This is a genomic window from Shewanella sp. KT0246, assembly GCF_019654955.1.
Taxonomy (GTDB): domain Bacteria; phylum Pseudomonadota; class Gammaproteobacteria; order Enterobacterales; family Shewanellaceae; genus Shewanella; species Shewanella goraebulensis.
In genome coordinates this window covers 57,672-115,342 of the sequence record NZ_BPEV01000007.1, presented here as the reverse complement: position 1 = coordinate 115,342, position 57,671 = coordinate 57,672, and the positions used below count along the sequence as shown (strand labels likewise).

The window sequence follows — 57,671 nt, the reverse complement described above, 5'->3', positions numbered from 1 at the left end:
AAAGAAGTTGTTTTAATTCTTGGTCATCAGCATCAAATTCATCTTCAGATACTGATTGTGCAAAGGCAAGTCTAACACCTTGGGCATCATAGATGTTCACCGACATGACTTTAGGGTCATCAATGAGCGCGTTTGCAAGCCACTGAAGTTGCTCATCATTTTGTAGGTACATCGCAGGGGCTGCCCCATTAGCTGCTTGTTGAGCCAATAATCTAGCCATGATTTGAGTTTGAGAGTTAAGCAGTTGCTGGCCATTATTGAGGCTTGACTTCCACAGGTGTGTGAGTCCAATTAACAGTATAATCGCCAAGACGATTTGAACAATCCTGCTGATTCTTTGACTTTTCTTAAGACCTTTAACAAAAATCACTTTAATCCTTGGTAAATTTTCTATTTAATTAATACTAATCGAAATAAATCATAGTAGATAGTCGCAATCATTGAGGAAATGCAGTCGATGGAAAGTCAGAAAAATAAACAAGCGCTAACGTGGTTATTCTCAGGGTTTGATGCGTCTTTTACTTACAGTGATATTACATTGACTCGCTATTTTGAAGATGAGTTTCTCAATAATATCCAAATTAAACAGCCACACCGGTTTAGAGTTATCTTTGATGAATTAGCTTTAGAGCAAATCAGTAAGTGGTTTGAGCTATTAAATCAAGATTGTTCAATCGCAGTATTGATGCGTCACAATAGCTTAAAGGGATTCGAGATTGCTTCATCTACGCGGTTAACTGATTTAATAGCGCATTTCCCATCAGATATTAAAGCTGAGCTACTTGAGGTGACTCAGCCATTACCAAGCTTTTTTAAGCCGGGTCTATTAGTCATGGACATGGACTCTACAGCAATTCAAATAGAATGCATTGATGAACTCGCGGCTATGGCTGGTGTGGGCGAAGCCGTTTCTGAAGTGACAGAAAGAGCAATGCAAGGTGAATTGGATTTTGAAGAAAGCTTGAGATTACGAGTAAGTAAGTTAGCTGGTGCAAGTGAAGATATTATCGCCGCATTATGTGAAAACTTACCGTTAATGCCTGGGCTTGAAAGCTTAGTTGCCGAACTTAAACCAAATGATTGGAAATTAGTGTTAGCGTCAGGAGGATTCACTCCCTTTGTTGGTCATTTAAAAGAACTGCTAAAACTGGACGCTGCTTACGCTAATGAACTCGTTATTGAAGATGGCAAGCTTACAGGTGAAGTGACAGGGCAAGTGGTTGATGCACAGTATAAAGCTGATGTAATCGATAAATGCAGCGCTGAGTGGCAAATAGCGATAGGGCAACGCATGGCGATTGGAGATGGTGCTAATGATATCCCTATGGTTAACGCAGCAGACTTTGGAGTAGCGTTTCATGCCAAACCTAAACTGCTTGCTGCGGCAGATGCGAGTATTCAAAAACTCGATTTACGTTGTTTAGTGTTTTATCTACAAGGTTAATTAACTTTTCTAGTCACCTGATTTATCAATCAATGTTGATAGCTGTAACTGTTTTAGTTTTTGATGATAGATTAAAATGTTTACAGCAAATTCTCCTTGATTGAGTTACTAAACTGCGGCTAATCTTTTCAAGGCTGCAGTTTACTCGATTGACTTGTTATTAGATTTTTTACTCTAATTAACTTGAAATTAACACTCGCTGTGTTTAACGTAGTTATATTCATGATGTCGGATGTAGCCAAATTTGTATGCAGCAATCTCATTACCTTCCTTATCGAGACGGAAAACTTCACCTTCGTCATCTTAAAGCACTGCCTTTATCTTCATCTGTGAATCATAATCGAGCCCCTATTTTGATGCTTCATGGTGCTATGTCTAATGGGCGTGTTTTTTACAGTCCGTCAGGGAAAGGCTTAGGGTGTTATCTTGCTGAACAAGGCTATGATGTTTATGTACTCGATACAGCTGGCAGAGGGGAAAGTGAACCTAGGATTAGTCCTGATTATCATATGGGCCAAACAGAGGTCATTTTGGAGCAATTGCCAATAGCGCACGATTTTGTGCTCAAACATGCTACTGCCGAAAAAGTACATTGGTGCGCGCACTCATGGGGCGGGGTATTGATGGCGAGTAGTTATATTCGTTTGGCATATTTACGAAAACAAGTCGCATCTTTTGTGACTTTTGGTAGTAAACGAACCATTAAAGTGAAGTCATTTCGCAAAACCATGATGGTGGATTTATTTTGGAATCGACTCGCACCGCTGATGACTAAGTATCAAGGTTATCTTGCTGCTGATAAATACCGCCTTGGGATGGATAACGAAAGCAAGCTGTCATTGTTGCAAACCATTGATTGGGTAAGAGGCGATTGGATTGATGCTGATGATCAATTTAATTATACCGAAGCGGTGCAAAACATTGATTGGCCGCAAAGCTGGTTTATAGCCGGCAAAAAAGATTTTGTGTTAGGTAATCCGTCTGATGTGAAAGATATGATGAAAGAGTGTGGGCTTGCTAATGCAGATTATACTTTGCTTGCTAAGCGTAAAGGATTTAAACGTGACTACACTCACGGCGGTATGTTAACGGATAAATTGGCTGTGACAGATCATTTTCCACTTGTAAGTGATTGGTATAACCGATTCTGAAATTAGCATGTGTGTTAGTTTAATCAATATCACCAGAGCCGTTTAATTTTGACCTGAATAGTTTAGCTTTCTTGCTAATGGTGAAGGTGTAATTCAGGGAAACGTACTTCGACTTCAGCGGTAATATCTAACAGTTCTCCGCTACCAATAACCTGCCATAAGCGTTCTTCAAGCTGCTTTGCTCTATGGTTGGCATGAATGGTGATATATTCCATTTCGCGGCGGATATAGCTCATGTCTGGCTTTTCAGTGGCACCATAATAAACTCTAAGTGCCATAAAGCGTCCAACTGCTTGAGCATGGCTAATAAACTTTATTTGCGCTGTACGACTATCAAAGTCATTCATTAATTGTGATTGAATATTGATGGCGCCTCTTCCTTGTCGAGATATTTGCAGAAAAACTTCAAAATATTTTGCTCCATCAATAGGTTTCATCGCTCTAATGGGGTCGATGATAAGTTGTTTAAACTGAGTTTCATCAAATAATGGTGTTAAATTAAAATTAAGAGGTTTAATTGAGCCAGCTGCAAATAAATGGCTAATTTCATCGGTTTTAGTGCCAATACCAATACAGGCTAATTGAGCTGACTTTTTGGTTTTCTCAACAAAGTAGGGAACACCAACAAGTTGTCTAAGCAATAAGTTCTTCATCCCATCAGCCAATTCTTTTAACTCGCCTTCGTCATCAGACAACTGCTCAAATTTATCTCGATTATGGTTAATGAGCTTGTTCAGAAATTCAACCCCAGCATGTGGCTCGTGACCAACAATTGCTGATAAATGTAGCGTTTGGTGATCGTTTCGACTGCGGATAAGTTGATATGGTAATTTTGACAGCTCGGTTTTACCTGCAATAGCTTGAAGTTTAGGGAAGTTTAATTTGACTTCGGCAGGGGCTGAAAACTGGGTGTTATCTTCAAGGGTAAACTGAATTCCGCGTGTCGAGATATCATGAGAGATCCCACGACTTTTCTTACCGCTTTGTTCAATTTCAATGATGGTTTTAAAAGCGAAACGAGCCTCTCTTCTTCGCTCACTAAAGGGCATGGATAAACGCTTTATTGTGTTCTTTTTCAGCTTGGTTTGGTTAAAGAGTTTAAGTTCATTAACGTTATCGCCTTCATTAAACCATGCTCTGTAATTGGGTCTTACATCTTCATTTGTCAAATCAATAAGTTGCAATATATAGCTGAATCTAGCTAATTGCTGCTCAGTTAATGCTGAGTAGTGGTCTTCGTCACCTGGCAACGTTGAGGTTTTATAATTGAGTTTATGATCAACCTTTTGCTGAACGACTTTAAAAATACGCCAACTGAGTTTTGCCGCACCAAAGCCAAAAAATAGCTGCATGGAGTCGTGCTGTTTTAACTCATGTAATGAAGCTGAAAAGTACTGAGTAACACCTTTGGCTTGGTGGGTAAAACAAAAAAACAAGCTATGATCCGTTTCATTGGGATATTTAATTAAGTTAACCAAACGATTATTGGTGAGCATGCTGGGCAGTTGGCTCACTTCTTTTTCATCAATAAAATATTGTAATATTGGTTGATTACCTCGACTTAATAATTGATGACTGATAAATGGCTTGCCGTTAGATACTGAAATATACAGCGGCATATGGGCTAACATTGGCAGATAATGACGCTCGAACCCTAAGCCTGTAGCATTGACAATGACGTCATTTACATCAACTTTATAGCGAAACTTATAACCGCGGATTAATTCAGTAAGAACTTTATCTAACTCAACACTATCGCCTATTCGACGTAAGCGCATAATGGCATTATCATCTTTGTTTTGGACATCTACAATTTGATAATCAACCCCATTTTGTAGGTCTTCAAAAAAGAACTCTTCATTAAGTTCCAGCAGCTTAATACGCAAAGGCTTATCTTGAACAAAGCGATGTTTAGTTGGAAGTCGAACTCTAGCTCCGCCCACCGATAAATCAAGGCTTGCACCGAAAACCTCCGAGCCGCCACTTTGAGATGCAGAGATACGAATGGAGTAGTTCATGCGTTCTTCACTGCGATTAAAGTAACTTCCCATTACAACACCAGGCACCACTAACTCTGAGGTTTCGATAACTGGTTCTTGTTTATTTTGACGTAATTGTTCCTTACGCTGCCTATGTTCATTAAGTACATGCTCATAAACACCGATAGTGTATTTATTACGGTAAATTTGTAGTGCTTGAACGAGTGAAGCTTTTGCGGGTTCATCTAGAAAGTGACGTTGCGTAGCAATTTTGACTTCTTCACACCCTAGTTCTGTTTTGTCGCGCAAATCGATAATGCGAGTACACAAGGCAGAAAGACGATTGAGCTCCATTTTTAGAAGAAATCGAGTCGAATTAGATTCGTCGATAGTCAGCTTTTCAAAGACATCTTTGAAGTCTGGTTCCATCAGTAGCGGCTTTAGTTGTTCTATCAGCTGACTATGGTCTTCTATGCTCATTGGCTCTTTTCAATTATGGTGCGATAACTAGGTGCTAAATTTAAGCCTGACTGGTAATCTTATCGGCTCAATACAGACTTACTTTATACAAATTTAATTTATGTGTCTGTTAAAGCAAGTAATATAATTATTTAAATACGATATTAACCCGTTAAGGTTAAATATTACTCTTGAATTCAATTTAAGGGTTTAACTCAGCGACAGAGAAGCATGGCAAAAAATAAAACAGCGTTTGTATGTAATGAATGTGGACAGGATTTTCCACGTTGGCAAGGTCAATGTAGTGCTTGCCAAGAATGGAATACTATTTCTGAAGTGCGAATTGCTGCGGTTAAGCCATCTTCAGCATCTGTAGCAGGTTATGCTGGTTCAGTGGGCGGTGGCTCTAAAAAACTAGGTGACGTTGAAGAGTTTGAAGCGCAAAAGCAATTAACGGGTATTGGCGAACTCGATCGAGTACTGTGTGGTGGACTTACTACGGGGTCTGTCAATATTATTTCTGGCGATCCTGGGGCTGGCAAAACTACCTTATTGTCTGATTTGATTGCCCGAATGTCACAAGTGATGCCATCGCTATATTGTACCGCTGAAGAATCATTGTCGCAGTTTAAAAACCGAGTTAACCGACTCAAGCTTAACTATAACGAAGATAATTTGTATTTAATGGCAGAAACCAATGTTGAAGCTATTATTGCCGAGCTTGATGCAAAAAAAATTAAGTTTGCAGTTATCGATTCGATTCAAGCTGTAGTGTCTGACTCAGCAAATGGTAGCCCAGGCTCACCATCACAAGTAAAAAGTAGCGCACAAGCTTTAACTCAATATTGTAAGCAAAATAACGTGACGATGTTTTTAGTTGCTCATGTTAATAAAAATAACGAAACGGCTGGGCCACAAACCTTAATTCATATAGTCGATTGTCTTACCCACATTGAGTGTAATGACGGTCAGATAAGAACCTTAAGAGCTAATAAAAACCGTTTTGGTGATGTCGATACTGTTGGCATTTTTAAAATGACTGAGCGGGGCATGATAAGTGTCGATAACCCAAGCGAAATTTTCTTATCAGGATCGACAACAGAATCTCCTGGCGCTGCGATTACTTGTATTCGAAAGGGGAATCGCAATTTATTGCTTGAGATCCAATGTTTAACTACTGAAACCGAAGGCGAGTTTCCACAGCGGGTTTGTGTGGGATTAAACATGAATCGGATCAAGATGCTGACAGGTGTACTGCGTAAGCATACCCGCACCAAAATCTTTCATGATACCTACTTCAACCTTGTCGGTGGCCTTAAAATTGATGAGTCGGAAACCTGTATTGATTTAGCTTTAGTGACTGCTTTACTCAGCAGTTTGAATGACTTTGTTGTGCCAAGAACCACTTGTATTATGGGTGAATTGAGTTTGAATGGTGATGTCCGTCCAATTGATAGTGGAGTGCCAAGAGTAAAAGAAGCGGTGCAACACGGCTTTACTGAAGTGTATATTCCTCACCGAAACTATCACAAGTCCATGGAAGGTTTAGGGGCTAAGATACACCCGATTAAAACGATACATGAATTACTTGAGTTAATTAATTAGCTTTATACAGTAGAGGTTAGGAAGGTTGCTATTTGATGCAGAAAGTGGCCTTAGAGTATTTTTTATTTGATAACTAGATTATTGCAGTGAACAATCATTGGCCTTGAAAGCCTATATTGTCTAACCTTTGGGCCTAATGTACTCACTGGTGATTGTGATAACTGCCATTTTTATCTATATCATTTTTCAGCGCCATTGAGGGGCATTACAAACTAATCAATTGAGCTAATTCTCGTTGCAATATAGCCTCATCACCAATATTGAGTTCAATAATGCGTTTTAAGTGACTAATACTGTCGAGGTCAATGTGATGGCATTCTAGACCTAAGTGATTGACTTCTTTATGAACCAATATTGTATCCATACTTAATACAATATCTGATTCAGGCAGTAAAAAGCTTAAAGCAACTTCTTGTCCTTGGTTCGCAATAAAGCCTTTTGGAGTCGATACTAACGCGCCGTTGATACTTAAATCTAAAATATCAGTGCGATAAGTTTTGCCTTCAATAGTGATGGAAGCAGTAGCGGCAAATAAGGTACGCGTGAACTTTCTTCTTTCATCCATAAACTATTCCACCCACTTACTGAAGCGACAGATTAATGATGACATAGTTTGTCAGCTGTCATCATTGTTGTTTTATTAGTAAATTAAGAATACGCGATCTCAAAATGAATGCCAATAATGACTTAGTTACAACATAAAGGGTTGAAACATTATCACCATGACCCAGAGCCTACACATAAACAGACTGAAACAAAAAAAGGAGCCTTTGGCTCCTTTTTTTATTGGCAATACAGATTATCAATCGCTATGGGAATAACTATTAACTAAACCAGTAAATGGCCACATAGCGCAATAACAGGTAATGTCACTAACGTACGTAGAATAAATACCACAAACAACTCGAAAAAGTTAACTGGGATTTTGCTACCAATCAATAATGCGCCCACTTCACTCATGTAGATTAGCTGTGTCACTGATAAAGCTGCAATAACAAAGCGAGTTAAGTCAGACTCAATTGAACTGGCTAAAATTGATGGTAAGAACATATCAGCGAAGCCAACTACAATTGTTGTTGAAGCTACATCGGCCTCTGGAATTTGTAGTAGTTCTAATAAAGGAATAAACGGCATACCTAGGTAATCAAAAATAGGTGTGTTTTCCGCTAAAACTAGGGCAACGGTACCGATAGCCATTACTACTGGAATAATACCAAACACCATATCTACAACATTCTTAACACCTTCTTGCAGAACATGCTTAACGCCGCCTGCGCGAGATGCTTTATTTAATGCTTGCTCAAAACCCCAAGACATTACGCCATGTCCCTTAGGGATCATTTCATCATCTGGATGACGAGGTGTGTTATCGATATATAAGTCTTTTTTCCACGATAATGGCGGTAACTTAGGCACGATAATCGCGGCAACAAAACCGGCTAAACAAACAGTTAAGTAAAATGGCACGAACAGATGTTCAAGTTGAACTTGTGAAATAACAACTAAACTGAAGGTGATAGATACCGCAGAGAAGGTTGTGCCAATCACAGCAGCTTCACGTTCAGTGTAAAAACGAGTTTCGTATTGTTTGTTGGTCATTAAGATACCAACGCTACCGTCACCCAACCACGAAGCCATACAGTCAATAGCACTTCTTCCTGGTAGATTGAAAATAGGGCGCATGAGTTTGGTCAGCATTGTGCCGAAAAACTCTAATAAGCCAAAATTTAGTAACAAAGGTAATAACATACCAGCGAAAATGAATACCGAGAATAGCACCGGTAGTAAGTCGTTGAGAACTAACGCGCCAGTATCAGCGGAATAAATGGCCTCTGAACCTATTTCTAAATAGGTGAGTACAATAAATACAGCGCCTAAAATGCGTACGATCAACCAAAAAGGTGACACATTGAGTAAGGTGTTAAGAAAAGGTTTATCTTGCACCAATTTAGGTTTAATGATTTTTGTTAGCACGGATATGATTGCCATAAACACGACAATACAGGTGACGATTAATGGCAGTATTTCAGCAAACTGACTTTGAACCGCTTTTGACAAGATTGCAATTGGGATAGTAATTGCGTCGTTATAACTTATCGGAGTCATGAATAATAACAAACCGATCAGTGACGGGATGATAAAGGTCAGTATTGTCTTTATGTTATGTTTTTGTGTTTCTTGAGTCACTTTATATATGCCTTACCAATTGACCACATAATTATGGTTGATTGTGTCAAACCGTCCAGTGGGAAAAATGTTGAATGTCCATTCAATGATGCAATAAGCGAGGCAAGGTTACCTGCTTATCTAGTCTAAGTAAAACTATTCACTTTAACGAATAGTTATTGAGTTATTTTGCTTATCTATATTCTATAGGGTTTGTTGGTAAATGCACGTATTAATTTGTTTGTAATCAATGTGTTGTTGGTTTGTTTTGTTGCGGTTTCTTTGGTGTTGCCTGTATTGGTGCGACTTGTTTCAGCTTGAAACTGTTACTGAAGGGGTTATAAATAGCGTATTTTTTTGAAATGAACACTTAAATTTAAATCTAAATCTAATACATTTAGATGTGAGTAGGGGTTTTATCCATTAAGATTGAGTATGATAGAGCTGAATTTATAAGGAAATGTCCAAACAGTGATCATTAATAAAACGGAAAATATCGCAAGGTTAGCTTACCTATTTGGTTTGTTGGGGTTGTTCGGCCTTTTTCTTGGTATCGTTTTATCTATTGCAATTGAATATATTCAGTATGGTGATAAATATAGTTTATTGCAGTTCTCATTAAGTGAACTGGGGACTTATAATCGCTCATCTACTGCGATTTTGATTAATGGTGGTTTATTCTTCGGAAGTTTAAGTTTAACCATGAGCTGTTTGTTTGGGTTACAAATGAGTAGTCGATTCTCCAGTGGCTTATTTTGGTTGTCACTAGTGATTACTTTTATCTCCCTTGCTGCCATTGGTTTGTTTCCACTAAATGTGCATCACTTACACATACATGCTGTTTCTATTTATATCTACTTTGGTTTTGTGAGTGCTGCTTTGTGTCTTATTGAGTGTGCTATAGAGCGAAAAATGCCACTGTGTATGCCATTTATTTTGAGCTGTATGATTTTACTGATCCATGGTGCTATTTTATCTCATGAGTATTGGCGTGAAAGTATAGGTGGTAAACCTATTTCTGAAGGTATGTTGTTTCAAGCCATAGTGTCGCAATCACCTAAACCTGAAATATGGTGGTTATCAATATTATTTTGGTGCAGTATTGTAACGATGTGGATATGGATGCTGAGTATTTGTCGGTGGTATTTTTTGCCCCACCGACAAGGCAAAAGGTCTTAATTATTCTATAGTCTACAGTTACTATATTTGCTCTAATCCTGCTTGTCCAAACCAATAGCCATTGCATGCTTGCGGGCTTAGTTTTTTATTAAGCTCTGCAGTTGTCATGATAAGTTCATTTTCTAACTGTGGTGTTGTGAGTTTATTTGCCAGTTCATTAGCAATATTCAAACATTCGATACTGCTCGGAGAAATCCTAAAGTAATCCACGCCCATTTTTTGCATTGTCATCAACTCGTCTGTTAAGTCAATATGTGAGGCAGACTGAGTTTGAATGCCATTAAGTCTTAGCAGGTCTTGTTGCTCTTGAGTTTGAGCTAGTATTCCTTTTGGGTGTTGCTGACAAATCGTTTCGCAATTGTCTTTATTTAAACCAAAATGTTTAGCAGTAAAACAACGGGCTGAATGCGCTAATGGTATGTAGCCATGCCCCATAACTTCTACTTCAAAGTTTGCTTTAGCCGGCTGAGATATCACATTATTCAACCATACTTTTGATAATTCAAAAGGCATAACAAACCGCTTCATTCCCATAGTTTGTAATATATCTAAACTGGCACGGTTATAGTTGTTAATCGTAGGCCCGCAAATGAATGGGACTTTTGCCTGTCTAGCAAGTTGCACAGCAGCCATATCATTCGCTTCAATACTAAACTCGCCATTATCGATATATTTTTTAAGTTCTGATAGCTCTGACTGGGCTTCAATTAATGCCATAGTTGATAACACGACTTTTTTGCCATGACTTTTGAGCATCTGAGCTAATTCAAGGTAATCATTAAATTTAAGCAAGCGGCGCCTGCTACATACGGTTTCGCCCAAGTACACTGTATCAACTTGGCTGTTTGCTGCCTTTTGATAAAATTGTTCAATCGTAGCTTTATCCCAGCAAAAACTTACTGGTGCGAGAGAAATCTTCATTAATATTTACCTTACTGCCATTGGCGTTCGTATGCGCCTAATGTGGTGACTTGTCCTTCAGACACTTTTGCGAGAACTTGATTCCATCTAGCTTGCTCGGTAAAAGATTCAGGGTGGTTTAAAAAGCTATCAATTGCTTCTCGCCAAACTCGTGTGACTTGCTCAACATAGGCAGGGCTGCGCTGTCTTCCTTCAATTTTTAAAGATTTAATGCCAGCTGATGCCAGTTGTGGCAGCAGACTTAAAGTATTCAAACTTGTTGGAGATTCTAATAAATAGTTTGCTTGGCTCTGATCTTCAGCGATATAGCGGCCTTTACATACCACAGGGTAACCAAGTTGTTGGTTAACGCCTGAAGTATCAATTAGCACTTCATTTAACCGAGTTAGGCATTTATCGCCTTGTTCTTGCCATCTGACATGCTTAGCAGGAGAGCAAGAGCCGCCAGTATTAGGTGATTGACCGGTAACATAAGAAGACAAGTGGCATCGGCCTTCGGCCATAATGCAAAGACTGCCAAAGGCAAACACTTCTAGCTCAACACTGCTATTTTTAGCTAAATCTTTAACTTGTTTAATTGATAACACCCGTGGCAATACGGCGCGCTCGATATTAAATGCTTGCTGATAGAAATCTAAAGCTGCAAGGTTGGTTGCACTGGCTTGAACTGATAAATGCAGTGGCAAATGTGGATAGCGACGGCTTGCATAATCTAATAGTGATATATCTGCGGTGATCAGTGCATCCATACCTATATTGGCTGCTAAGTCGATGGCTTGATACCAGCGGGATTCTTCACCTGGTTTTGGAAAAGTATTAAGTGTTAAAAAGACCTTTCTACCTTGACTGTGAGCAAGCTTGGTGGCTTGTTTTATTTGTTCAGGAGTAAAGTTCAATCCAGCGAATGAACGGGCATTGGTATCATCTTTTAATCCAAGATAAACCGCATCTGCACCAGCTCTAAAAGCGGCTTTTAACGAAGCTAAATTTCCTGCGGGGCACAAGAGTTCCATTTTCTCTCTCTCTAATTGCTGTTGAAAGGGAGTGTAAAGTTGAATGACGTCACATGAATTGATTTGAAACAGGTTTCAATTGATAAAATGTGAGTAAACTAGCTTAAATATAATTCTAGGCAGTGTAGGAGTATGAATGTCTATTAGTTTTTCAAGTAAAGTTGCTAAAAATGTATTAGGTTTAGCGCCAAAAGTGGCCACACAATCATTGGCAGTCGTGCCTGAAAAAGTCAAATTGGATCTGTTAGCTAAGCTGCTTACTTTGACATTATCTGAGCAAATTAAGTTCGGTGAATTAGACTTCTTACAATCTAAATGGGTGGCTATTTCAGTACAAGATATTGGCTTACATTTTGAAATCAGCTTTGATGGGCAATTGTTATTACGTCCGCTAACTAAAGCTGATGTGACTTTTACTGCTAATGTTCCTGAGTTATTACTTGTTGCGGCAGCTAAAGAAGACCCTGATACCTTATTCTTTCAGCGTAAACTGCGTATTGAAGGGGATACTGAGTTAGGTTTAGAGGTGAAGAATTTACTATTAGGCATCGAGCTAGAAGCGCTGCCACAACCTGTAAGGTTAAGCATTGAAAAGTTGGCCATTACGTTACAAACGCTGCAAAGCTATTCTAATGACAACAATTCTGCGATGGCGTAAAGCAAATTACGTTTTAAACTTGATTATTGAAGCAAGTGATAAAAAATGAGTAATAAAAAAGGCGCTAATAAAGCGCCTTTTTTGATCTTTATACCTTGGCCTAAAGTCATAAATGTAAGACTAGTAGTAAGTGAGCTTAAACTTTTCCGGTAATCACTTGGTACTTGTACTTTAACTCTTCAGGCGTTTCAGCATGTGCAGGGTCTGGATCGATACAGTCAATCGGACAAACCGAAATGCATGTTGGCTTGTCGTAATGTCCTACACATTCAGTGCATAAAGCAGGATCGATTTCGTAAATCTCTTCACCCATGGTGATAGCTTCATTAGGGCATTCAGGCTCACACATGTCGCAATTGATACAGCTATCGTCAATTATTAAAGCCATAAATATTACTCTGCTGGTGCCGTTTCTTGGTGCGGGTTTCGAGAGTCTTGCCCTTGAGGAAGATTTCGCATCAAAATAGCTTTGTCTAATTCAACTTCATTAGGCACAGATAAGAACACGAAATGTCCTGAACCTAGCCCAGCTTCCACGGACTCGCCTTTACGGTTAACTAATTCTGAAATGGTTAAGGTTAAATTGCCTTGTGGCGTCATTACTTCGACACTATCACCAACTAAGAATTTATTTTTTACATCAATTTCTGCAGCGCCAGCTTCATTGCGCTTACCGGTAAATTCACCGACGAACTGTTGGGTGTCACTAATTGAATAACCGTAGTCATAGTTTTGATATTCATCATGTACGTGACGACGCAAGAAACCTTCGGTGTAACCGCGATGCGCTAACCCTTCAAGGTTATGCATCAAGGTACGATCAAAGTCATTGCCAGCTACTGCATCTTCAATCGCTTGGCGATAAAGTTGTGCGGTGCGAGCGACATAATAAAATGACTTTGTGCGGCCTTCGATTTTTAATGAATCCACACCCATTTTCGTTAAACGCTCAACATGTTGAATTGCACGTAGGTCTTTCGAGTTCATGATGTAAGTGCCGTGCTCATCTTCATATGCTGGCATGTATTCACCAGGGCGACCTGGTTCTTGAAGTAGTACTACTTCATCAGAAGGCTGGCCAGCGCCTAATGTAGGCGTCTCTATTTGCACGCCATTTTGATCGACAATACCTTGCGGGTTAACCGCAATAATATCGCCAGTCTCAGTTTGCTTAGCTTCATGAACATCATACTTCCAGCGACATGCGTTTGTGCAGGTACCTTGGTTAGGATCGCGTTTGTTGATGTAACCTGAAAGCAGGCAACGACCTGAATAAGCCATACATAAAGCGCCGTGGACAAAGACTTCTAGTTCAATATCTGGACACTGCTGGCGAATCTCTTCAATTTCATCAAGTGATAACTCACGAGACAAGATGACTCGTTTAATGCCTTGTTGCTGCCAGAACTTAACTGATGCCCAGTTAATCGCATTGGCTTGTACAGACAAATGTACTGTTTGATCTGGGAAAGCTTCACGTACCATCATGATAAGACCCGGATCTGACATGATGACCGCATCGGGTTTCATATCAATCACTGGCGCCATATCGCGGATATAGGTTTTTAATTTGGCGTTATGTGGTGCAATGTTACTTACCACATATAACTTTTTGTTTAGCGCATGGGCTTCTTTAATCCCCATGGCAAGGTTTTCCATTTTGAAGTCATTATTTCGAACGCGTAAGCTATAGCGAGGTTGACCTGCATACACCGCATCTGCACCATAGGCAAAGGCGTAACGCATGTTCTTTAATGTTCCTGCTGGAGACAATAGCTCTGGTCTAAACATAATCACTCTCAATTTGATGGAAATTCACGCACAGCGCGGGGGGCGGCATTTTACTTAAGTATGGCTGGTTAATGCAAATAATTCCTCTGTGATTGTGGGCTTTGTCTAATTTAACTATGACTAATTAAATAAACTGTTTTATGAAGATTAGTGCTTTTTCTTTATTCAAATAAGTGACATAACTGATATAATCCGAACAAAGCAACAACAATAAAATAACAGGCGGTATGCATGACAACTGAACACCAATTATTGGTTGGGCTATTAAAGAAGCTTAAAGACGACGCTTTAGTGCTTCCTACACTGCCTGAAGTGGCCATGAGGGTACAGGAAGTCGTGTCGCAACCAGACTCAAGTTTAAAACAAGTCGGTGACATTATTGGTCAAGATGCAGCGATTTCTGCGCGTATCATTAAAGTCGCAAATAGTGCTTTATATAGCCGAGGTAATAAAGCTGAAAATATCAGCGCTGCAGTTAATCGTATTGGGCTAATACAAATTAAATCTATCGTTACTTCGGTAGCTCTTGAGCAGTTATTTATTTCGACCAATGAAATGGTTTGGCAAGTGATGGATGAAGTCTGGCAAACATCAATTGAAGTCACTGCGTCTTCAGGAGCGATGTTGTCGATGTACAATAAGCGCAACCCAAGTAAAAAGCTTGACCCAGAAACACTGACACTTGCAGGGCTTGTGCATAACATTGGCGCTTTACCTGTATTGTCTGAAGCCGAATCAAGGCCTGATGCATTTAGCAGTATTGATCAATTGCGGGGTTTAGTCCGTAAAATGCAAGGTCCAATTGGTCGCGCTATTTTAAAAACTTGGGATTTTGCGCCAGAGGTAATGGAAGTTGTGGAACGATGGGCTGATTTACATTACATGCCAGAAAACGTAACGTACTTAGACTTTATTCGATCGGCAGCATATTACACAGGTGAGCTAAGAGCTGGACTAGAGCTTGAGCAACGCTTAGATATTTTTGCTACTCGTGGGTTGCCGGTTACACCTGAAGATTTAGAGAGTGATGAGTTTTTAGAGGTTTATCATTCTATTAAACAAAGTTATCAATAACAACGTCAATATCAGTCCACGCATAAAACCTTAAGATAGCTTGAGTTAGGAACGCTTTGACTCGCCTTACTCAAATTAAAATGAAAGTATTTACTATAATACGGTCATATAAACGGTTACAGAATTAGGGGCAGTAAATTGTGTTAAGCATTGAAATTATCATTGTACTTTTTATCGCACTTATTCTGTTGCTTGGGATTGTATTAGGCGGTTATTTCCAGCAAGGCAAGTTTATTGCTGAATTAACCCAGACATTAGAGTCTAATAATGTGACTCAATCACCGCTGAATTTTAAGCATACTCCCCGCGCGTTTAAGCCACTTGTTCATAACCTCAATTTGTTTCAGCAAAATAACCCTATCACGCTTGAACGAGACAAATTGACGGGTTTATCAAATCGGGTTGGGTTTAAAAGAAAAATGTTTGCCAAAATGCCAGCAACAGAAGGTATGTTAGTGCTGGTGGACATTCAGCAATTTAGATTTGTGAATGATTTATTCGGGTTTATATTTGGTGATCAGCTACTTAAATCGTTTGCAAAGCGAATCAAAGAATTAGGCAATCCTCCCCAGTTTGTGTCAAGAATGAATGGTAATGAGTTTTTGCTGTTTTACCCAAAGCAGATTTCTAGTTTTGAATTAAATAGCATCAAGCAACATTTGCAAAAGCCTTTTGAGATTGAGCAAACGCCAATCAGCATTAAGGTTCAGTTAGGGGTGTTAGAGTTACACGATCATCATGCTGATGTCAGTTTAATGTTGAGGCGTTTAGATTTAGCTCTTAAAAAGGCGAAAGTGAGTAATAAGGATATTGCTTTTTATAATCAAGATGATGATAAAGCGCAGTATCGTGAATTGATGATTATTAATAGCCTGCCTAAAAGCTTAAAGCAGAATCAGTTGCATATGGTGTATCAACCCAAGCTTGATATTAGTTCTGGTAAGTGTGAGCAAGTTGAGGCTTTAATACGTTGGGAACATTCTGGGTTAGGAAATATTCCGCCGACTGAGTTTATCCCGCTCGCTGAACATACAGGTGTTATTGATTTAATCAGTAAATGGGCACTAGAACAGGTACTAAAGCAACAAGTGAAGTGGCTGCAACAAGGCATTAATATTAAAGTCGCAGTTAATTTATCGACTAAAGATTTAGAGAACCAGCACTTGCCAATCGACATCAGTAATTTACTGACTCAATACAAAGTGCCTGCTGAAAACTTGATGATTGAAATTACAGAAAGTGCTTTGATGCTGGATTTAGCTAGAACAATTGAAACCTTGAAAGAAATCAGAGAACTTGGGGTCAAAATTGCCATTGATGATTTTGGTACTGGCCATTCTTCACTCGCTTATTTACGCCACTTACCTATTGATGAAGTTAAAATAGATAAAGCATTTTTGGATGATTTTAATTGTGATATTCAAGCGAATAAAATCGTTAAGACAAGTATTGAATTAGCCAAAAGCTTAGGTTTTGATGTGACAGTTGAAGGGGTGGAAACAAAGGACGTTTTTGATACCTTAATTGAGTTTGGCACAGATACGATTCAAGGCGAATATGTGAGTAAACCACTGATAGCCTCGGATTTGGAGCTACGTTTTTCGCAACTCATTCAACAACCATTCGTCTCTATACCCACTAAGCATTAGTAAGATTGAACACTTAAAATAGCTTTTACGAATTACCTTGTTAACTACCATTATCGTTTATCTATCATCTAGTTTATGAGTCATTGGCTCATAAACGGATAAACGCTTAACTCAGCACTATCAAAGATTGATATTCAGCTAAATTTTTCTGTTAATTGTTCAATTAAGTTCATCGGCATTGGTGCCATTTGACGTTGCTGGTTCATGCAGACCATTTCAATGGTTGCAGTTACTGCTGGTTTTTTTGCATTGGGGCGCCAAATTTCTTGTAGCCATACTGTGCGATATTTGCTTTCGAAATAATATTTAGTTCTTACATCGACAATATCCGCAAATTCGACACCGTCATGACACAACATATCGGTTCGATATACGGCAAAACCCAATTGTTGTTGTTGCCATAAGACATTGAGGACATTTGCGCCTATGACATGTTCTCGTGCTCGCTCAAAATACTTTAAGAAATTAGGATGGTAAACAACGCCTGAAAAATCGGTATCTTCGTAATATATTTGCACAGGAAAATGAAAGGTAGGGCTGTATTCAATTGTTTTTTGGGTCATTGTCATTATGGTATCGTAGTTGAATAAGGCTATTGTCGCTTATTTAAAAGGGTTTCTATAGCCTTAATTAGCCCACTTCACTGAAAAAGAACCTCATCAGACCACAAGTAATAAATTAGGGTAATGTTAGTCGACTTTGTTAAAGCGACTTTTACTTTTGAGCATTTTGCTAGCAAGGTGCTCCTCGACAGCTGGACTGAATAAATATCCTTGGCCTGTAGTGCAATCTAACTCAATGAGTTTGAGCTTTTGTGAGTCAGTTTCTATGCCTTCAGCCACAATATGCATATTAAGTTCATTGCCGAGTTTGACAATATTTTTAAGTACAATTTCTGTAGCGTGGTTATCCAGTAATCCTTTCAAAAATCCTTGATCTATTTTTAAGGTATCCAGTGGAAAATGAGTTAAATAATTCAACGATGAAAATCCAGTACCAAAGTCATCTAATGCAATTCGAACATTAAGCTTTTTAAGCTGTTTAAGTACGATTTCTGCAGTGTCAAAATTTTCAATCAGTAAGGATTCTGTGATTTCTAACTCGAGCTTTTCAGCCGGGAAACCTGTTTGGTGCAAAATTGACTCTATGTGTTCGCAAATATCTGGCTGCGAGAGTTGTATGGGGGAAATATTAACTGAGATATTGTCTTTCAATAATCCTTGTTGATGCCATTTTTGACCATCGGTACATGCTTGCAGCAATACCCAATAGCCAATCTCAATAATTTGGCCATTACTTTCAGCTTCAGGAATAAACTTAACCGGTGGTATAAGCCCTTCGGTTGGGTGATACCACCTTAATAATGCTTCAAATGAGGATACTTCACCAGTCACTAGATTGACTTTGGGTTGATAATGTACCTTGAATTGCTCATTCACCAGTGCAATTTTTAATTGCTGTTTTATAGTGGTTTTTTCAAGTAATGCTTGTGAAAGAGACTCATTAAAGAAGTAAGCGTTATTACGACCAGCATGCTTTGCTGCGTACATGGCGGTATCAGCGTGTTTCAGTAAGGTTTTAGAGTCGAGACCATCTTCAGGGAAGCAAGCGACTCCAATACTGGCGGAGCTAGTGATCCAGTGGGCTTTTATTTGATAACCGGTATTAATACTGGTACGGATTCGTTCTATTACATTAATGAGTTTGGCTTGCGTGCCTGGGTGTTGAATGATGATTGCAAACTCATCCCCCCCTAATCTCGCAAGTAAGTCGTTTTTACTTAAGGTGTTGGATAACCTCTTACTGACCTCGATGATTAATTCATCGCCAATATCGTGCCCCATAGTGTCATTAACTTCTTTAAAATAATCCAAATCAATGAATACGACTGCCGCTGGTTTATGCACATCAGTAACGGTTAATTCGAGCTTGGCATTAAATCGAAAGCGATTGGATAAACCCGTTAAGCTGTCGTAGTTTGCTCGGTTACTCAGTTCGGTTATTTTTTGATATCGAGTAAATAAAAACAATAAGGTGAGTAAGGTACAAATAAGGATTAAGGTAATAATTGCATAAAACCACCATGCTTGTTTTACCTTAAAGTCAAAAGAGGCAACATGAGGGCTCCAGCGTCCATCACTGTTGCTGCCTTGGACAATAAAGGAGTAATCTCCAGCATTGAGGTTAGTGTAAGTTGCTGAAGTATTGCTGCCAGCATGTACCCAGTTTTCATCAAAACCGCGTAAACGGTAGCGATACTGGTTTTTATTAGGCGCAGTAAAATCCATTGATGCAAAGGAAAATTGAACAATATTTTGTTCGTATTCAAGTCGTACGTCATTCATATTTTGATTGCTATTAGCGCCAATAAACTGCTGGTTTGCTATTAACGCTGAGGTAATATGAACTTTGGGTTTAAAGGTATTACTTGTGATTGATTTGGTGTCAATCTTAAATAGACCGTTATTTGACCCCAAATATAAGTGGTCATTTTTCATTGCAATAGCAGAATCAGAAAATGAGCTATCTTTTTCATTAATTGCGCTAGGGTATTGAGTAACTTCAAAAGTGCTGGTATTCATTTTTGCGAACTTTGATTGCGAGGTTACCCAAACAAATCCATCACCATTCCCCGTTACGCCTCGTAGAGTATTGGTGGTAAAACCATGATCTTTATTGAAGTATCTTATATTAACAGGATCGTCCCAACCTTCACCCACTCTAATTCGGGCAAGCCCTAAACCCTGAGTAGCAACCCAAATGTCATTTTTTTCATCCTGATAAATTTTAACGGTTCTAATATTTTCAGTATCGGTGCCAAGCGATAAATGTTTAACTTCATATGTTTCTGGGTTCACACGGTATATGGCATTGGTCGTTGCTAGCCATAATTCGCCGTTATGGATGAATTGCTTGTCAAAAGTAAAGTTACCGCCAACAGAGTATGAATTATCATATTCTGTGAGTAATTGTTGTTTGATTCCTTCTTGGGGATTAAACAAGATAAGGCCGACATCTAAGTACCCTGAGATCCACACATTACCTTTGTTATCCGGTAACGCTAGATAAAAAGGACTATTAGGAAAATGGTGGGCATTACCTGGTGCATTACTAAAATGTTGTATTCCCTCATTAGCGATATTGTACAAAGATAGGCCATTTTCACCTGAAATCCACACATTGTCTTGGTTATCTAAAATTGCGCTGTAGGGAGATTCTAATGACAAGTTCTCAATTGGTTTTAGTTTAATTGCTTCGGTTTTATCATTGATTTGGTTTATATTTTCTGAAGTCGTCACCCAAACTTTATTGTTTTCATCAGTATCGACCCAATAAATAAAAGGACTAGAAAGTTCTGGGGTGTATGGATGAGGTTTAAATATTCGGGTGCCATGCTTAAAAGGCGAGTAATACGAAGCGCCCATTGAAGTAGCGAACCAGATCCCTCCGGCTTGATCAAGTTGTAGTTCGTGTACTCTGTTATCGGCAATTGAATGGTGATTATATTCTTGGTGCTGGAGATGGGTAAAACTCATGGTATCAAGACTGACTCTGGTGGCGCCTTTATTGTGAGCTAACCAAAGTGTATTACTATTTTCAAAGAGCATATCTACTACGTTATTCGATGCTATTTGATCGATAGAAGGATTGTTTTTGTCAACCTCATAAATGATGACTTCCATGGTTTTAGGGTTAAAATCGACCAAGCCTTGTTGATATGTTCCTAGCCAAACTTGTTCGTCAGACACAACTTGAATAGCATTGACCGAACCTGTCATTATTTTATTGGTATCTGGATTGCTAGAGGTTACCTGTTCTAAACGCTTAGTTTCCCGATTAATGGTCGTAAGACCAAAATCGGTACTTACCCAGATTGTGCCCTGATAATCAGTAAATATACTATATGTGGAAGTGTCATAACGCTGGTTATCATCATCGTAAAGGAAGAAAGCTGTAAACGTTTTTGTCTTGGGGTCATATTGACTAATACCTGAGCCCGTCCCAAACCATAAACTGCCATCTTTGTCTTCGTAGATGCGGGTTATCCAACTAGAGCTTAAGCCATTCTGACTACTGAGAGTGTTATGTTGAATCATCTCATTTTCAGGGGTGAGTTGATTAAGTCCATCTTCGGTTGCTATCCAAATATTACCGGCTTTATCTTCATAAATGTCGGTTACATAGTTGTTGGATATATGGTTCTTTTCATTGGGTGAGAATTGAAAGTGAATAAAGTTAATACCGTCATACCGACTGGCTCCACTGTCAGAGCCAAACCAAATATAACCACTTCGCTGTTGATGAATGGTGGTAATGCTAGAAGAAAGTAACCCATCACTAACATTTAGTGTTTCAAGCTGAAATTGCTCCGAATGAGCAAAGGAAGTAATACTGCAATAGATGCAAATAGCAATGATAATGCTGTGTAGGGTAATTGCCCGCTGTAACATCAACTTCTCTGCTATTTACAGTGATAAACATAACGTAATTGTTACATAAAAAAATGCTCCATGGAATCCTGAACAAGCAAACTGCATGTTTGACATGTGTATTTAACTTATTGTTAACAAGTGTGTTTTTGTAAGGCGACTTTTTGAGTTAACTTAGATGGGGGATAGGGAGTGACAATTTTTGAGCTTTTAAAGCGTTTAATTTATTGAGAAAATAATAGAAATAATCTAAAAGAATAGACTAAATAAATAGCCCGTAGAAAGCAGATAAGCGTTTTCTAAGGGAGAACGCTAAATAGCGTCGGAGCTTCATTTAAAGCAAGAGGTTTGATTCAATAGGTAAATGGCTACCGACAACATCAAGTAAAGACTTAGCTGTTAGACTTGAAACGCTGATTACTTGAGTATCGCATCCAAACTTTTGAGCCACTTTTGTCATTAACAAATCAAAATCACCATCACCAGAAAGTAGGATGACTTTATCAACTTGCTCTGCATAATCTAGAACATCGATAGTAATACCGACATCCCAATCACCTTTAGCACTACCATCACTTCGTTGGATATAAGGTTTTAGTTTCACTTCAAAACCGATGTGTCGTAGAGCATCTTGAAACTTTACTTGGCCATCATCAGCAGGGGCGATAGCGTAAGCAAATGCATGTTCAATTTGTGCTTGTTGAGAGAGTAATTTAAATAAGGCGCGATAATTAAACGAACGGCCAAAAGCCTGCTTACAGGTGTAATAGATGTTTTGTACATCAACAAATACGGCTACTTTTTCCATTATTACACCTGTTTATCCATTAGAAGAGTCTGTATTTTAAGACTCGTTTAGTGCTTTGCGCTTTTGCATCTCAATGGCGTCATTGAGTTGTTGCTCTACAAATCCTGGTGAGTGTGTTGCACCTGATATCAACCTATACATAGCAGGGATCACCAATAAGGTCACTAGAGTAGCAAAAGCCATCCCAAAGAACACTACTGTACCTACAGCAATTCGACTTTCTGATCCTGCGCCCGTAGACATAATTAATGGAATAGCGCCAATTAATGTGGTGAACGCCGTCATCAAAATTGGTCGTAAACGTCTCGCAGAAGCATCAATAATTGCTTGTTCTAACGCTAATCCTTTATCGCGCACCTGGTTGGCAAACTCGACAATTAAGATACCGTTTTTAGTTACCATACCAATGAGCATAATCATGCCAATTTGACTGTAAATATTAAGGCCTTGGCTGGTAAGGAAGAGCCCTAAGAATCCACCAAAGACTCCCATAGGTACAGTAAACATGACAACTAAAGGATTGATGAAGCTTTCAAATTGAGCAGCTAGAACTAAATAGGCAACTAACAAAGCTAAACCAAATACAATAAATACACTGCTTTGGTTTTCTTTAAAGTCTTTTGATTCACCAGTGTATGACACGGTAATGTCACTGGGTAACATTTCAATCGCTTTAGCATCGAGAAAATCCAATGCTTCACCTAAGGTGTGCCCAGCTCCAAGGTTTGCTTTCAATGTAATCGACTTTTGCTTATTAAGGTGACTTAACTTTTGCGCCGAAGCTACCTCGTCAATTTGGGTAATCGTATCTAAGGTAATTAACTTACCTGAAGCCGTTCGCATGTAAATTTGACTTAAATCTGCCACACTATTGAAGCTATTTTCATCGCCACGAAGATAGACATCGTATTCTTCACCACGTTCAATGAAGGTGGTTTCACTACGGCCGCCTAACATGATTTCTAAAGTGTCTGACACTTCTGTGACACTCACACCAAGCTCTGCTGCTCGTTCACGATCCACTGAAACTAATAGCTCTGGGGTGGTTTCGGCATAATCAAGATCTGCACCTTCTAAAATAGGGCTCAAATCAGCCTCAAGCTGTAACTTCTGGGCCCAATCAAATAGTTCATTGTAATCAGAACCACCTAATACAAACTGCACTGGTTCACTTGATTGGCCTCTAAAACCTGGAAGCATAGGTCGAACCATCACATCGGGAATGCCTTCAAGAGCTTTAGCTACAATTCCTAAAGCTTGCTGCGCATTGATGTTTCGGTCTTTCCATTCTTCTAACTGAATGATTACAAAACCAGTTTGGTCGCCTGCTCGGCCGCCAAAAGCGGGAGCTTGAGTACTGAAAGATTTTATGATGCCGTTACCTAACATCGGCATCAAGCGTTCTTCAACAATGTCCATGTTGGCAGCCATACGGTTGTAACTGGTTCCTTCAGCGCCTTTAATAAACGCAAATATAACCCCGCGGTCTTCTTGTGGAGCAAGTTGCGCTGGTACTTGATTTAATAACCAACCACTACCAATGACACAGGCAATGATGACAACAGGCGCTGCTGCTCGATACTGAACAGCTTTTGAGACTACACGGCGGTATTGCTTTTCAAGCTTGTCGAATAACCCATCAACCCATAGGTTAAAACGGTTAGGTTTGACATTGGCTTTAAGCAATTTACTACCCAACACAGGCGTTAAGGTGAGTGCAATGAGAGAGGAAAATAACACCGACACTGCCAACATGACCGAGAACTCAGTAAACAATAGACCTACCATGCCTTCCATGAAGGAAATCGGTAAAAATACCATAACCAGTACTGCAGTGGTCGCCATTACAGCAAAACCAACTTCTCGTGCGCCTTTGTAGGCAGCTAGAATAGGGGGCTCGCCTTTTTCAATGTGATGGAAAATGTTTTCCACAACGACAATAGCATCGTCAACGACTAAACCAATGGACAGTATCAATGCCATTAAGGTTAAAAGGTTAATAGAGAAGCCAAAAGTATTAGCGGCGATAAAGGCTGAAATAAGTGAAACAGGTACCGTGACTGCAGGGATTAAGGTTGCGCGTACTTGACCGATGAAAATATACAGCACTAAAATAACCAGAATGGCAGTGATAATGAGAGTGTTATATACCTCATCGATTGAACGAGAGATAAAAATGGTTGAGTCATAGTCAACAACGAGTGCCGTGCCCTGTGGCAAAAATTCTTGGATTCTATCAACTTCTTTGTGGACGAGTTTCGCGACATCAAGCGGGTTAGCATCAGATTGAGCAATGATTCCTAAGCTAATGTTTGTAACGCCGTCACTTTTAAAAGTCGAATTTTCGTTTTCTGCACCAATAAAGACATCTGCAACATCTTTTAAGTAAATAGGTGTGCCATCTTCAGCGGTGCGAACAACCAAATAATCAAAGTCAGCAGGATTGTTATAAAGCCTTGCAGTTCTTACTGTCATTACCGTGGTGTCGTTTCGGACTTCACCACCTGGTGTTTCCACGTTTTCAGTATTAAGCGCCGAAACAATATCATTGGCTGAAACATTACGGCCAGCCATTAATTCAGGCTTTAACTGTACGTACATGACTTTGTATAAGCCACCCGATAGCGAAATTGAGCTGACACCTGTGATTAAATTGAAACGATCTTCAAGTACTCGCTGGGAGTAGTCAGTCAATTGCGTTCTGTCCATCATTGATGAACTTAAATTGACATATATAGATGGCTCGCCAGAACCATTGTCTTTAGATACTACGGGATCGTCGGCTTCATCGGGTAAGCGACGCTGAGCACGGGCAACTGCATCACGCACATCACTGACACCTTCAGTTAAATCCCAACCCAAAAGAAATGTCACTGTAATGCGAGACATGCCGTTTCGAGTGATAGACTCAATTTCATCTACACCACTGATACCGGTAAGTTCATCTTCAATCGTCGTGGTAATCTGGCTTTCCATAATGGTCGCAGAAGCGCCACTATAGGTTGTCATTACAGTAACAACAGGGTTTTCGACATCTGGCATCTCTCTTACTGACAGTTTTGATAGAGAAACGAGACCAAAAACTACCAGTAATAAGCTGAGAACAATCGCAACAACAGGACGTTTTACGGATACATCAGAGAGCCACATTAACTTTTCTCCTGTACCGCATTCGTGATTGTATCTGCAGATGTTTCGGGTTCTTGCTCTGATGATTCATGAGCTAAACGTGACGCAGTGCTTTGCTGCTCTAACACATCAACTGACACGCCATCACGCATATTAACTAACCCTTGAACGACAACATTATCGCCAATGCTGAGCCCTTCTGTGATGAGCACTTCATTATCAATACGGGCGCCTAAAATGACTTCGGTGCGATTCGCAACATTGTTATTATCAACGAGGTAAACAAAGCGTTTAGTTCCAGAGTACTCAATAGCCTGAACTGGGATAACAGGTTCAGATACAGCAGGGAAGTTAAGCGTTGCGGCCATCATCATGCCCGGCTTTAATTTGTTGTCGGGATTAACAAATTGGACTCTGACGCGTAAATTTAATGTGTCTTGGTTAATACGAGAGTCAATGGCAATAATTTCTCCTTTAAACTCTTGAGATGGCCAAGCGCGGCTCTGAGCTGTAACTTGCATACCATTTGAAAGTAATGATAAGTAATGTTCTGGGACTTGTAGGTCGAGTCTCATGGTTGAAAGGTCATCAAAAGATAAAAGTTCGGTACCGACAGAAATCATCTTACCTACACTAAAATCAATTAAGCCAGCAGAACCAGAAAATGGCGCATTTAGAGAGTGATAATCTAAATCGGCTTGAGCAGCAGCTAATCGTGCAGCTGCCATATCCACGCTGGCACGCTGGGCATCAATTTCGGTCTGAGTAATTGCATTACTTGAAATCAGTTTTAGAAACTCTTTGAGTTTACGCTTTTCATCGGCCAGATAAGCGGCGGCTTCGGCAGTAGCAGCTTTCGCCTTAGCATCATCTAATTGAACGATGATTTGGCCAGCCTGAATATCTTGATCGGGTTTAATTAAAATTTTACTAATTTGGCCAGCAACTTGAGATGAAATATAGACAGATTGTTCAGCGTCAAGCTTACCTATTAGCGATAATGATTGTGATAGTTCATGCTGATCAACAATGCCGGTGACGACTGGAATAGTTTTCTGCGGCTTCCCTTGCGACTGAGCTTTCGTTTTATCAGCTTGGGATAAACCACTAAAAGACACCACCGCAGCGATAAGGCTGCTGACTATGATAACAATTGCCAATTTTTTCATTTTATGAACTCTAAGAAAATATCATCAGACCGGTTGATGAATTAGGGTCTATTTTAATTAAAAAACGGCATATAAGGGTAAAGGAATGTAAAGCAAAGCATATAAGATTGTAACGAAACATGCTGATAACAAAAGTGTTTATTAAAGTGAACGCAAATGTTGCTAAACGATCTTGGTTGTTACCACTTGCTTACAATTCATGATTTTATATTCAAGAAGTTATTGCTAACCATTGTAAAATGACCACTTAAAATGAAAGTCGATTAGGTCTTTATTTTTGTTTGAAATATTAAAAAGCCCCAGTTTAAACTACCTTTCTTTACAAAAAGGATGATTTAATGGGGCTTAATTATTTTAACGCGTTTGTTTACACTAAGGGCTGGTTTTACTTGGCAATACGCTTGTACTTAAGACGATGAGGCTCAATCGCTTCTGTGCCTAAATGCTCTTTTAACCATGCGGTATATTCTGTGTAGTTGCCTTCATAGAAGTTAACTTGGCCTTCATCACGATAATCTAAAATGTGAGTGGCGATTCTGTCTAAGAACCAACGGTCATGGGAAATAACCATGGCACAACCAGGGAACTCTAATAACGCTTCTTCTAGCGCACGTAGTGTTTCAACATCTAAGTCATTGGTTGGTTCATCGAGTAGGAGTACGTTACCACCTGCTTGTAGCAGTTTTGCTAAATGGACACGGTTACGCTCACCACCAGACAATGTGCCAATGATTTTTTGCTGATCGCCACCACGGAAGTTAAAGCGGCCAACATAAGCGCGACTTGGGATCTCTGTGTTATTAATACGCATGATATCTTGACCGTCGGAAATTTCTTGCCAGACTGTATTTTTATCATTCATCGAATCACGGAACTGTTCAACCGATGCAATTTGTACTGATTCACCCACTTCGATACTACCGCTATCAGGTTGTTCTGCACCTGAAATCATCTTAAACAAAGTTGATTTACCCGCGCCGTTAGCACCGATAATACCGACAATGGCACCTTTAGGGACGGCAAAGGTTAAGTCATCAATCAATACGCGATCGCCATATGACTTGGTGAGGTTATTCACTTCAATGACTTTGTCACCTAAGCGAGGTCCTGGTGGAATAAACAACTCGTTTGTTTCGTTACGTTTCTGGTAGTCGTTGGTGTTCAATTCTTCAAAGCGAGCCATACGGGCTTTACCTTTAGATTGACGACCTTTGCTGCCTTGGCGTACCCATTCTAATTCTTTTTGAATGGTTTTCTGGCGCGCACTTTCTGTAGATGATTCTTGTTGTAGACGAGCATCTTTTTGCTCTAACCACGAAGAATAGTTACCTTCCCACGGAATACCTTCACCACGGTCAAGTTCCAAAATCCACCCAGCGGCATTATCCAAGAAATATCTATCATGGGTAATGGCCACAACGGTGCCTGTGTAATCTTGTAAGAAGCGCTCAAGCCATGCAACAGATTCTGCATCCAAGTGGTTGGTTGGTTCATCAAGTAGCAACATGTCTGGTTTTTCAAGTAACAGACGACAGATTGCTACGCGGCGACGTTCACCACCTGATAATACTTCGATTTTTTCATCCCAATCAGGAAGACGTAAAGCATTCGCTGCGCGATCTAGCACCACATCAAGGTTATGCGCATCTTGAGATTGAATAATCGCTTCCAGTTGACCTTGCTCTTTAGCAAGTGCATCAAAGTCAGCATCAGGTTCAGCATATAGTGCATACACTTCATCTAAACGGGTGAGGGCATTTTTAGCTTCACTTACCGCTTCTTCAATGGCTTCACGTACGGTTTGCGATTCATCAAGCTTAGGCTCTTGTGGAAGGTATCCGATTTTTAGATCTTGCATCGGGCGCGCTTCGCCTTCGATTTCAGTATCTAACCCTGCCATGATACGAAGTAAAGTCGATTTACCTGAACCGTTTAAACCTAAGACACCAATTTTGGCGCCAGGGAAAAAACTGAGTGAAATATCTTTAAGAATTTGCTTTCCAGGTGGTACATATTTCCCAACTCTTAGCATAGAATAAACGAACTGACCTGACATAAAGGGACTCACAATCAATGAATAATAAAGTAATTTTCGCATACAACAGAGTCAGTACTCAAGGGCAAGCTGAGGAAGGCCGAAACGGTCTTGAGAACCAACGACACATCAACGACCAAGCCGTAACGAGGCTAATGGAAACTGACTCGTTACAGAGGCTTCCAGACGTTATTGAGGTTGGTAGTGCATTTAAGGGAGCTAACTTAGGTGATGTGTTAGAGAGAGTTAGGTCTGGTTATTATCCTGTAGGGTCAGTATGCGTAATGTTTGACCAAACACGTTTCAGCCGTAATGACTTTCTTGATGCAGCATTGAGGATGAGGGAGATTACTGAGGCAGGACTGAATATTCATTTCTCTACCAGCGGCGAAACTGTTGATGCTGGAGTATTTCAGGACTTTGGTCAGTTTGTTGGACTAATTGCCAAGGCTCAGTCAGCTAATGAAGAGTCCACCAGCAGGTCAAACAGAACTACAGCTTCGTATCAGCGTAAGGTTGATGCAGGTGAACTTGTAACTCTTGGGGCATTACCAAATTGGATTCGTAAGGTTTGGGATACATCAGGCTCACATCCTAGAGTGACTGGGTTTGAGCTTCATCCAGATAGAGTTGATGTGATCAACAAAGTGTTCGATATGTTTATTGATGGTCATGGAGCTACGACTATCACTAGATGGCTAAATGATAATATTGAGCCGTGGCCAGAGTTTGATGGTAGAAGAGCAAGAAGTGAAGTCAGAGTTTGGCGTGAGTCCTACATATCCAAAATAATCACTAATCCAGCAACGATAGGCCGTCGTACATTTAATGTTGGTAAGTCTAACGAGTCTGTTGTCGATAATTATTTTCCAGCGGTTGTTACATTGGAGAAGTATTATCAGGCTAAGCAGATTAAGCAATCAAAGGCTAGAGGTAACTCTGGAGGGACTAAGTACCCCGTTAATTTTATGAAAGGTCTTGTTAAGTGTGGTTATTGTGGGGCTAACTTCGGTATACAGAACTTCAAGAATCCGAACAAAGGGAGCAGCATCAGGTGTACTGCTTATGCCAAAAATGAGGTGAGTCGTGATGTGTGTGCTGGTGGAACTTCACCTAGTCGATATCTAGAACAGACTATCATTGAATATTGTAGTGATGTGATCAACTACAACTCGATATTCAAGAGTCAGAAAGTTGATACTGGTGAGTTAGAGGCCAACATCCACCAGCATAAAGCTACGATCAGTGATGTTGATATTAAGTTGACTCGTCTTGAGGACTTATATTTGGACGGTGATATTACGAAAAACCGCTATTTGAGTCGCAAAGAGGGAATGGAGGAGCTTTTAGCTTCGGAGAGGACTCTATTAGCTTCTCTAGAAGATGAACTCAATTTATCCAAGCATACGGCTACTGATATCGAGTCGAACTTCTTAGAGGTCGTTAAACAAGCGAGGGAAGGGCGGTTAGATGATGATGTTAGATTGAGGCTTCGTGTCTTGCTACCTAAGTTCATTGATAAAATTGAAGTTTGGCAGTTTGGGTCGGAATGGAAAAGTCAGAAAACTTGGGATGAGTTTAAAGAGAAGTTTCCAGATATCGACCTTCATGAATCTATGGGCGACCCAACATTGAAGACTAAAAACATAACGTATGGTATTCATTTCACCAATGGATATTTCAGAGCATTCTGGTGGGACAGTGAAGCTGATACATGGCGTGGGAAGGCTGATAATAAAGGTGCAGAATGGAAGTAATGAGCCACTAGGTAAATGAGAGATTGAAAGCCCTCTACGCTATCTATAGGTGCGTCATAATACATATCTAGATTTGCATTATTTGATACTCCCAACATTCATTTAGTGTTAAATTTGTTAGCATAAGCAAAGGATTAAACCACCAAATGATAGCAATAAGATGAGATGTTGAACCTTGAAATCCCTAATTATTAGAATAATAAAATGGTCTGTTATAGGTATAGTGGCACTAGCGATAATGATACCGCTAAGTATATTTATGTATGTGAAGTATATTGGCAACCAGCATAATGAAGGTTGGTCTTGGGAGCCTATAGATTGGAGTGATTCATACCATTACACAAGCAAATCCCCTCTTGGAATATTTTACAAATATGTTACGGATGACTACCACGTATCTTATTTCTTGATCGCTCAAGAAGATGGTACAGATCAGCTTATGGCTACTGTTTTCTTTCCAGTTGATAAGTGTAAGCCAAATGCAGAAATAGATACACCAGCAACATATGGGGAAGAAGAAACGCCATTCAAGTTAGTGTGTAACATAGATGGTAATGCCATTACAAATACTACTATATGGCCAAATTACACAGACAAACGAAGAGGGTTGAAAATGGATTATGGGAATGGATATAAGTTTCATTTTTATCCACCATATAACTTCATAGATAAAAGCAAGCAAGCTAGAGCTCTTCAAGGGTTACAGTAAGTTAACTTGTGTAGTGAATAAAGCCCTCTAAGCTATCTAGAGGGCTCAAAATATAATCATCTACAATAGGGTTAATTATTCGCCTATCGCCTTCTTCAACTGTGCTTCAGTAATCTTAGCAGCAATTCCGAAGGTGGCTTTTATCATCTCAGTTGGGCCAGCATCTTTAAATGTTGTCTTCAGAGTTTCTAACACGCCAGCTTTAGTGAGAGCTGCGGCAAAATCATGGCCATGAGCAGTAAGTCGAAGAGGAACAATTGAAATAATGTATTGACCATCTCCGCACCTTCTAAAACCTAATCCAGAGCTGTCTATAGTATTTTCAATTACATTCAAATCATCAAGAATCTCCAAGTGAAAGAAAAATTCGGCTTCCTTAGATTCTTCATTCCATAGATCATTAAACAAATTTAGGTCAAATTGAGCGTCAGGGTGATCTAAAGCTCTGTTTAGCATCACTTCTATATAGTCGTAGTTGATTCTCATTTTTTATTATCTCCAGACCTACTTGAATCACCATTTGGAGTTGCTTTTGGAGGTTTAACTTTAGGCATTACTACGCCAGAACTCATTGGTTGAAGCGCTCTGTCGTTGACTACTACCTTTCCGCTGGTCTTGTTTTTGGTCATGAAACAATCTCCCTATTATGCATACATGTTAGTAAAGTATTCTTGTGATATTGATTGCGCTTTAGCTTTGTATTTATCCTTGTGAGGATCCGATACTGAAGCTTGGCCTAAGTGTTTTTGCTAAATGTTGCATATTTACCTGCCATAATGATGACCACTGAAGATGGTCTAACTTTGGCTTCAATAGCAGCTCTAAGTTGAGCGTCAGTTTTTGCACCAGTGATAGGGTTGTCTTTGGGAACCGAGTAATTTTAGTAATCGAAATAACTACGTTTATTCAATAACCCGACAAATTTTTCATAAGCATTTGTGTATGTCCAAGAGTGACTAATGAATAAGTTAAATGTTCTCATCGTAAACTGCCTTTTTGTTTTAGTTATGTCAGATATCAATGTATCTTCTATGTTGGTGATTCATTGTGATCTACAACAATGTTTAGCATTTCAGTAAGTCCATAATTCTGTTACTGCTTTTTAGTGATTTAGGTAGTTGATAGTCTATCTTGTTTTGAATACTGCTCAATGATGCTGCTTTAGAGCAGTACTTGTCAGAACGCTTAGATGTTTGGTGCATTATGAATGATGCTGCATTGCCCTTAGCATCATATATCACTTTAAAATAACCTGATGGCACACTATGGGTTTCATCAGCCTTTGGTAATGGCTTCATCTTCTCTGTGTAGAGTGGACCAGTAATTACATACAATGGTTTTGAGTATGACACTGCGTCTCTGACTGCCATTTCTAAATGCTTCCAAGCACCTTGATTTAGGTCTTTGTGTTGTGGAGTAATGTTGCTTAGATAATTGAGTTCATACCAATAGTGAGAAGATGCGAAAGAGGCAAGGGGAGCCTGATGACCCTTATCTGATTTTAATGAACTGGCATTTGCTCCAGAGTAATCACTTTCTTCCAATCTTGAGTCTTTGTCGATTAGAGGGTTATTGCCCCAGTCTCGTCCTGGTGATGGCCCGAAATTAACAACATCAACTTCGTAAGCGACCCAGTCTGCCATTTTAGTAGTGGTGTCTTGTGATAAGGCATACACATGGCCATAAATAAGTATGTTTTCGTCTGGGCTACTTGGACAGTCGATTGGACAATGAACTGAATAAACGGCAGATATGGCAGGAGCTGAAGCTAGAAGTGTAGCTAGGAGTACTAATATGACTTTCATTGCGAGATCCCTTTCAATACGAATTAGTCCATTTATTCGTCAGCTAAGTTAACAGGTTGCAAGTGATATTACTAATCAGGTGATTACAAGTTAAAAAGCACATCCCATAAAATATCGTGAAATTAATAGATATAATGTGGGGTTGGGTGGTTGGTGAAGATGACATTGGAACTAAAGCAAATTAGATGATTTTCAGTAGGCGAATCTTGATAACAATTCAAATACCCTAAAGTTAATTATCACACTGCATGATTAGGTGTGTATTCGGTTGAATTAATTAGTTGTTTTAGTGGGGGGATTCAGGTGTTTGTGGATAACCCCCCACAAAACACTACTTGAGCCTAATGCGCCCCCTGTAAAAACAATAGGTTATATTCTGTAAATCGATTGATGAAATGCTGCCTTTTAGTAAATTAGCTCTATCTTACTGATTAAACTATAATTTGGTTATAAAAATGTTTTCAGACAGGAATGTTTTCAGGCAGGTTTGAAAGAAAGTAAAAAGCCCCAATGGCTGTAACCATTGGGGCTTTTTTTTGTTTGGGGTTCTCTAAGCTGACAACCTATCAGCCATCGTATTTGCCAACCTATAAACCATCGAGCGATAGAAGGTCTCCAGTTCCAGTTCTTCCAGTTCAATCAAACCTTTCGAGCGACCCACATTTGAGTGAAAGTCTAAAGTTACAGTCATAACTGCGTCTTCGGCATTATCGGTAGTGCTAAGATGGATTACTGAAGGTTCACCCACAGGATTAATTTCAATTAATCCAACTAGGCCATTAAGTTCGCGATAAGCAATCAGGCCATTGAAAAAGTCATCATAACTCGGGTATCTATCAACATATGGAGCTGAACCAGTTAGCCATATTGAATTCACCTTAATCGTACCTTCGGTTTGGCTACCGTCTTCGTATGGGTCTGCAAAATTAGCGTCTAGTTCTGCTACTAGATTATCCAAACCAACAAAGTCTAACTGGAATGTGTCTTCCCAAATTTCTGTAATTGTAATCGTGCCATCTTCGTAATCATTGTGACCTTCTACCAGTCCATTAATTTCAAAGTTATCTAAGCTGTTCCATCGTGTAATTGAGTTCATATTATTTTCTCCTAGTTAACCACAGACAGGATTGTCTGCGAGGAGATATGTCAAAAGTATGGGAATACGTTTGAATTAATTGCAAGAGATATTTTGGAAATTTCCAAATTAATTACAGATAGGGTTATAAATTGAGCCTAGAACGTTCGGAGAGGCCTTTAGAACGTTCGGAGAGGGATTATCTCCAGACTAACCAGTAAAGTGCTTGGTCTAATGTGATGGTAGAGTTATATCTATGGCCTGTTAAGTCTGGATATGGAGAGAGGAAGATTGGAGTTATTGCGATGTACTGAGTTTACAATTGAGTTGAACATTGACTGTAGATGCTCCCCGCCGCCACTATCGAATTTAGCAATGAAGTCTATCCCATCCACAGTAGGGTTAAACTTAACTATGTTCTCTAGTTGATGCTTCTGGTATTGATTAGATATGTATCCAACGACAAAGCCATTAATAAAATGGACTCTGGTAACGATGAGTTGCATTTTGGCCTCCTTGGTTTGGTTAACGTGATGGTTAGAGAGCGATAACCTAGATTGGATTAACAAGTATATGGGTAAGGGTATCTCGTATAAACCGCAGTTAGGGCTTTATAAATAACTCCTCTAACGTTCGAGACCGATTACTGTGATGTATGTATGTAACTTTTATTGCTGTATATGGAGATATACTGCGAGAGGGCTTTACGTTTTGTCTAGAGACCTAATGTGACGTGTATCGTTATCGTAGGTTTAGGGATAGGCGTTTTTGCAATGGGACAGTGTTGTGATGGGGATATGGATGTTTGTTTGGATATGGATGTTAATTGTTTCCCATGGTGTGCCATCCGTGTAGCTGCCTTCGCTGCGCTCGCATATGCAAAACTGGTTTTGTGTTATTAGCTGTCGATAGGTATGGATAGCTCCGCTGCGCTTCGAAGAGCAACATGACAGGGTGTTTAAACAACATTTCCAGAACTGGATCAGAGTAGACCAGCAACCAAGGAAACTTGTAGTTTGTGCCGCTTGCGGTGCAAACATCTGCTATTTTTGGGGAGCATACCGTTCTGTTACGAGACGAGACGCTACGAGCTTTGCGAGGTCTCGAATGTGACAGGTTAAGGTTGCTCCCCAAAAATAGCCACAAGCTACAGTAGCGAAGCATTAGTTTTAGAAAGGTTAGGGCGAAGCATTAGAACGTTAACAAGGTTAGAGAACCCCCTGTTTAAAGGTTTTTTGCACCATAAAATAGGTGTGTAACCCTTGGGGCTACAGGGTTTTGATGGTTAATTTAACGGTAGGTCAGTAAGCCTCTAAGCCTCTAAAAATGGAGTCATGTTAACTCCAAAAATCATCGAACTGACCTACCGTTAATTTCGTGTGTTTTGCTAGTAAAATATGTGCCAATCGCCATCGATAATTCCAACAAAAAGTCCATTGGTTGGGGATAATCTAACCCTTAAAATGAATGCGTTTTTTACTCTGGTTCTGTTGTTTTTCTGTTTTAGAACTACAATATCCCACTCGTAACGTTTTTCTGCATCCTTCTCTGCCTTGTTAAATTTCTCTACCTCGTCCATAAACTGGTGGAGAGTTGCCTTCGACTTTCCTGTTAGATGCTCCGCAATCCATTTTCTACCTTTGTTTTTAATGGTATTGGAGCTTACAGTTAAAAAACCAAAAGGCGTTAGAAAGTTTGCCAACGAACCAATTGTAGGGTTCTGCTTCCTTGTTGCCATCTTCTCGATAAGGTGGAACTCGTTTTTAAGTTTCTGCTTCTGTTCTACTAGGTCTGCTTTACGAGAGTTCTGGAGCAGTTGTTCTTCGTAGTTCGACACTGGTCTAAACTCCCACTCCAGTTTGTCGTTAATTAATTTGTATCGGTATACTCGATGTACTAAATTATCCATCATTGTTTATGTTCTCCTCTGATGTATGCGACAAGTTCCATGTGCTTGTCTTGGTTGTTAATTAGGGCTGTAAACTTCTCTGGGTCATCTGGAAGTAGTCTTCCATAATGCTCGATAGCAGCTTCGTTGTTTCGGAAGTATTGGTAACGAACCGTTGCCCCCATTAAATGGAGACGTTTGGCTAATAACATAATCAATGTCCTCTATGTTTCTGACGGCTGAGGTTGATGTATGCCTCGGTGAATTTCAGCAGAGGCTCCAACTTTATGTCCGTCCAAGAGATATACCCAAGCATTGCGGATGGGGGTGTTTCGTATGACTTCAAGTTGATCTGAACTGACATCGCTAGGCTCAACTATTTCGTCACCGAAGATGTTATTTTGCTCCATTGGTTACCTCCAGTTTTGCAGTCATACGTTTGCGGTACATTAAAATGGTGTAGGTTTTTAGGGGTAATAGCTCTGGGCTTGTCAATGATAAGTGTGGAGATATCGTTCGAATATATGTGTTGTACATATGCTTCCATGCGTTTTTGTCGTTCTCGGAAAGTGTTCCTAGTTTTCGTAATGAACGTTGTCTTGTTTCATCGGACATAGTTAGTCCTCCTGTAATAGGGTTGTTTAGGGTTGTTATAGACTCTCTCCCTATAAGGGTACGATTTGGCAACCCCTGCCGCCCCACTGTCTAGAGGTATATAAAATATTACAGAGGTAGGTTGTGATTGAAGGCGATATAACTAAACTTAATTTCTCGCAAGCGTCTGATATTAAACGGTTATTATCGCTTTTGTGTAAAGTGGCGTATGCTTGGTCGTATAAAATGAACACTTGGGCGAGATACATATAATATGGCTATTAACAAATACATCATTTACAAACGAGTCAGTACAACAAAGCAGGGATCTGATGGGTATGGAATGTCAGCTCAGGATAGGGATATCGATATCTTCTTGGATGCTCAAACTAACCCAATTGTAATTGCTACATATATAGAAGTTGAGTCAGGTAATAATGCTAAGCGCCCAGAGCTTGCCAAGGCTGTCTCACTAGCCAAAGCACAGAAGGCGACATTGCTAGTGTCGAAGCTAGATAGATTGTCTAGGAGGGTTAGTGAGCTCTCTCGATTAATGGAGGATGTGAGTATTAAGGTGGCAATGATGCCGAATGCGGATAACTTCCAACTTCATATTTATGCTTCACTCGCTGAACAGGAACGTCTAATGATTAGTCAGCGTACGAAGGCGGCATTAGCTGCTGCGAAGGCGAGGGGAGTTGCTATCTGTGTTAGACATACACCGCCTACTACTGAACAGAATATAGCTCTACAGGCTTCTGGAGTAGCTGGCATTATCCGTAAGGCCGATGAGTTTGCTAACTCGATGAGTGGTGTGATTGTTCCAATGCGTGAGTCCGGTATGTCGCTTCAGAAGATTGCTGATAAATTGAATGACCTATCATTGACTACACCAAGGGGTAAGCGGTTTACATCAATGGCAGTCAAGAACGTTTTAGACAGAGTGGTGCTAGCAGCATGATTATCATTTCAATAGAGTTGGGTGACTTTTGTGATAAGTGTGGGTTTATTTGTGCGGCTGACTGGCTTGATTACTGTCTTGGTTGCAGTGAAGCGTTTGAAACCTAAAGGTTCTGTCAGTCTGTCTCGATGCCTCTGAGAACTAAATAGAATATCTGAACATTCAGATTGTGCGTTATAATAATGTCAGCGAATAGACTATTCAGTTATATTGAGTTCTAAAACCGTAAATTCATGTAATGAACATCTGTGTTTCCCAAAGAAAGTACAGGCTATGTTCTGCAATATACAATCAAAACGCCTCGATGAAATGTGTGCGGTGTGATTTCTGATGTTATGGTTACCTTCGAAGGTAATTAACGGTTAGCATCCACTTACTTGTCATGTGATGTAGTAAGTGTAATTACCTTTGACGGGGTATCCCCTGTCAGACCTCTCATTGTAGTATTGCCGTTCTTTGATACATTACTTTTCGATATGCTTCCTCCAGCATATCGAGACATTTCCATAATTTTCCAATAGCAGTCCGAGATATCGAGATTGTACACCCTTCATTGGGTTGCCATTGGGGTTTGATGGTAGGCATTTTCGATTGTGTTCCCTCCAGCCTATCCAGAAATTCCATGACTTTCCAATAGCAGTCCGAGATATCGAGATTGTACACCCTGTAGCCTCCAGTGATGCCAAGTTAGCAGCCACTAATCACCCATAAACTATCGCAAAGTAGCAGGTTGCCATAGGTAGTGTTGTGGATGTTTTGGAGATATCGATAATGGCAGAGTGTAATGTGATGTGGATGTCTGGTGGGTTAATTACTATCGATAGTAATAAACTCTATTTCCATGTTAAATCCCTGCATAAATTAATGTGAATGTGTCTGTCTTGGGCAGACTTCTCGAACTTTTGGAGATGTTCTGGAGATATCGAGACTTATCGAGATGAGCCCACCATCACATTGTACTACCCAATATGCAATCGATCGTTCTGGGTTGTTTTAGAGTGTTTTAGAGTGGATAAACATTAATGGATATATGTAGTGTCTGGAGATATCGAGATATATGCAATGTGATGGTGTATGTGGATTGTCTCTAGTTCTCTTGGGAGTGTTTAATGATTACCTTCTAGGGTAATCATGGGGTATCGAGGTATATAGTTATAGTTCTCTTGGAGATATCTATATGTTGGATAAGGTTTAGCGCGAGACTGCGCTGTTGGTTAGGTGTGGTCGATAGTTAATGGAGAGAGGATTATTGGAGTTATTGCGATGGTACTAGGATAGGGAAAGCAGCATCAATGTGGAGACCTAATGTGATGGACTTCTACCTCGTTGGGGTAAAAGTTAGTGGCTGCTAACCCTGTAACTATGGCCTCCCCAACTAATGGTGCAGACTTCTTGGGCTAATGTGACGTATATGTAGATATCGTAAGCTGTTGTATATTAACAGTAATGTTGGATTGTGGGCAGGTTGTTTCGTGGGGTAATAGGGATGTAATGGTGGGTTTATAGGTAGATATGGAAGTGTTGTAACGGCTGGGATGGTTATATCGGTAACAGCAAGGGTAACAGCAGCCAATACCTAGTCCCCTGTCGGGGGGATGGATAGTCAATGTTTGGATGGAGACAGCTAAAATTTTCGTCCGATGTTGTAGAGGTCTGTATGGTTTCTGGAGCTGTGGATAGTTACGGTCTCCCCCCGCCATTAGAGATGATGCGTAGTATCGACGCTACGCATGGGAAATTACCTTGTATGGACTTAATTTGATGTGGATGGAAGACGACGGGAAATTACGTTGTCTGTTTTCTGGAGTAAAAAATGGGAAAAAGTTTCGTTCGTGTCTACCAGCGATTGGAGTTAATGTTCTGGAGTAAAACAAGGGGGTGTTAATGGAGACAGGACATCTTGGAGTTATTACACCAACAACAGAACAGGGAAAGCAGACAGCAATGTGATGTATGTCCAGTCCACCAGCAGGGATATGCATGTACTATCGTAGACTAATGCAGGGCTTATCGGACTATTAATGGGCTACATAGGCTTGTATGGGTCATGGTTAACTCTGTCTCGAGGCATAGAGGAGCTTTGGCAATGGATAATAATGTTTCTGTTGGAGGCTCTGGAGAGCAAATGTATTTTTGGATGCATCGGAAATCTGTCTGTAGAGCTTTATGGGTGTGTTTGTCGAAAATAACAGGGAGTGCTACCCCCATACCATCATGTTGGAGAGTGCTAATGTGATGTGTTTGTTAATAAATACTCTGCATGGTCATGGTGTGTCTGGTTCTCCAGATTGGTCCAAGCTATGAGCGTCCTACGTATACTTGGTGCTTGCAGCAAGGGTAACGAGTGGACAAGGGATGTAGAACTAAATTTCCAACTTAGATATATGGTCTATAGGGAATAGAGAGATTATTTGGAGTTATTGCAGGTGGAACAGAACAGGGAAAGAAACTGTTGGAGGTCATGAAGCCGTCATTTTAATAGCTTTTTGGTGGTAATACCTTTGAGTGATGCAGGTGCTTGGCGAGTTGAGGCAGATAGCAAAGGTGCGTTCATTAGATATTTGCCATGTAAAGGGGTAAATAAAACCCCACCAACAAGAGCAGGGTTAGGAATAGGGATTTACAAACCGTTTTTAGACATTACGAATTTAACTAGCGATAGCGAAGCGTTAGCTTTAGTTAGAGGACAAAGCCAAATATTAAAACAAGACCAACCGTTACGATTTACAGTTACCTGAGAAACTAAATTTACGCCAAGAGCATTAGCTTTACGCAAAATAACACTAGAATATTTAGGGCTACAAGAAACGGTAGGTTTAGTAAACTCAGTTACAATAGAACAAGACATAATTAATACCACAAGTTGTTTTTGATGGAGGTATCATCGGGTTTCTCAATAAATAAGTAAATGGCCAAAATGATACCGTTTAGTTATCAAAAACAAGGAGATATAGCCTATAGCTATATGTCGGAAATACTATCTGTTCCGTCATTGTAATAGCTTTTGGGGAGGATTGTAGTGTGGTTGTTACACGAGGGGATATCTACAACCGACAATATTTTTTTTTGGGGGCAATCTTGCCCACTCTTAGCATAGAATAAACGAACTGACCTGACATGAAGGGACTCACAATCAATGAATAATAAAGTAATTTTCGCATACAACAGAGTCAGTACTCAAGGGCAAGCTGAGGAAGGCCGAAACGGTCTTGAGAACCAACGACACATCAACGACCAAGCTTTAAGAGGCTAATGGAGAATGACTCGTTCCAGAGGCTTCCAGGCGTTATTGAGGTTGGTAGTGCATCGACACCATTCCACCAGCATCAATTATAGAGGTTTACGAGTTCCATCCTGCTGATTGGGGGGAATAGCACAATTCATCGTCTTCTTGCTTAGCTGCTTTGGGTTCTGGAATCTTTGGGACTTCGCATTCTTGGAACTCGCCACGTTCCATTTTGTATGTCTTGGTTAGACCGTTGGAATAGTTCACAGTGATTGTAAGGCTGTCTTCATAGCTGAATTGCCCATGTATGTCCCACATAAACTCTTCCCATTGTTCTGGATTAGAACGGTTGAATGGGACGCCTGAAACTGCACATGAGTATCTACTACCTTGGAATTCGACTTGGATGTCTATTCCATTATGTTGGATGTCGTATGTTTCGAATGCGTCTACACCATCAGAGTAATATGCTTCTTCTTGTTCTTTGTCGGTGAATGTAATAGTCATGCTGGTTCCAGTGGGTTTTGTTGGTTTGTGATAAAGCTCCACATATCATAGAGCCTTAATCCAGCTTATTCATCGGTAAACTTAGGCTTCTCGCGGTGTATCTTATCTATTAAGAAATGCATTCCCAACACAGTTGTAGTCATAATATTACATACAACGAACAGGTATAGGGTCACACATATTACTTTGATTAAAGTATGAAGGTCTGACGTCCAATATGAAATGCTTGAAGCCGATAATTGGATAAACCCGCCAACGAAATACATTGCAATGCTCATGAAGGCTAAGTAACCAAATAAGTATGTGAGAAAGTTTCTTCTTGTAAGAGGTATGCCTTTGAGTTTTGGAGGGCGACCTTCCATTTTTTCATCCATACCTTCTCTTTGGAAAGTAGCAACAGCGGCCATGGAAGCGATATAGAAGCCAGACAATATTTGCAGTATGCCATTAACGAGACTAATCAAACTATCTTTGCCGATTAGTGCAATTGGCTTAGGAAGGTTAAAAATGATAATACTAACAAGCACAGCAAGAATCGACGGTATGATAATATCAAACCATCGTTTCTCTGAGTGTTTTATTCCTATGTAACTCATAGGCTTGAGTAGTTTATCGAACATTTTTATTGCTTTTCCATTTTGCCAAGAAGAGCTATCATTTTCACTTTAAGTTTATCATGTATTTCGACTTGGCACTGAGTTATTGGTTCGTCAAATGTAAGAAGCGAGCTCTTCGCAAACATTTTATCCCCAATGTTTTCTTCTCTAGCACCAACATCAAAAGTTGATGATCGCTTGCTATCAGCTTTGTATCGAATCTGTAAACGGGTGTATTCACGCTCTAGAATGGTGTCTCTTGCTTTATTGATTAAAGCCAATGCCTTCTCACCACGGCTTCGCTTCACTTTTAGAACAATACGTTCATCTGCAACTATAAGCTCACCTTCTTCATCAAGAGCAGGCTGCACGCCAGTTTTAACGGCGACAAACCCACTAATGGTTCCACTTTTTAATAGCTGTTGTAGTGATTCATTACCATTGTGGTTCAATGTGATCTTTGGGCGACACTGCAATGGCTTCTTAGCTTCTGGCTTTTCAAAATTCCCAGCTGCGCATTCGCTTAGCATGTGTGTTAGTCCAGCTTCAATGACTGCTCGACTTATTCCTGGAACCTCTTCTAAGACTGCATCATGAAACATACTTAATAGTTCGCTGTTTGATTTTCTACGGATAATCAAATGAGCGGAAACAGAAATACCTTCACCATCTTGCTTCTCTTCAGTTCTTGTTGCACCTGTTTCAGTATGAGTGAAAGATGGGTCTGAAGCGTTTTTATCAGCATATTGAAATAACATAGTGATTTGATCATCTTCAGCTTCGAGTTTGTATAGCCTTAGAGTGATGGTTTCATCTTTGGTTCGATGAACAGCCTTATTTTCCTCAACCATCTTCTGTAGCTTAGGCAGGATCATTTCTAACTTATAGTTAGGCGCATCATCAGGGATCTTCCCTATGGCAAAAGTGCATTCCAGTGCAAATCGTTGGTATTCCTGCAGCAGCATATCATCAGCTCTATTTACAATATTCAGACCAATTTACACTACGGTATTCTGAGTATCAATAAGTACATGTGTTTGTTGTGAAAACTATCAGGCTGTTCCGATGTCTGTTCGTTCAGAAAGGGGAGTTGTGTGGCTCTAATGGAACTAGCTAAATGAAGATAAGGTAGGTATCGTATAAGTATATCTACACCCTAGAAGCTGTTTCTTAGGCGGAACAATCTTTCCTACCCGCAGCATACTATAGACAAATTGAGCCATTTTTGAGGTTCTTTGGTGACCAATGATGATGATAATTCTACTTTATTTTTCGGTTAACTCAAATTTTGGATTAATTAAAATAATGATAATTTCCAAAGAAATTCATGTTGTAAATACTGGGATTGTGACGCAGAGCAGAGTAGAATACCGCGCAACCCTATATATAAGAACTGCTGTTGGAGACACCAATGCTAAAGAAAGCTATGAATATCGCGGATTACGATCCACAACTGTTTCAAGCCATTGAAGATGAGACTCGTCGCCAAGAAGAGCACATTGAATTAATCGCGTCAGAAAACTATACCAGCCCACGTGTTCTTGAAGCACAAGGTTCTCAGCTAACTAACAAGTATGCTGAAGGTTACCCTGGTAAGCGTTACTACGGCGGTTGTGAGCATGTAGATATTGCAGAAGAGTTAGCTATTTCTCGTGCAAAAGAATTATTTGGCGCTACATACGCTAACGTTCAGCCACATTCTGGTTCTCAAGCAAACTCAGCAGTTTTCATGGCGCTACTTCAAGGCGGTGATACTGTTTTAGGTATGAGCCTAGCCCATGGTGGTCACTTGACTCACGGGTCTCATGTGAGCTTTTCAGGCAAATTATACAATGCGGTTCAGTACGGTATCGATGAAACGACTGGCAAAATCGATTATGCAGAAGTTGAGCGTTTAGCTGTTGAACATAAGCCTAAAATGATTATTGCTGGTTTCTCTGCTTACTCAGGTATCATCGATTGGGGTAAATTCCGTGAAATCGCTGACAAAGTAGGTGCTTACTTATTTGTTGATATGGCCCACGTTGCAGGTCTTGTTGCTGCTGGTATCTACCCGAATCCACTGCCACATGCGCACGTTGTAACGACAACAACTCATAAAACACTTGCTGGCCCTCGTGGTGGTTTAATCCTTTCTGCTGCAAATGATGAAGACATCTACAAAAAGTTAAATTCAGCAGTATTCCCAGGTGGCCAAGGCGGCCCTTTAATGCACGTTATCGCTGCTAAAGCGGTTGCATTTAAAGAAGCTCTCGATCCTGAATTTACCACTTACCAAGAGCAAGTTGTTGCCAATGCTAAAGTGATGGCGAAAACCTTCATTGAGCGTGGCTACGATGTTGTTTCTGGTGGCACTGATAACCACTTATTCTTGCTTGATTTGATTAGCAAAGATATGACTGGTAAAGATGCTGATGCTGCGTTAGGTAAAGCTAACATCACAGTAAACAAAAATTCAGTACCGAATGACCCACGTTCACCTTTCGTGACCTCTGGTCTACGTATTGGTTCTCCAGCGATTACTCGCCGTGGTTTCACAGAAACTGAATCGGTAGAACTAACAAACTGGATGTGTGATGTACTAGATGACATTACTAATGAAGGTACAATTGAGCGCGTTAAGAACCAAGTGCTTGAGTTGTGTGCTAAATACCCTGTTTACGGATAAAAATTACGGATAAAACCGTTACTTTGTGTTGATAGTCGTCAAGCAAGACCATGCTAATTAATCCAAGCTTGTATTGCTTCTCTCATTTAGACACATGATCCATTTTAACTAAGTAGGATTATCTTATCGATAAGGTTAACCTTATAAAGTAAATAGGATAAACTTTAATGGCTGTAAGCACTTTGTGCTTACAGCCATTTTATTTTATTTTCCAGGAGCGAATATGCATTGCCCATTTTGTAGCGCGACAGATACCAAAGTGATTGACTCTCGTCTGGTGGCTGATGGCCATCAAGTGCGTCGCCGTCGGGAATGTACATTGTGCCATGAGAGATTCACTACCTTTGAGGGTGCTGAGCTGGTTATGCCACGGGTTATCAAACAAGACGGTACTCGCCAACCATTTGATGAAGATAAACTGCGAGGCGGAATGCTTCGTGCTGTGGAGAAACGTCCAGTATCTATTGACCAAATTGAACAAGCATTAACTAAAATCAAATCTACTTTACGTGGCACTGGTGAGCGCGAAATTGACTCAGCAATGATTGGTAATTTAATGATGGAACAATTAATGGTACTAGATAAAGTGGCTTATATTCGCTTTGCTTCTGTATATCGTGCCTTTGAAGATGTGTCTCAGTTTGGCGAAGCCATCGCTAAACTACAAAAGTAATTTCTGTTCCCAATATTGATGCTGTAGATAATATTTTGCAGCCACTATTCAAGTAGGTGTTTATGTCTCAGTGGTCCGTTATTGACATCGAAATGATGAGCCTAGCAATTTCATTGGCTGAAAAAGGGCGTTATACCACCCGTCCTAATCCTAATGTCGGCTGTGTTATTGCTGTTGATGATAAAATCATTGGTCAGGGATATCACATTAAAGCGGGCGGCCCTCATGCTGAAATTCATGCCCTTCATGATGTAGACACCAAGCAAAACCAACATAAACTTTCTCTGGCCACCGCCTATGTCACGCTTGAGCCTTGCAGTCATTATGGTCGCACGCCTCCTTGTGCCTTGGCATTAATCAAAGCAGGGGTTAAAAGAGTAGTCGTCGCCGAAGTCGATGCGAACCCACAAGTTGCCGGTAATGGTATAAGGCTTTTAAAAGAAGCGGGCATTCAAGTTGATGTTGGCTTACTTACCGAACAAGCCAAATTACTCAATTTAGGCTTCACTAAAAAAATGACCACAGGCCTGCCTCGCATCACCATAAAATTAGCTGCAAGTATCGACGGTAAAACAGCGCTTTCAAATGGAGTATCAAAGTGGATAACAGGTCCAGATGCACGAGCTGACGTGCAAAAGTTACGCGCTCGTCATTGTGCACTGGTAACGGGTGTTGAAACAGTACTTGCTGATAACCCAACGCTAAATGTGCGTTATGAGGAGTTAGGCAGCTTGAAAAGCTCACTTGTGCCCTCAGATCTGCAACAGCCTTTGCGGGTTATTTTAGATAGTAAAGCAAGGCTAACGAGTGAAATGAAGCTATTTGATTTTACATCACCTGTATTGTTGGTTTCCTGTGTGGATTACCCCGCAGAAGTACAAGAAAAATTTAACAATCATGTTAGTTGTATCACTATTGCCACAAATGAAGATGGACGCGTTGATTTACATGCGTTATTTACTTATTTAGGTAAGCAATGTAACTCAGTACTGGTTGAGGCTGGAGCCTGTCTTGCTGGTAGCGTACTAGATGCAAAACTTGCAGATGAGCTTTATCTTTATCAAGCAATGAAAATTTTAGGTAGTCATGGCCGAAATTTATTACAACTGAACGACTATCAAACTATGGAACAAATTCCTGAGTTACAATTAGTAGATTCGCGCCGAGTAGGCGAAGATCAACGGATGATTTTTAATCTTTAGCTGGTTACATCGTTTACGATAATAACCTTGTTGAGAATGAACCTTTTTGACAAAGCTAATTGAGCTGAATACAACCTATCAGAACTGAACCACAAATAAGTGAGTACTTATGTTTACCGGCATTATTGAAGCCTTAGGCACATTGAGAAAAATCGAGCGTAAAGGTGATGATATTCGTTTAACCGTTGCCAGTGGTCACTTGGATTTAGCTGATGTGAAGTTAGGCGATAGTATTGCCACTAACGGTGTATGTTTAACCGTGGTGGAGTGTTTAGCTGATGGCTATGTCGCCGATATTTCGGCTGAAACGGTCGCGCTGACTGGTTTTGCTAACTATCACGTTGGCCAAAAAGTTAATCTTGAAAAAGCCGTACTGCCTACCACACGTCTTGGTGGTCATATGGTCAGCGGCCATGTTGATGGAATCGCTGTTGTAGAACAACGCAGTGTTCGCGGTAAGGCCATAGAGTTTTGGTTAGCTGCGCCTGCTGAGTTAGCCCATTATATAGCCCATAAAGGCTCAATTACTATTGATGGTGTTAGCCTGACTGTGAATGAAATTGATGGTCATCGTTTTCGATTAACGATAGTGCCGCACACAGCATCAGAAACAACCCTGACAGTATTAAAAGCAGGCGATAAGGTCAATATTGAAGTTGACCTCATTGCACGATATTTAGAACGACTAATGAATCCGGGAAAGCCTGCCAAAGCAACTGGCGGAGTCACGATGGAAATGTTAGCCAGCGCTGGATTTATGCGATAACCCTATTTTTACCCTATATTGCAGATATGGGAAATAACTACATAAAGGTCTTAACATGGCACTACATAGTATAGAAGAGATCATCGAAGACATTCGCCAAGGTAAAATGGTTATCTTGATGGACGATGAAGACAGAGAAAATGAAGGCGATTTAATCATGGCTGCCGAAAAGGTCACGCCAGAAGCAATTAACTTCATGGCCACTTATGGACGTGGTTTAATTTGTCAAACTATGACTAGAGACCGTTGCCAGCAATTAAATTTACCGTTAATGGTGACCAATAATAACGCTCAGTTTTCAACCAACTTCACTGTTTCTATTGAAGCCGCGACAGGTGTGACGACAGGCATATCAGCCCACGATCGTGCTGTTACAGTCCAAGCTGCAGTCGCTAAAGAAGCAAAAGCGGCTGACTTAGTTCAACCTGGCCATATATTCCCATTAATGGCACAAGATGGCGGCGTACTGACTCGCGCGGGTCACACTGAAGCAGGTTGCGATTTAGCTCGATTAGCAGGTCTTGAGCCGTCTGGTGTGATTGTTGAAATCCTAAATGATGACGGCACTATGGCACGTTGCCCTGATTTAGAACTTTTCAGTGAAAAACACGGCGTTAAAATGGGTACGATTGCTGATTTGATTGAGTACCGTAACACTAAAGAAACTACTGTAGTTCGCGAAGCAGAGTGCAATTTACCAACGCGTTTTGGTGAGTTCAAAATGGTAACTTTCCGAGACACTATCGACAATCAATTACACTACGCATTAGTGAAAGGGGATGTTGAAGAGAACTGTCTAGTACGAGTTCACTTACAGAATACCTTTAATGACTTATTACATTCAGAGCGCGATCAAAAACGTAGCTGGCCTTTAGAGAAAGCCATGGAACGAATCGCATCAGAAGGCGGTGTTTTAGTGTTACTGGGTCATGAAGAGCACTCAAGTGAAATGCTGGCAAAAGTAAAAGCGTTTGAAGCAGAAGACAATGGTCAAGCGCCTGCATCGGCTAAGTGGGAAGGAACATCTCGTAAAGTGGGTATCGGCTCACAAATTCTATCAAGTCTTGGTGTTAGCACAATGCGTCTATTGAGCTCACCGAAACATTATCATTCGTTGTCAGGCTTTGGTTTAGAAGTTACTGATTACATTGCAGAATAATTCACTAATTTAGTGAAGTTAACATTTATCATTAATTGCACAGGACTCAGGGCATTTTGCTGTGGTATTATACCGCCACTTTTGCCCAGAGCTGGGTGCTTTAGCTAATTTAGGTAAGATAATGAACGTAGTTCAAGGTAATATCGAAGCAAAAAATGCCAAAGTTGCGATCGTAGTATCGCGTTTCAACAGTTTTTTAGTTGAGAGTCTGCTTGATGGCGCAATAGATACACTAAAACGTTTTGGTCAGGTTGAAGATGACAACATTACTGTTGTTCGTGTTCCTGGCGCTGTTGAATTACCACTAGCTGCACGTCGTGTTGCTGCATGTGGAAAGTTTGACGGTATCATTGCACTTGGTGCAGTGATTCGTGGTGGTACTCCGCATTTTGATTTAGTTGCAGGTGAATGTAACAAGGGTCTAGCTCAAGTTGCTTTAGAGTTTGATATCCCTGTTTCATTTGGCGTGTTGACCACAGATACTATTGAGCAAGCAATTGAACGCTCTGGTACTAAAGCAGGTAACAAAGGCACTGAAGCTGCCCTAGGTCTGCTTGAAATGGTTAACGTTCTGCAAGAATTAGAACAACAGTTGGTATAGTAGTAGGAAAAGTAATGAAGCCTTCAGAGCGCCGTAAGGCACGCCGTTTAGCTGTTCAAGCTATTTATTCGTGGCAATTAAGCAAGAATAACGTTGCTGATGTTGAACATGAATTTTTAACTGAGCAAAACATTAACGGTGTTGATGTAGCTTATTTTCGTGAATTGCTATCAGGTGTAGCCACGAAAGCAACTCAACTTGATGATCTTCTAAAACCTCACTTAGATCGTGATATTGAAGATGTATCTCCAGTTGAAAAAGCCATTGTGCGCTTAGCTGCATATGAATTAACTTATCGTAAAGATGTGCCATATAAAGTGGCTATCAACGAAGGTATCGAATTAGCGAAAGCGTTTGGTGCTGACGACAGCCATAAGTTTGTCAATGGTATGCTAGATAAGCTTGTTACTCGTAAGTAATGAATGAAAACGGTATCTTCGGATACCGTTTTTGTATGGCTTAGATACTTCTATAAAATATAGGTGGGCGGGCAACCGTACCAGGTTTATCGTGAAAGAATTCCAAATTATTGAACAATTTTTCCGTGATAAAGGTCAGCAGCGCCGTGATGTTCATCTCGGTATCGGTGATGATTGCGCGATTGTGCAACCAGCCGAAAACAAATCAATCGCAATTTCTTGCGACACTCTCGTCGAAAATATTCACTTTTTACCAACGATGCCAGCCCATGAGCTTGGTTATAAATCTGTAGCGGTAAACTTGTCTGATTTAGCGGCAATGGGTGCAGATCCTGCTTGGATGACACTCGCATTAACTTTGCCTGATGTTGATAACCAATGGTTACAAGAATTCAGTGAAGGTTTATTTGAGGCTGCAGAATACTACAGCGTGAGTTTGATTGGTGGTGACACGACTCGTGGACCTCGTTGTATTAACATCACCATCCATGGCCAAGTGCCCACGGGCAAAGCATTGACTCGTAGAGGCGCTAAGATTGGCGATTGGATTTATGTTACTGGTACCTTAGGTGATTCAGCCTTAGGTCTAGATGTGCTGCTGGGCAATAAAGAGGTTGATCCTCAATACAGAGGTTTTTTAATTAATCGCCATTATCATCCAACGCCAAGGATTATAGCGGGTCAAGCGCTTCGAACATTAGCAACCAGTGCGATTGATTTATCAGATGGTTTAAACTCAGACATTAAGCATGTTTTAAAAGCCTCGAATGTGGGTGCCATTATTGATGTGAATGAGTTACCGTTATCGCAATCACTTCTTGAGTCAGTAGGCAAAAACGATGCGATCAATTATGCGCTGACAGGTGGTGAGGATTATGAACTACTATTTACTGTACCTGAGTCGCAACGAGGAGCGTTGGATACTGCGTTAATTCATGCTGGTGTTAAGTTTGTCAAAATTGGTCAAATTTGCGCAGGTGATAAATTACGACTGGTAGCCGATGGCCAACCTTTTGAACTCGACTCGAAACACTTTGAGCACTTTTAATGAAATTATTATCAACTGATCCTGCAGTATTAAAACTATCTTTAAAAAATCCAGTGCACTTTTTAGCGCTGGGTTTTGGTAGTGGCTTAGCTGCCAAAGCACCGGGTACTTTTGGTACCCTTGCTGCTGTGCCTTTAGTGTATTTGATGGGACACTTAAGCTTAACCGCTTTTATTTTTATCACTGTTATCAGTACGCTAGTTGGTTTTTATATTTGTGATAAAGCCGCAAAAGACATGGGCGTCCATGATCATGGCGCTATTGTTTGGGATGAAGTTGCGGGATTGATGATCACCATGATAGCGGCGCCAGTAGGGCTAATATGGATGGTGATTGGCTTTGCTTTATTTCGTTTCTTTGACATTCTCAAGCCTTGGCCTATTCGTTGGTTAGATGCCAAAGTACATGGTGGATTCGGCATCATGATTGATGATGTGCTGGCGGGGATCTTTGCGTTAATCTGTCTACAGGCTATTTATTACTTCGTGTAAATGAAGTCTTCAGTTTTGTGTATTAACGGGTCTTAGAGCCCTATTAATTACTACGAATTCATATACAAAAGCCCACTTAATAGTGGGCTTTTTAGTTTGGTCTCTTAAATTTAAATTCATTACATTGTATTCAAAGCTCATCAGCCTTAATGTTTAATGCAAAAGTTCTCTCGCATTGGCGAGTGTATTCTCGGTAATAACATCACCAGCAAGCAGTCTTGCTAATTCACTAATACGTTGTTCTTTATCCAATGGCTTCATTTGTGTTTCTGTACCGCCACTCTTGGTAAACTTATTCACTAACATATGCTGATGACCGTTACCTGCAACCTGAGGTAAATGGGTTACACAAATAACCTGTGTTGATTCGCCTAGGCTTCTAAGCATTCGCCCGACAACAGCGGCGGTAGGGCCTGAAATTCCCACATCGACCTCATCAAATATTAAGGTTGGAGTAGAAACCTTCTTAGCTGTAATCACTTGAATGCCTAAACCAATACGTGAAAGCTCACCACCTGATGCCACCTTGGCAATAGGTTGAAGTGGTTGCCCCGGATTAGTCGTGACTTGAAATTCAATTTGGTCACTGCCAGTTAAAGACTGTACTTCAGGGTTAAAGTTAACAGTGATGCAGAACTTTCCTTTAGGCATATTCAATTCATGAATTGATTGAGTCACTAATTTATTTAGCTCTTTAGCGTAACGTAAACGGCTCTGGCTGAGTTTTTGCGCATTTTGGATATAAGCTTGTTTACTGTCATCAACTTGCAGCTGTATTTCATCAAGACGGCTAGCATCATTACTTAACTCTGTGAGTTCCGCTTTTAGTTGTTGATGATGTGCAGCAAGATTTTCCGTTTGTACATGGTGCTTTCTAGCCAGTTGCATTGCTTTAGAAATGCGTTGCTCAAGAAAGGCAAAATGCTCAGGGTCGAGTTCAATTCTACTGAGGTAATCTTGTACTTCGCTGCTACTTTCTTGAACTTGAATTAACGCTTCATTAAGCATCTCGGCAATATTTTTAAGTGCAGGGTCAAAACTTTGTAAGTTATCAGCAAAGCCTACAGCACGATTAAGCAATGACTCCACATTATGTTCGTCATCTTCGCTCAGAAGTTGCAGGGTATTTTGACAACTTTCTATTAAATCGGTGCCGTTTGCTAGACGTTTATGTTCTTGTTCAATGTGTTCAAACTCGCCTGGTAACAACGCAAATTCATCTAATTCTTCAACTTGATACTGTACCAATTGCTTTCGGGCGATGCGTTCTTGCTGGTTTTGCTGTAACTGTTTTAGCTCATTTTCGATATTTTTACAGCGTTGGTAACTCTTACTAACGGTATCAAGTAAGAGTTTATGGTTGGCATAGCTATCGAGTAAGGTAAGTTGATGCTCACTTTTAAGCATGGCGTGGTGTGCATGCTGGCCATGAATACCGACAAATAATTGCCCCAGTGCTTTTAATTGCGAAAGTGGTACAGGGTTGCCATTAATGTAGGCGCGAGAACGACCGTCAGCGCTGATAGTTCGACGTAATATACATTCATCTTCCACATCGAGATCATTGTCTTCAAGCCAACGTTTAGCAAATGGAACATCATCCAAAGTAAAGCGTGCGCTGACTTCAGCTTTATTAGCGCCAGGTCTTACTGTATTGGCATCTGCACGATTACCCAAACATAGACCCAAAGCATCTATAGCAATGGACTTACCCGCACCAGTCTCACCAGTAATACTAGTCATGCCGGCTTTAAAGTCGAGCTCTAGAAAACGTACAATCGCGAAATTATTAATGCTTAATTGGCAAAGCATAATCAATCCTTGTGTGAATAATCATCAAACCACTGTATCTACAAACAGTGTACACTGTTTTTTTATACAGTAAAGCGTCAGCGATAGATTTTTGCCGCTTGATTTTTAATCTCCATTAAAACAATTGCTAAGCTCTGTTAACTCAAGCTATGCAGCATTTTTTCAATAATCGGTAGGGTGATAAAAGTGGCGATAGTACTGATGAGAATACACTTAGCACTTGCTAAACCGTAGGTTTGATAACGCTGAGCGAGTAAGTAAACACTTGCTGCAGTTGGAAGCGCTGCCAGAATAACCCCCATAACAAGCAGTTCAGGGTTAACGCCGAAATAACGTAGCAACACATAAGCGATTATCGGCTGAAATATGAGTTTTAATATATTCAGCAAAGTCATCTCGATTGCAATATGTCTTCTAGGTGCAGTTTCTTCAGAACCTCCGTGCATAGCTTTAGCCAACACCATACCTATAGCAAATAGTGCGCAAGGACTTGACGTGTTACCAATGAGTCTCATCATCATGCTAATGCTATCAGGGATTGGTATTGTTAACGCTGATGCCATTACACCAAGAATACAGCCAATCACAATAGGGTTACTAATAAGTGCGTTTAACATGATTAAAATAGGATGTCGTTGCTGCTGTTTGTTAATCGCTAACTCCATGCTCACCATGGCAAAGGCAAACATGACAATGGAAAGCAAACTGGCAATCGCAGCAGCGGTAATCGCGTGATTATTGCCTGGATATAACATCATCATTAAGGGAATCCCGATAAAAGCTGTATTACCAAAGCTGGTATTGAGGCCTCTAATTGCAGCAAGTGCAGACTGTTTTTTATCAGCCCATAATGACAACACTGCGGTGACAAAGTAGGTGACAATCATTGCAGCGCCAAATGAGAAAATAAAACCCCATTGTAGGATTTCATTAATATCAGTTTCGGCAAGGGCAATAAATAAAATAGCGGGGAAGGCAACATAATAAACATATTCATTAAGTGTAAAATCGGTGTCATGTGGCAATAGTTTTAGCTTTTGCACAACAAAGCCTAAAAGCATAATACCGAATACTGCTATAAGAGGGGTAAGAATACTGGACATCCCTCATTCCTTCCTTAATTAATTAAGTGATCAGTATAGGCGAATTTCGAGTGTTAATTCTATTGAAAACTTGTCAGCGCCTCATGTTAACTTAATCTACGCCATGCACGATCAAAAACGATAATTGGCAGAATGAACACAAAAGACATGGTGGCTATTTTGCGTAGTTTTGGATTACTAAAATGAGGGTTTTACGTTTTACTTAAGAGTATGGCGTATGAGTTGTTAATTGAGGCCTTAATGCCTTTAAAGTGAAGGGAGCGTCTAATGCATGACTGAAGCATAATTAAATCATGGCCATAGCGACTCCCTTTGATAACACGCAAATGACTAATAACGAATACGTTATTAGTCATTTGGTTGTAAATTATTGCTGAATACTAATCCCAATATTGGATACGCCAGCATCGACGATTTCTTTACGTAACTCTTTAATGAACTCAGTAGTTAGTTTTGGGTTATCTTCTATGATATCCAATAACATGCCTTGCAGTTCTTTCTCTTCTTGCATCACAGGGTGATTGAAAACAAATTCTTCAACCACTTCTTCGTTCAACTCGTCTTGAAGTTGTTCAACACTGATAGCTTCAATGTAATTGGCAACAGTGCTTGAAGAAAGCTTACTGATATTAGTAATGTCTTCTTCGATTTTTCCTTGAATGCCACCTAATAGAGTGGTTAATGCAACGGCTGCATCCATTGCTGGGTAAACACCGTAAGCTTCAAAGTCACTTGGCTCAGGAGTATTATCCTCAAGACGTTGTAAATGGATATCGTAATTGAACTTAAGCTTCTTGTCGTACTGAGATTGCCAAAGCAAGTCTAAGACTGTGCTTAACATTTTTGGCTCGCCAAACTCACACACTTCTGAAAATAATTGGTAGTTAGGCAGCATACGCTGACAAAGTGCGGTCGCAAATAATTGCTTTTGAGGTAAAGATAACGCTTTTAAGCGTTTAAAAAAGCCGGGTTTATTACTCATTGGGAACATCCGCTGATAACTGTGATATCACTTGATTTGCTGCTGATTCTACCTTAGTTAGCTCATCAAGTAACTCTAGTATTTCCGGTTCTAGATCATCAAGGCTGATTTTTTTCTTCAATGCTGATTCTATCTCTTGGCAAAGCTTTTGAGTATTGGGTACTCCGCAGTAGCAACTGGCGCCATGTAGTTTATGAACTGTTTGCAGCATTAGCTCATTATTGCCATCTTTTAAAGCGGTCTCGATGTCATTAACACTATCGGGTAAAGAGTCGACTAGCATTTGTAGCATCTCGATAGCCAAATCAGGCTTTTGATTCGTTTGCGCTAAGCACAGCTCCCAATTAAGGGTATGTATATCGAAATGGGTAAACTTAGGTTTATTGATCCAACGGTCTATGACGCCTTTAAGTGCGGCTTCATCAATCGGTTTTGGTAAGTAACCATCCATACCACTGCCTAAAATCAATTCTCGTTCTTCAGCAATGGCGTGAGCCGTGACCGCAATAATAGGTGTATTACGATTTAGGGATTCTTGGCGAATAAATTTGGTTGCGGTAATGCCATCGGTGCCAGGCATTTGAATGTCCATAAAGATGACATCGAATGCCTGCTGCTTAGCGTGCTTAACCGCATCATCCCCATTGTTGACAGATATTACGTTGACAACGATTTCTTTTAATAAAGTATCGATTAGCTTTAAGTTTGCAAGGTTGTCGTCAACCGCCAGCACGCTTAAGTTTTTACGTTCATAAACCACGCCTTGAGTTTGCTCTGTTAACAGTGCTTTTTGAGTTGGTGGATGGATCAGCTGGTTTGCCAAATCATAGTCACTGGTTGGCATACTCATTAAAATATCTGAGTTTGGACGCAGTGCTTGATTGAGTATTTCTTGTTGCTCGATGCAATCATGCAGTAACACTAAGCAGGATGTCTTTTGTCTGGCAGCTTTTAAAACTGTCATTAGCTGTTCGATATTCTCAAAGCCGTGACAACTGATCAGAATATAATCATAGTGTACTTGGCTAGATGATAGCGTTGATTCTAAATGATTTACTTGGCCCACTGATGTTAAGTGCAATCCCCAAGCTTCAAAGCGGCGATTGAAGGTATCACGAGTTAATTCACGAGATTCAAATAAAAGTAGCGTTTTATCGCGTAAAGTTTCTAAGTGCAGTACTTCCCCAATATGGAATTGACTCAAGTCTAACGGCAGCATAAACCAAAAAGTTGAGCCTTTATTGGGCGAAGAGGTAAAGCCTATTTGACCGCCCATCTGGTTGATCAAACGTTTAGTGATCACCAGTCCGAGTCCTGTGCCGCCAAACCGTCTTGAAATTGAGGAGTCTGCTTGGCCAAATGCTTGGAATAAATATTCTTGCTGGCTTTCATCAATGCCAATCCCCGTATCTATGACTTCACAGCGTAGGGTGATGTTTTCATCTTTTTGGCCAACCAGATGAATTTTTAATACCACGCTACCGTGGTCGGTAAACTTAATCGCATTACCGATAAGGTTTGTCATGATTTGACCGACACGCATGGCATCACCGCTGACGCTTTCTGGCACGTTATCATCGATATCTATAACTAGCTCAATACCCTTTTGTTGAGCGCTTCCAGATACAATACTGACGGTTTCTGAGATGGTTTCTCTCAGTGCGAATGGCATTTTTTCAAGCACCATTTTACCCGCTTCAAGCTTTGAAAAATCAAGGATGTCATTAATAATGCCAAGTAAGTTACTGGCGCTTCTTTCAATTGTTTTGATGTAATCAAGCTGACTTGAATGCAAAGGGGTTTTGATAAGCTGTCTTGAGAAGCCAATCACACCATTCAGCGGGGTTCTTAATTCATGGGACATATTGGCTAAAAATTCAGATTTAATTCGACTGGCTTCTAATGCCCGCTTTTTGGCTAAATCTAATTCAACATTTTGAATTTCGATTTGTTCTAAGGTCTCTCGTAAATCAGAGGTGGCTTGGTCAATATTTTGCTGCATTTCATCATGGTATTCAGATAATGAACTTGCCATGGCATTGATACCACGCTTCAATAAATCAAGTTCACCAATGAGTTGACCATCCAAGCGAGTATCGAGCTTACCCTCACGGATTTTCGCCACCACCCTAACCATTTCAGTAATAGGGTAGTTAACGTGTTTTACTAATCTAAATGTGAAAAATAAGTTTAATTGCACACCAATCAATACGATGACAAAAGCTGCAATAGCAGCGCGGTGTTGTTCAAGCAGTGCATTTTCTTTATTAAGCAGTATCGCAATATAGCCAAGTATCTGCTGACCTTCAGCATTTGTAATCGTGGGTGTTACCGTTTGGCCAGGAGAAGCGGTAGCCGTGTAATTGTTATTTTGTTGATTTACACCAGTATTAGAAATAATGGGGACGCGGATCACCATAGTGTCGTCTATGGTTTCATATTGACTGGCGATTAATGACTCAAGGGCTCTGGTATAACGCATGCTCTCAAAATCTTTGTGATAATGAGAGGTAACAAATAGCTGGTTATCGATATCAAATAAGGCAATGGAATGTATCAAAGAGGAGTTATTAAGTTGGGAAGCAGCTAATAAGCGTTTGCTGGCTTCTCGGTCTTCTGTGACTAAGCCAAATTCACTTGCAATGGCTAAAGGTTCGACAATACTTCTGCCTTGGGCGATTAAGGTTTCTTCAAGTTCATAAAAACGGTTTATGGTGAAGTAACTTCCAAGTAGAATACCCACCATTACAGTAGGCGCTAACGCAAGTACCAGCACCCATGAACGGAGGCTGTATTTGGTCATGTTGTTAGCTTTATTCATCGTGAAGTTGTTATTCCTAAAGACTTTTATCAATTATGTTGTCTAGATTGCCAGAAATGCAGCACTCTTGACCAGTAATTTATTCAAAACCAGAGGCCAAAATGGCGCAATTTTTTAAAGCAAAACCAAACAAGACTAAGCAGTTATC

The 57,671-nt window shown here is 40.2% G+C and carries 45 protein-coding genes (2 of these 45 cut by a window edge); 20 read left to right on the top strand and 25 right to left on the bottom strand.

What is annotated here, in order from left to right; translation table 11 throughout:
• On the bottom strand, positions 1-370 hold the beginning of the coding sequence (locus K5Q58_RS05230) for an AhpA/YtjB family protein (protein WP_220752899.1). It extends 470 nt beyond the left edge of the window; only the first 370 of its 840 coding nucleotides appear in the window; it begins with the start codon at positions 368-370; the stop codon falls past the left edge of the window.
• Positions 371-457: 87 nt separating this feature from the next.
• On the opposite strand from K5Q58_RS05230, the gene serB reads away from it, so the two are divergent.
• Positions 458-1,444: a phosphoserine phosphatase SerB gene (gene serB, locus K5Q58_RS05225; RefSeq protein WP_220752897.1), complete on the top strand. Its 987-nt coding sequence runs from the start codon at positions 458-460 to the stop codon at positions 1,442-1,444.
• Positions 1,445-1,692: 248 nt separating this feature from the next.
• Complete coding sequence (locus tag K5Q58_RS05220; RefSeq protein WP_220752895.1) at positions 1,693-2,595, top strand: alpha/beta hydrolase; 903 nt, start codon at positions 1,693-1,695, stop codon at positions 2,593-2,595.
• A gap of 74 nt (positions 2,596-2,669) precedes the next feature.
• Here K5Q58_RS05220 and K5Q58_RS05215 read toward each other — a convergent pair whose 3' ends face one another.
• A complete protein-coding gene (locus tag K5Q58_RS05215) occupies positions 2,670-5,054 on the bottom strand; it encodes a PilZ domain-containing protein (RefSeq protein ID WP_220752893.1) in 2,385 nt (794 codons plus the stop codon).
• 210 nt (positions 5,055-5,264) lie between these two features.
• On the opposite strand from K5Q58_RS05215, the gene radA reads away from it, so the two are divergent.
• Entirely contained in the window at positions 5,265-6,638 is a 1,374-nt protein-coding gene (radA, locus tag K5Q58_RS05210) for a DNA repair protein RadA (protein WP_220752891.1), read from the top strand.
• A 205-nt stretch (positions 6,639-6,843) separates the two neighbouring features.
• On the opposite strand, the gene K5Q58_RS05205 is transcribed toward radA, so the two are convergent.
• Positions 6,844-7,203 carry a PilZ domain-containing protein gene (locus K5Q58_RS05205; protein ID WP_220752883.1) on the bottom strand — a complete coding sequence of 120 codons (360 nt, stop codon included), beginning with the start codon at positions 7,201-7,203 and terminating at the stop codon, positions 6,844-6,846.
• Positions 7,204-7,466: 263 nt separating this feature from the next.
• Positions 7,467-8,744, bottom strand: coding sequence for a YjiH family protein (locus K5Q58_RS05200; RefSeq protein WP_374758480.1), 1,278 nt, complete (start codon positions 8,742-8,744; stop codon positions 7,467-7,469).
• 531 nt (positions 8,745-9,275) lie between these two features.
• On the opposite strand from K5Q58_RS05200, the gene K5Q58_RS05195 reads away from it, so the two are divergent.
• Positions 9,276-9,983 carry a hypothetical protein gene (locus K5Q58_RS05195; RefSeq protein WP_220752879.1) on the top strand — a complete coding sequence of 236 codons (708 nt, stop codon included), beginning with the start codon at positions 9,276-9,278 and terminating at the stop codon, positions 9,981-9,983.
• 21 nt (positions 9,984-10,004) lie between these two features.
• Here K5Q58_RS05195 and K5Q58_RS05190 read toward each other — a convergent pair whose 3' ends face one another.
• On the bottom strand, positions 10,005-10,904 hold the full coding sequence (locus K5Q58_RS05190; RefSeq protein WP_220752877.1) for a U32 family peptidase: 900 nt from the start codon (positions 10,902-10,904) through the stop codon (positions 10,005-10,007).
• A gap of 11 nt (positions 10,905-10,915) precedes the next feature.
• The gene (locus K5Q58_RS05185; protein ID WP_220752875.1) at positions 10,916-11,917 is read right to left on the bottom strand and encodes a peptidase U32 family protein; all 1,002 of its coding nucleotides are present in this window, start codon (positions 11,915-11,917) and stop codon (positions 10,916-10,918) included.
• 136 nt (positions 11,918-12,053) lie between these two features.
• On the opposite strand from K5Q58_RS05185, the gene K5Q58_RS05180 reads away from it, so the two are divergent.
• Positions 12,054-12,575, top strand: coding sequence for an SCP2 domain-containing protein (locus tag K5Q58_RS05180; protein WP_220752874.1), 522 nt, complete (start codon positions 12,054-12,056; stop codon positions 12,573-12,575).
• Between the two features lie 136 nt (positions 12,576-12,711).
• Here K5Q58_RS05180 and K5Q58_RS05175 read toward each other — a convergent pair whose 3' ends face one another.
• Both K5Q58_RS05175 and yegQ read right to left on the bottom strand, forming a co-directional pair.
• Entirely contained in the window at positions 12,712-12,963 is a 252-nt protein-coding gene (locus K5Q58_RS05175; RefSeq protein ID WP_220752867.1) for a YfhL family 4Fe-4S dicluster ferredoxin, read from the bottom strand.
• Positions 12,964-12,968: 5 nt separating this feature from the next.
• Positions 12,969-14,366, bottom strand: coding sequence for a tRNA 5-hydroxyuridine modification protein YegQ (gene yegQ, locus K5Q58_RS05170; RefSeq protein WP_220752861.1), 1,398 nt, complete (start codon positions 14,364-14,366; stop codon positions 12,969-12,971).
• Between the two features lie 231 nt (positions 14,367-14,597).
• Here yegQ and K5Q58_RS05165 point away from each other — a divergent pair, with 231 nt between their 5' ends.
• Both K5Q58_RS05165 and K5Q58_RS05160 read left to right on the top strand, forming a co-directional pair.
• Positions 14,598-15,440, top strand: coding sequence for an HDOD domain-containing protein (locus K5Q58_RS05165; protein ID WP_220752860.1), 843 nt, complete (start codon positions 14,598-14,600; stop codon positions 15,438-15,440).
• A gap of 140 nt (positions 15,441-15,580) precedes the next feature.
• A complete protein-coding gene (locus K5Q58_RS05160) occupies positions 15,581-17,089 on the top strand; it encodes a bifunctional diguanylate cyclase/phosphodiesterase (protein WP_259651241.1) in 1,509 nt (502 codons plus the stop codon).
• Between the two features lie 134 nt (positions 17,090-17,223).
• On the opposite strand, the gene K5Q58_RS05155 is transcribed toward K5Q58_RS05160, so the two are convergent.
• The 6 genes from K5Q58_RS05155 to ettA all read right to left on the bottom strand — a co-directional run bounded on the left by K5Q58_RS05155 (position 17,224) and on the right by ettA (position 28,681).
• A complete protein-coding gene (locus tag K5Q58_RS05155) occupies positions 17,224-17,658 on the bottom strand; it encodes a thioesterase family protein (RefSeq protein WP_259651240.1) in 435 nt (144 codons plus the stop codon).
• 120 nt (positions 17,659-17,778) lie between these two features.
• Complete coding sequence (locus tag K5Q58_RS05150) at positions 17,779-21,540, bottom strand: EAL domain-containing protein (protein WP_220752858.1); 3,762 nt, start codon at positions 21,538-21,540, stop codon at positions 17,779-17,781.
• A 313-nt stretch (positions 21,541-21,853) separates the two neighbouring features.
• The gene (locus tag K5Q58_RS05145; RefSeq protein ID WP_220752856.1) at positions 21,854-22,327 is read right to left on the bottom strand and encodes an NYN domain-containing protein; all 474 of its coding nucleotides are present in this window, start codon (positions 22,325-22,327) and stop codon (positions 21,854-21,856) included.
• Between the two features lie 36 nt (positions 22,328-22,363).
• Positions 22,364-25,477: a multidrug efflux RND transporter permease subunit gene (locus K5Q58_RS05140; RefSeq protein WP_220752855.1), complete on the bottom strand. Its 3,114-nt coding sequence runs from the start codon at positions 25,475-25,477 to the stop codon at positions 22,364-22,366.
• The gene (locus K5Q58_RS05135) at positions 25,477-26,625 is read right to left on the bottom strand and encodes an efflux RND transporter periplasmic adaptor subunit (RefSeq protein WP_220752853.1); all 1,149 of its coding nucleotides are present in this window, start codon (positions 26,623-26,625) and stop codon (positions 25,477-25,479) included. The genes K5Q58_RS05140 and K5Q58_RS05135 overlap by 1 nt, the downstream gene beginning before the upstream one ends.
• A 385-nt stretch (positions 26,626-27,010) precedes the next feature.
• Complete coding sequence (ettA, locus tag K5Q58_RS05130; RefSeq protein ID WP_220752852.1) at positions 27,011-28,681, bottom strand: energy-dependent translational throttle protein EttA; 1,671 nt, start codon at positions 28,679-28,681, stop codon at positions 27,011-27,013.
• A gap of 17 nt (positions 28,682-28,698) precedes the next feature.
• Here ettA and K5Q58_RS05125 point away from each other — a divergent pair, with 17 nt between their 5' ends.
• Entirely contained in the window at positions 28,699-30,417 is a 1,719-nt protein-coding gene (locus K5Q58_RS05125) for a recombinase family protein (RefSeq protein ID WP_220752850.1), read from the top strand.
• Between the two features lie 259 nt (positions 30,418-30,676).
• Positions 30,677-31,126 (top strand): hypothetical protein, encoded by a 450-nt coding sequence (locus tag K5Q58_RS05120; RefSeq protein ID WP_220752848.1) that lies wholly within the window; start codon positions 30,677-30,679, stop codon positions 31,124-31,126.
• 75 nt (positions 31,127-31,201) lie between these two features.
• Here K5Q58_RS05120 and K5Q58_RS05115 read toward each other — a convergent pair whose 3' ends face one another.
• The 4 genes from K5Q58_RS05115 to K5Q58_RS05100 all read right to left on the bottom strand — a co-directional run bounded on the left by K5Q58_RS05115 (position 31,202) and on the right by K5Q58_RS05100 (position 35,918).
• Entirely contained in the window at positions 31,202-31,612 is a 411-nt protein-coding gene (locus K5Q58_RS05115) for a DUF2513 domain-containing protein (RefSeq protein ID WP_220752847.1), read from the bottom strand.
• Between the two features lie 578 nt (positions 31,613-32,190).
• Positions 32,191-32,931: a DNA/RNA non-specific endonuclease gene (locus tag K5Q58_RS05110; RefSeq protein ID WP_220752845.1), complete on the bottom strand. Its 741-nt coding sequence runs from the start codon at positions 32,929-32,931 to the stop codon at positions 32,191-32,193.
• A 550-nt stretch (positions 32,932-33,481) separates the two neighbouring features.
• Positions 33,482-34,027 (bottom strand): hypothetical protein, encoded by a 546-nt coding sequence (locus K5Q58_RS05105; RefSeq protein ID WP_220752844.1) that lies wholly within the window; start codon positions 34,025-34,027, stop codon positions 33,482-33,484.
• Positions 34,028-35,393: 1,366 nt separating this feature from the next.
• Positions 35,394-35,918, bottom strand: coding sequence for a hypothetical protein (locus K5Q58_RS05100; RefSeq protein WP_220752842.1), 525 nt, complete (start codon positions 35,916-35,918; stop codon positions 35,394-35,396).
• Positions 35,919-36,762: 844 nt separating this feature from the next.
• Here K5Q58_RS05100 and K5Q58_RS05095 point away from each other — a divergent pair.
• Complete coding sequence (locus K5Q58_RS05095) at positions 36,763-37,449, top strand: recombinase family protein (RefSeq protein WP_220752841.1); 687 nt, start codon at positions 36,763-36,765, stop codon at positions 37,447-37,449.
• Positions 37,450-40,789: 3,340 nt separating this feature from the next.
• Here K5Q58_RS05095 and K5Q58_RS05090 read toward each other — a convergent pair.
• The 3 genes from K5Q58_RS05090 to K5Q58_RS05080 form a co-directional block, all read right to left on the bottom strand.
• Positions 40,790-41,182: a hypothetical protein gene (locus tag K5Q58_RS05090; RefSeq protein WP_220752839.1), complete on the bottom strand. Its 393-nt coding sequence runs from the start codon at positions 41,180-41,182 to the stop codon at positions 40,790-40,792.
• 65 nt (positions 41,183-41,247) lie between these two features.
• A complete protein-coding gene (locus tag K5Q58_RS05085) occupies positions 41,248-41,802 on the bottom strand; it encodes a hypothetical protein (RefSeq protein WP_220752838.1) in 555 nt (184 codons plus the stop codon).
• A gap of 2 nt (positions 41,803-41,804) precedes the next feature.
• A complete protein-coding gene (locus K5Q58_RS05080) occupies positions 41,805-42,743 on the bottom strand; it encodes a hypothetical protein (RefSeq protein WP_220752836.1) in 939 nt (312 codons plus the stop codon).
• Positions 42,744-43,189: 446 nt separating this feature from the next.
• Here K5Q58_RS05080 and glyA point away from each other — a divergent pair, with 446 nt between their 5' ends.
• The 9 genes from glyA to K5Q58_RS05035 all read left to right on the top strand — a co-directional run bounded on the left by glyA (position 43,190) and on the right by K5Q58_RS05035 (position 50,805).
• Entirely contained in the window at positions 43,190-44,446 is a 1,257-nt protein-coding gene (gene glyA, locus K5Q58_RS05075) for a serine hydroxymethyltransferase (RefSeq protein WP_220752835.1), read from the top strand.
• A gap of 223 nt (positions 44,447-44,669) precedes the next feature.
• Positions 44,670-45,119: a transcriptional regulator NrdR gene (gene nrdR / locus K5Q58_RS05070; protein WP_153914843.1), complete on the top strand. Its 450-nt coding sequence runs from the start codon at positions 44,670-44,672 to the stop codon at positions 45,117-45,119.
• Positions 45,120-45,181: 62 nt separating this feature from the next.
• A complete protein-coding gene (gene ribD / locus K5Q58_RS05065) occupies positions 45,182-46,321 on the top strand; it encodes a bifunctional diaminohydroxyphosphoribosylaminopyrimidine deaminase/5-amino-6-(5-phosphoribosylamino)uracil reductase RibD (protein WP_220752831.1) in 1,140 nt (379 codons plus the stop codon).
• A gap of 109 nt (positions 46,322-46,430) precedes the next feature.
• Entirely contained in the window at positions 46,431-47,087 is a 657-nt protein-coding gene (locus K5Q58_RS05060; RefSeq protein WP_220752830.1) for a riboflavin synthase, read from the top strand.
• Between the two features lie 55 nt (positions 47,088-47,142).
• Positions 47,143-48,246, top strand: a complete 1,104-nt coding sequence (ribBA, locus tag K5Q58_RS05055; protein WP_220752829.1) for a bifunctional 3,4-dihydroxy-2-butanone-4-phosphate synthase/GTP cyclohydrolase II — start codon at positions 47,143-47,145, stop codon at positions 48,244-48,246.
• 121 nt (positions 48,247-48,367) lie between these two features.
• A complete protein-coding gene (gene ribE, locus K5Q58_RS05050) occupies positions 48,368-48,847 on the top strand; it encodes a 6,7-dimethyl-8-ribityllumazine synthase (RefSeq protein WP_055023789.1) in 480 nt (159 codons plus the stop codon).
• 14 nt (positions 48,848-48,861) lie between these two features.
• A complete protein-coding gene (nusB, locus tag K5Q58_RS05045) occupies positions 48,862-49,266 on the top strand; it encodes a transcription antitermination factor NusB (protein ID WP_076543020.1) in 405 nt (134 codons plus the stop codon).
• 91 nt (positions 49,267-49,357) lie between these two features.
• The gene (gene thiL, locus K5Q58_RS05040; protein WP_220752826.1) at positions 49,358-50,314 is read left to right on the top strand and encodes a thiamine-phosphate kinase; all 957 of its coding nucleotides are present in this window, start codon (positions 49,358-49,360) and stop codon (positions 50,312-50,314) included.
• Entirely contained in the window at positions 50,314-50,805 is a 492-nt protein-coding gene (locus K5Q58_RS05035) for a phosphatidylglycerophosphatase A (protein WP_220752825.1), read from the top strand. The genes thiL and K5Q58_RS05035 overlap by 1 nt, the downstream gene beginning before the upstream one ends.
• Before the next feature lie 153 nt (positions 50,806-50,958).
• Here K5Q58_RS05035 and recN read toward each other — a convergent pair whose 3' ends face one another.
• The 4 genes from recN to barA form a co-directional block, all read right to left on the bottom strand.
• Positions 50,959-52,617 (bottom strand): DNA repair protein RecN, encoded by a 1,659-nt coding sequence (gene recN, locus K5Q58_RS05030; RefSeq protein ID WP_220752824.1) that lies wholly within the window; start codon positions 52,615-52,617, stop codon positions 50,959-50,961.
• A gap of 137 nt (positions 52,618-52,754) precedes the next feature.
• The gene (locus K5Q58_RS05025) at positions 52,755-53,720 is read right to left on the bottom strand and encodes an AEC family transporter (RefSeq protein WP_220752822.1); all 966 of its coding nucleotides are present in this window, start codon (positions 53,718-53,720) and stop codon (positions 52,755-52,757) included.
• A 367-nt stretch (positions 53,721-54,087) separates the two neighbouring features.
• The gene (locus tag K5Q58_RS05020) at positions 54,088-54,702 is read right to left on the bottom strand and encodes a YjaG family protein (RefSeq protein WP_220752820.1); all 615 of its coding nucleotides are present in this window, start codon (positions 54,700-54,702) and stop codon (positions 54,088-54,090) included.
• Positions 54,695-57,523: a two-component sensor histidine kinase BarA gene (gene barA, locus K5Q58_RS05015; protein WP_220752819.1), complete on the bottom strand. Its 2,829-nt coding sequence runs from the start codon at positions 57,521-57,523 to the stop codon at positions 54,695-54,697. The genes K5Q58_RS05020 and barA overlap by 8 nt, the downstream gene beginning before the upstream one ends.
• A gap of 101 nt (positions 57,524-57,624) precedes the next feature.
• Between barA and rlmD the strand changes: the two genes are divergently transcribed.
• Positions 57,625-57,671, top strand: partial view of a 23S rRNA (uracil(1939)-C(5))-methyltransferase RlmD gene (gene rlmD, locus K5Q58_RS05010; protein WP_220752818.1) — the 5' end (the start) only. 1,315 nt of this gene lie beyond the right edge of the window; the window shows 47 of its 1,362 coding nt (coding positions 1-47); the start codon lies at positions 57,625-57,627; the stop codon falls past the right edge of the window.

What these genes read in the sequence shown, in the direction of transcription:
- K5Q58_RS05110 (WP_220752845.1), bottom strand. Translation starts at nt 32,931, where the DNA reads ATGAAAGTCATATTAGTACTCCTAGCTACACTTCTAGCTTCAGCTCCT.
- serB (WP_220752897.1), top strand. Translation starts at nt 458, where the DNA reads ATGGAAAGTCAGAAAAATAAACAAGCGCTAACGTGGTTATTCTCAGGG.
- ribE (WP_055023789.1), top strand. Translation starts at nt 48,368, where the DNA reads ATGAACGTAGTTCAAGGTAATATCGAAGCAAAAAATGCCAAAGTTGCG.
- K5Q58_RS05090 (WP_220752839.1), bottom strand. Translation starts at nt 41,182, where the DNA reads ATGACTATTACATTCACCGACAAAGAACAAGAAGAAGCATATTACTCT.
- ribBA (WP_220752829.1), top strand. Translation starts at nt 47,143, where the DNA reads ATGGCACTACATAGTATAGAAGAGATCATCGAAGACATTCGCCAAGGT.
- glyA (WP_220752835.1), top strand. Translation starts at nt 43,190, where the DNA reads ATGCTAAAGAAAGCTATGAATATCGCGGATTACGATCCACAACTGTTT.
- K5Q58_RS05080 (WP_220752836.1), bottom strand. Translation starts at nt 42,743, where the DNA reads ATGCTGCTGCAGGAATACCAACGATTTGCACTGGAATGCACTTTTGCC.
- K5Q58_RS05215 (WP_220752893.1), bottom strand. Translation starts at nt 5,054, where the DNA reads ATGAGCATAGAAGACCATAGTCAGCTGATAGAACAACTAAAGCCGCTA.
- ribD (WP_220752831.1), top strand. Translation starts at nt 45,182, where the DNA reads ATGTCTCAGTGGTCCGTTATTGACATCGAAATGATGAGCCTAGCAATT.
- yegQ (WP_220752861.1), bottom strand. Translation starts at nt 14,366, where the DNA reads ATGTTTAGACCAGAGCTATTGTCTCCAGCAGGAACATTAAAGAACATG.
- K5Q58_RS05120 (WP_220752848.1), top strand. Translation starts at nt 30,677, where the DNA reads ATGTATGTGAAGTATATTGGCAACCAGCATAATGAAGGTTGGTCTTGG.
- nrdR (WP_153914843.1), top strand. Translation starts at nt 44,670, where the DNA reads ATGCATTGCCCATTTTGTAGCGCGACAGATACCAAAGTGATTGACTCT.
- K5Q58_RS05025 (WP_220752822.1), bottom strand. Translation starts at nt 53,720, where the DNA reads ATGTCCAGTATTCTTACCCCTCTTATAGCAGTATTCGGTATTATGCTT.
- K5Q58_RS05095 (WP_220752841.1), top strand. Translation starts at nt 36,763, where the DNA reads ATGGCTATTAACAAATACATCATTTACAAACGAGTCAGTACAACAAAG.
- K5Q58_RS05185 (WP_220752875.1), bottom strand. Translation starts at nt 11,917, where the DNA reads ATGGAACTCTTGTGCCCCGCAGGAAATTTAGCTTCGTTAAAAGCCGCT.
- K5Q58_RS05175 (WP_220752867.1), bottom strand. Translation starts at nt 12,963, where the DNA reads ATGGCTTTAATAATTGACGATAGCTGTATCAATTGCGACATGTGTGAG.
- K5Q58_RS05035 (WP_220752825.1), top strand. Translation starts at nt 50,314, where the DNA reads ATGAAATTATTATCAACTGATCCTGCAGTATTAAAACTATCTTTAAAA.
- K5Q58_RS05180 (WP_220752874.1), top strand. Translation starts at nt 12,054, where the DNA reads ATGTCTATTAGTTTTTCAAGTAAAGTTGCTAAAAATGTATTAGGTTTA.
- K5Q58_RS05190 (WP_220752877.1), bottom strand. Translation starts at nt 10,904, where the DNA reads ATGAAGATTTCTCTCGCACCAGTAAGTTTTTGCTGGGATAAAGCTACG.
- K5Q58_RS05100 (WP_220752842.1), bottom strand. Translation starts at nt 35,918, where the DNA reads ATGATGGATAATTTAGTACATCGAGTATACCGATACAAATTAATTAAC.
- recN (WP_220752824.1), bottom strand. Translation starts at nt 52,617, where the DNA reads ATGCTTTGCCAATTAAGCATTAATAATTTCGCGATTGTACGTTTTCTA.
- K5Q58_RS05155 (WP_259651240.1), bottom strand. Translation starts at nt 17,658, where the DNA reads ATGACAATGACCCAAAAAACAATTGAATACAGCCCTACCTTTCATTTT.
- nusB (WP_076543020.1), top strand. Translation starts at nt 48,862, where the DNA reads ATGAAGCCTTCAGAGCGCCGTAAGGCACGCCGTTTAGCTGTTCAAGCT.
- K5Q58_RS05060 (WP_220752830.1), top strand. Translation starts at nt 46,431, where the DNA reads ATGTTTACCGGCATTATTGAAGCCTTAGGCACATTGAGAAAAATCGAG.
- K5Q58_RS05200 (WP_374758480.1), bottom strand. Translation starts at nt 8,744, where the DNA reads ATGACTCCGATAAGTTATAACGACGCAATTACTATCCCAATTGCAATC.
- radA (WP_220752891.1), top strand. Translation starts at nt 5,265, where the DNA reads ATGGCAAAAAATAAAACAGCGTTTGTATGTAATGAATGTGGACAGGAT.
- K5Q58_RS05140 (WP_220752855.1), bottom strand. Translation starts at nt 25,477, where the DNA reads ATGTGGCTCTCTGATGTATCCGTAAAACGTCCTGTTGTTGCGATTGTT.
- K5Q58_RS05115 (WP_220752847.1), bottom strand. Translation starts at nt 31,612, where the DNA reads ATGAGAATCAACTACGACTATATAGAAGTGATGCTAAACAGAGCTTTA.
- K5Q58_RS05135 (WP_220752853.1), bottom strand. Translation starts at nt 26,625, where the DNA reads ATGAAAAAATTGGCAATTGTTATCATAGTCAGCAGCCTTATCGCTGCG.
- K5Q58_RS05020 (WP_220752820.1), bottom strand. Translation starts at nt 54,702, where the DNA reads ATGAGTAATAAACCCGGCTTTTTTAAACGCTTAAAAGCGTTATCTTTA.
- K5Q58_RS05205 (WP_220752883.1), bottom strand. Translation starts at nt 7,203, where the DNA reads ATGGATGAAAGAAGAAAGTTCACGCGTACCTTATTTGCCGCTACTGCT.
- ettA (WP_220752852.1), bottom strand. Translation starts at nt 28,681, where the DNA reads ATGTCAGGTCAGTTCGTTTATTCTATGCTAAGAGTTGGGAAATATGTA.
- K5Q58_RS05165 (WP_220752860.1), top strand. Translation starts at nt 14,598, where the DNA reads ATGACAACTGAACACCAATTATTGGTTGGGCTATTAAAGAAGCTTAAA.
- K5Q58_RS05145 (WP_220752856.1), bottom strand. Translation starts at nt 22,327, where the DNA reads ATGGAAAAAGTAGCCGTATTTGTTGATGTACAAAACATCTATTACACC.
- barA (WP_220752819.1), bottom strand. Translation starts at nt 57,523, where the DNA reads ATGAATAAAGCTAACAACATGACCAAATACAGCCTCCGTTCATGGGTG.
- K5Q58_RS05220 (WP_220752895.1), top strand. Translation starts at nt 1,693, where the DNA reads ATGCAGCAATCTCATTACCTTCCTTATCGAGACGGAAAACTTCACCTT.
- K5Q58_RS05085 (WP_220752838.1), bottom strand. Translation starts at nt 41,802, where the DNA reads ATGTTCGATAAACTACTCAAGCCTATGAGTTACATAGGAATAAAACAC.
- K5Q58_RS05105 (WP_220752844.1), bottom strand. Translation starts at nt 34,027, where the DNA reads ATGAACTCAATTACACGATGGAACAGCTTAGATAACTTTGAAATTAAT.
- K5Q58_RS05150 (WP_220752858.1), bottom strand. Translation starts at nt 21,540, where the DNA reads ATGTTACAGCGGGCAATTACCCTACACAGCATTATCATTGCTATTTGC.
- K5Q58_RS05125 (WP_220752850.1), top strand. Translation starts at nt 28,699, where the DNA reads ATGAATAATAAAGTAATTTTCGCATACAACAGAGTCAGTACTCAAGGG.